General features: G+C 66.7%; 54 protein-coding genes and 2 tRNA genes (2 of these 56 cut by a window edge). 25 read left to right on the top strand and 31 right to left on the bottom strand.

Going from position 1 to position 54,319, the window contains the following annotated elements; translation table 11 throughout:
- On the bottom strand, nt 1–805 hold the beginning of the coding sequence (locus tag BMY22_RS03985) for an ABC transporter ATP-binding protein/permease (RefSeq protein ID WP_090619757.1). It extends 962 nt beyond the left edge of the window; 805 of the gene's 1,767 nt are visible here — the first part of the coding sequence; the start codon lies at nt 803–805; the stop codon falls past the left edge of the window.
- A 572-nt stretch (nt 806–1,377) separates the two neighbouring features.
- Here BMY22_RS03985 and BMY22_RS03990 point away from each other — a divergent pair.
- The 5 genes from BMY22_RS03990 to BMY22_RS04010 all read left to right on the top strand — a co-directional run bounded on the left by BMY22_RS03990 (nt 1,378) and on the right by BMY22_RS04010 (nt 4,814).
- On the top strand, nt 1,378–1,797 hold the full coding sequence (locus tag BMY22_RS03990) for a hypothetical protein (RefSeq protein ID WP_244158792.1): 420 nt from the start codon (nt 1,378–1,380) through the stop codon (nt 1,795–1,797).
- A 64-nt stretch (nt 1,798–1,861) separates the two neighbouring features.
- Entirely contained in the window at nt 1,862–2,173 is a 312-nt protein-coding gene (locus BMY22_RS03995; RefSeq protein ID WP_208599224.1) for an arylamine N-acetyltransferase, read from the top strand.
- A complete protein-coding gene (locus tag BMY22_RS04000; RefSeq protein WP_090619759.1) occupies nt 2,161–2,526 on the top strand; it encodes a YidH family protein in 366 nt (121 codons plus the stop codon). Before BMY22_RS03995 ends, BMY22_RS04000 begins: the two co-directional genes overlap by 13 nt.
- 74 nt (nt 2,527–2,600) lie before the next feature.
- Entirely contained in the window at nt 2,601–3,563 is a 963-nt protein-coding gene (locus BMY22_RS04005; RefSeq protein WP_090619760.1) for an eCIS core domain-containing protein, read from the top strand.
- A gap of 252 nt (nt 3,564–3,815) precedes the next feature.
- A complete protein-coding gene (locus tag BMY22_RS04010) occupies nt 3,816–4,814 on the top strand; it encodes a patatin-like phospholipase family protein (RefSeq protein ID WP_244158793.1) in 999 nt (332 codons plus the stop codon).
- A gap of 43 nt (nt 4,815–4,857) precedes the next feature.
- Here the strand turns inward: BMY22_RS04010 and BMY22_RS04015 are convergent, their stop codons facing one another.
- The 10 genes from BMY22_RS04015 to BMY22_RS04060 form a co-directional block, all read right to left on the bottom strand.
- Nucleotides 4,858–5,415, bottom strand: coding sequence for a DUF4136 domain-containing protein (locus BMY22_RS04015; protein ID WP_170849432.1), 558 nt, complete (start codon nt 5,413–5,415; stop codon nt 4,858–4,860).
- A gap of 109 nt (nt 5,416–5,524) precedes the next feature.
- Nucleotides 5,525–6,145 (bottom strand): DUF4136 domain-containing protein, encoded by a 621-nt coding sequence (locus BMY22_RS04020; protein ID WP_090619763.1) that lies wholly within the window; start codon nt 6,143–6,145, stop codon nt 5,525–5,527.
- A gap of 55 nt (nt 6,146–6,200) precedes the next feature.
- Nucleotides 6,201–6,959 (bottom strand): methyltransferase domain-containing protein, encoded by a 759-nt coding sequence (locus BMY22_RS04025; protein WP_090619765.1) that lies wholly within the window; start codon nt 6,957–6,959, stop codon nt 6,201–6,203.
- The gene (locus BMY22_RS04030) at nt 6,956–7,261 is read right to left on the bottom strand and encodes a MazG-like family protein (protein WP_090619766.1); all 306 of its coding nucleotides are present in this window, start codon (nt 7,259–7,261) and stop codon (nt 6,956–6,958) included. Before BMY22_RS04030 ends, BMY22_RS04025 begins: the two co-directional genes overlap by 4 nt.
- 77 nt (nt 7,262–7,338) lie before the next feature.
- The gene (locus tag BMY22_RS04035) at nt 7,339–8,436 is read right to left on the bottom strand and encodes an asparaginase (protein WP_090619768.1); all 1,098 of its coding nucleotides are present in this window, start codon (nt 8,434–8,436) and stop codon (nt 7,339–7,341) included.
- 11 nt (nt 8,437–8,447) lie between these two features.
- Complete coding sequence (locus BMY22_RS04040) at nt 8,448–9,182, bottom strand: amino acid ABC transporter ATP-binding protein (RefSeq protein WP_090619770.1); 735 nt, start codon at nt 9,180–9,182, stop codon at nt 8,448–8,450.
- Complete coding sequence (locus tag BMY22_RS04045) at nt 9,179–9,847, bottom strand: amino acid ABC transporter permease (RefSeq protein ID WP_170849431.1); 669 nt, start codon at nt 9,845–9,847, stop codon at nt 9,179–9,181. The genes BMY22_RS04040 and BMY22_RS04045 overlap by 4 nt, the downstream gene beginning before the upstream one ends.
- The gene (locus BMY22_RS04050) at nt 9,844–10,590 is read right to left on the bottom strand and encodes an amino acid ABC transporter permease (protein WP_090619773.1); all 747 of its coding nucleotides are present in this window, start codon (nt 10,588–10,590) and stop codon (nt 9,844–9,846) included. Before BMY22_RS04050 ends, BMY22_RS04045 begins: the two co-directional genes overlap by 4 nt.
- Nucleotides 10,591–10,658: 68 nt before the next feature.
- The gene (locus BMY22_RS04055; protein WP_090619775.1) at nt 10,659–11,570 is read right to left on the bottom strand and encodes a glutamate/aspartate ABC transporter substrate-binding protein; all 912 of its coding nucleotides are present in this window, start codon (nt 11,568–11,570) and stop codon (nt 10,659–10,661) included.
- A gap of 449 nt (nt 11,571–12,019) precedes the next feature.
- Entirely contained in the window at nt 12,020–13,141 is a 1,122-nt protein-coding gene (locus tag BMY22_RS04060; RefSeq protein WP_090619776.1) for a hypothetical protein, read from the bottom strand.
- A 1,010-nt stretch (nt 13,142–14,151) separates the two neighbouring features.
- Between BMY22_RS04060 and BMY22_RS04065 the strand changes: the two genes are divergently transcribed.
- Complete coding sequence (locus BMY22_RS04065; protein ID WP_090619778.1) at nt 14,152–14,343, top strand: CsbD family protein; 192 nt, start codon at nt 14,152–14,154, stop codon at nt 14,341–14,343.
- A gap of 153 nt (nt 14,344–14,496) precedes the next feature.
- Here the strand turns inward: BMY22_RS04065 and BMY22_RS04070 are convergent, their stop codons facing one another.
- Nucleotides 14,497–15,318, bottom strand: a complete 822-nt coding sequence (locus tag BMY22_RS04070; RefSeq protein WP_090619779.1) for an alpha/beta fold hydrolase — start codon at nt 15,316–15,318, stop codon at nt 14,497–14,499.
- Nucleotides 15,319–15,918: 600 nt separating this feature from the next.
- On the opposite strand from BMY22_RS04070, the gene BMY22_RS04075 reads away from it, so the two are divergent.
- Nucleotides 15,919–16,080: a hypothetical protein gene (locus BMY22_RS04075; protein ID WP_244158794.1), complete on the top strand. Its 162-nt coding sequence runs from the start codon at nt 15,919–15,921 to the stop codon at nt 16,078–16,080.
- Nucleotides 16,081–16,152: 72 nt separating this feature from the next.
- Here BMY22_RS04075 and BMY22_RS04080 read toward each other — a convergent pair whose 3' ends face one another.
- The gene (locus BMY22_RS04080) at nt 16,153–16,704 is read right to left on the bottom strand and encodes an ATP-dependent Clp protease proteolytic subunit (protein ID WP_090619782.1); all 552 of its coding nucleotides are present in this window, start codon (nt 16,702–16,704) and stop codon (nt 16,153–16,155) included.
- 834 nt (nt 16,705–17,538) lie between these two features.
- Between BMY22_RS04080 and BMY22_RS24620 the strand changes: the two genes are divergently transcribed.
- Nucleotides 17,539–17,826 carry a hypothetical protein gene (locus BMY22_RS24620; protein WP_090619784.1) on the top strand — a complete coding sequence of 96 codons (288 nt, stop codon included), beginning with the start codon at nt 17,539–17,541 and terminating at the stop codon, nt 17,824–17,826.
- Nucleotides 17,827–18,431: 605 nt separating this feature from the next.
- Here BMY22_RS24620 and BMY22_RS04095 read toward each other — a convergent pair.
- The 5 genes from BMY22_RS04095 to BMY22_RS04115 form a co-directional block, all read right to left on the bottom strand.
- Entirely contained in the window at nt 18,432–19,208 is a 777-nt protein-coding gene (locus BMY22_RS04095; RefSeq protein ID WP_090619787.1) for an acyltransferase family protein, read from the bottom strand.
- A 269-nt stretch (nt 19,209–19,477) separates the two neighbouring features.
- The gene (msrQ, locus tag BMY22_RS04100; protein ID WP_090619789.1) at nt 19,478–20,077 is read right to left on the bottom strand and encodes a protein-methionine-sulfoxide reductase heme-binding subunit MsrQ; all 600 of its coding nucleotides are present in this window, start codon (nt 20,075–20,077) and stop codon (nt 19,478–19,480) included.
- 2 nt (nt 20,078–20,079) lie between these two features.
- Nucleotides 20,080–21,093 (bottom strand): protein-methionine-sulfoxide reductase catalytic subunit MsrP, encoded by a 1,014-nt coding sequence (gene msrP, locus BMY22_RS04105; RefSeq protein WP_090619790.1) that lies wholly within the window; start codon nt 21,091–21,093, stop codon nt 20,080–20,082.
- A 102-nt stretch (nt 21,094–21,195) separates the two neighbouring features.
- Entirely contained in the window at nt 21,196–21,432 is a 237-nt protein-coding gene (locus BMY22_RS04110; protein ID WP_090619792.1) for an anti-sigma factor family protein, read from the bottom strand.
- The gene (locus BMY22_RS04115; RefSeq protein ID WP_167363695.1) at nt 21,426–22,031 is read right to left on the bottom strand and encodes an RNA polymerase sigma factor; all 606 of its coding nucleotides are present in this window, start codon (nt 22,029–22,031) and stop codon (nt 21,426–21,428) included. The genes BMY22_RS04110 and BMY22_RS04115 overlap by 7 nt, the downstream gene beginning before the upstream one ends.
- Nucleotides 22,032–22,239: 208 nt before the next feature.
- On the opposite strand from BMY22_RS04115, the gene BMY22_RS04120 reads away from it, so the two are divergent.
- Both BMY22_RS04120 and BMY22_RS04125 read left to right on the top strand, forming a co-directional pair.
- Nucleotides 22,240–23,004: an SDR family NAD(P)-dependent oxidoreductase gene (locus BMY22_RS04120; protein ID WP_090619795.1), complete on the top strand. Its 765-nt coding sequence runs from the start codon at nt 22,240–22,242 to the stop codon at nt 23,002–23,004.
- Between the two features lie 144 nt (nt 23,005–23,148).
- Complete coding sequence (locus BMY22_RS04125) at nt 23,149–24,336, top strand: acetyl-CoA C-acyltransferase (RefSeq protein ID WP_090619796.1); 1,188 nt, start codon at nt 23,149–23,151, stop codon at nt 24,334–24,336.
- Nucleotides 24,337–24,370: 34 nt separating this feature from the next.
- Here BMY22_RS04125 and BMY22_RS04130 read toward each other — a convergent pair whose 3' ends face one another.
- The 6 genes from BMY22_RS04130 to BMY22_RS04150 form a co-directional block, all read right to left on the bottom strand.
- Nucleotides 24,371–24,541 carry a con-10 family general stress protein gene (locus tag BMY22_RS04130; RefSeq protein ID WP_090619798.1) on the bottom strand — a complete coding sequence of 57 codons (171 nt, stop codon included), beginning with the start codon at nt 24,539–24,541 and terminating at the stop codon, nt 24,371–24,373.
- A gap of 293 nt (nt 24,542–24,834) precedes the next feature.
- Nucleotides 24,835–24,996 carry a hypothetical protein gene (locus BMY22_RS24255; RefSeq protein WP_167363693.1) on the bottom strand — a complete coding sequence of 54 codons (162 nt, stop codon included), beginning with the start codon at nt 24,994–24,996 and terminating at the stop codon, nt 24,835–24,837.
- Nucleotides 24,997–25,150: 154 nt separating this feature from the next.
- On the bottom strand, nt 25,151–26,275 hold the full coding sequence (gene gcvT / locus BMY22_RS04135) for a glycine cleavage system aminomethyltransferase GcvT (protein ID WP_090619799.1): 1,125 nt from the start codon (nt 26,273–26,275) through the stop codon (nt 25,151–25,153).
- A 124-nt stretch (nt 26,276–26,399) separates the two neighbouring features.
- Nucleotides 26,400–27,767 carry an L-serine ammonia-lyase gene (locus BMY22_RS04140; protein WP_090619801.1) on the bottom strand — a complete coding sequence of 456 codons (1,368 nt, stop codon included), beginning with the start codon at nt 27,765–27,767 and terminating at the stop codon, nt 26,400–26,402.
- Nucleotides 27,768–27,869: 102 nt separating this feature from the next.
- Complete coding sequence (locus BMY22_RS04145) at nt 27,870–28,283, bottom strand: DUF350 domain-containing protein (protein ID WP_090619802.1); 414 nt, start codon at nt 28,281–28,283, stop codon at nt 27,870–27,872.
- A gap of 155 nt (nt 28,284–28,438) precedes the next feature.
- The gene (locus tag BMY22_RS04150; RefSeq protein WP_090619804.1) at nt 28,439–30,070 is read right to left on the bottom strand and encodes an AhpA/YtjB family protein; all 1,632 of its coding nucleotides are present in this window, start codon (nt 30,068–30,070) and stop codon (nt 28,439–28,441) included.
- 167 nt (nt 30,071–30,237) lie between these two features.
- Between BMY22_RS04150 and serB the strand changes: the two genes are divergently transcribed.
- Nucleotides 30,238–31,455, top strand: a complete 1,218-nt coding sequence (gene serB, locus BMY22_RS04155; RefSeq protein ID WP_208599225.1) for a phosphoserine phosphatase SerB — start codon at nt 30,238–30,240, stop codon at nt 31,453–31,455.
- Between the two features lie 49 nt (nt 31,456–31,504).
- Here the strand turns inward: serB and BMY22_RS04160 are convergent, their stop codons facing one another.
- The 4 genes from BMY22_RS04160 to rsgA form a co-directional block, all read right to left on the bottom strand.
- Entirely contained in the window at nt 31,505–33,568 is a 2,064-nt protein-coding gene (locus BMY22_RS04160; protein ID WP_090619807.1) for an EAL domain-containing response regulator, read from the bottom strand.
- 170 nt (nt 33,569–33,738) lie between these two features.
- Nucleotides 33,739–34,599, bottom strand: a complete 861-nt coding sequence (gene asd / locus BMY22_RS04165) for an archaetidylserine decarboxylase (RefSeq protein WP_090619809.1) — start codon at nt 34,597–34,599, stop codon at nt 33,739–33,741.
- 9 nt (nt 34,600–34,608) lie between these two features.
- Nucleotides 34,609–35,424, bottom strand: a complete 816-nt coding sequence (gene rhdA, locus BMY22_RS04170; protein ID WP_090619810.1) for a thiosulfate sulfurtransferase — start codon at nt 35,422–35,424, stop codon at nt 34,609–34,611.
- Nucleotides 35,425–35,481: 57 nt separating this feature from the next.
- Entirely contained in the window at nt 35,482–36,513 is a 1,032-nt protein-coding gene (gene rsgA / locus BMY22_RS04175; protein ID WP_090619812.1) for a small ribosomal subunit biogenesis GTPase RsgA, read from the bottom strand.
- Between the two features lie 92 nt (nt 36,514–36,605).
- Between rsgA and orn the strand changes: the two genes are divergently transcribed.
- On the top strand, nt 36,606–37,148 hold the full coding sequence (gene orn / locus BMY22_RS04180) for an oligoribonuclease (RefSeq protein WP_090619813.1): 543 nt from the start codon (nt 36,606–36,608) through the stop codon (nt 37,146–37,148).
- Nucleotides 37,149–37,157: 9 nt separating this feature from the next.
- On the opposite strand, the gene queG is transcribed toward orn, so the two are convergent.
- On the bottom strand, nt 37,158–38,222 hold the full coding sequence (gene queG / locus BMY22_RS04185; RefSeq protein ID WP_090619815.1) for a tRNA epoxyqueuosine(34) reductase QueG: 1,065 nt from the start codon (nt 38,220–38,222) through the stop codon (nt 37,158–37,160).
- A gap of 59 nt (nt 38,223–38,281) precedes the next feature.
- Between queG and BMY22_RS04190 the strand changes: the two genes are divergently transcribed.
- The 12 genes from BMY22_RS04190 to BMY22_RS04245 all read left to right on the top strand — a co-directional run bounded on the left by BMY22_RS04190 (nt 38,282) and on the right by BMY22_RS04245 (nt 51,285).
- Nucleotides 38,282–39,781 (top strand): NAD(P)H-hydrate dehydratase, encoded by a 1,500-nt coding sequence (locus tag BMY22_RS04190; protein ID WP_090619816.1) that lies wholly within the window; start codon nt 38,282–38,284, stop codon nt 39,779–39,781.
- Nucleotides 39,769–40,236: a tRNA (adenosine(37)-N6)-threonylcarbamoyltransferase complex ATPase subunit type 1 TsaE gene (gene tsaE / locus BMY22_RS04195; RefSeq protein WP_090619910.1), complete on the top strand. Its 468-nt coding sequence runs from the start codon at nt 39,769–39,771 to the stop codon at nt 40,234–40,236. The genes BMY22_RS04190 and tsaE overlap by 13 nt, the downstream gene beginning before the upstream one ends.
- 21 nt (nt 40,237–40,257) lie before the next feature.
- Entirely contained in the window at nt 40,258–41,700 is a 1,443-nt protein-coding gene (locus tag BMY22_RS04200; protein ID WP_090619818.1) for an N-acetylmuramoyl-L-alanine amidase, read from the top strand.
- Complete coding sequence (gene mutL / locus BMY22_RS04205; protein WP_090619819.1) at nt 41,697–43,580, top strand: DNA mismatch repair endonuclease MutL; 1,884 nt, start codon at nt 41,697–41,699, stop codon at nt 43,578–43,580. Before BMY22_RS04200 ends, mutL begins: the two co-directional genes overlap by 4 nt.
- 88 nt (nt 43,581–43,668) lie before the next feature.
- The gene (miaA, locus tag BMY22_RS04210; protein WP_090619820.1) at nt 43,669–44,640 is read left to right on the top strand and encodes a tRNA (adenosine(37)-N6)-dimethylallyltransferase MiaA; all 972 of its coding nucleotides are present in this window, start codon (nt 43,669–43,671) and stop codon (nt 44,638–44,640) included.
- A gap of 89 nt (nt 44,641–44,729) precedes the next feature.
- Entirely contained in the window at nt 44,730–44,984 is a 255-nt protein-coding gene (gene hfq / locus BMY22_RS04215) for an RNA chaperone Hfq (RefSeq protein WP_090619822.1), read from the top strand.
- A 12-nt stretch (nt 44,985–44,996) separates the two neighbouring features.
- Nucleotides 44,997–46,298, top strand: a complete 1,302-nt coding sequence (gene hflX, locus BMY22_RS04220) for a ribosome rescue GTPase HflX (protein WP_090619824.1) — start codon at nt 44,997–44,999, stop codon at nt 46,296–46,298.
- Nucleotides 46,299–46,393: 95 nt separating this feature from the next.
- Nucleotides 46,394–47,554: an FtsH protease activity modulator HflK gene (gene hflK / locus BMY22_RS04225; RefSeq protein ID WP_090619825.1), complete on the top strand. Its 1,161-nt coding sequence runs from the start codon at nt 46,394–46,396 to the stop codon at nt 47,552–47,554.
- Nucleotides 47,554–48,423 (top strand): protease modulator HflC, encoded by an 870-nt coding sequence (gene hflC, locus BMY22_RS04230; RefSeq protein WP_090619827.1) that lies wholly within the window; start codon nt 47,554–47,556, stop codon nt 48,421–48,423. Before hflK ends, hflC begins: the two co-directional genes overlap by 1 nt.
- A 106-nt stretch (nt 48,424–48,529) precedes the next feature.
- Nucleotides 48,530–48,715, top strand: a complete 186-nt coding sequence (locus BMY22_RS04235; RefSeq protein ID WP_090619828.1) for a DUF2065 domain-containing protein — start codon at nt 48,530–48,532, stop codon at nt 48,713–48,715.
- 35 nt (nt 48,716–48,750) lie between these two features.
- Nucleotides 48,751–49,938: an ATP phosphoribosyltransferase regulatory subunit gene (locus BMY22_RS04240; protein ID WP_090619830.1), complete on the top strand. Its 1,188-nt coding sequence runs from the start codon at nt 48,751–48,753 to the stop codon at nt 49,936–49,938.
- 54 nt (nt 49,939–49,992) lie between these two features.
- Nucleotides 49,993–51,285: an adenylosuccinate synthase gene (locus BMY22_RS04245; RefSeq protein ID WP_090619832.1), complete on the top strand. Its 1,293-nt coding sequence runs from the start codon at nt 49,993–49,995 to the stop codon at nt 51,283–51,285.
- A gap of 150 nt (nt 51,286–51,435) precedes the next feature.
- Here the strand turns inward: BMY22_RS04245 and BMY22_RS04250 are convergent.
- Together BMY22_RS04250 and BMY22_RS04255 are read right to left on the bottom strand one after the other, a co-directional pair.
- Nucleotides 51,436–51,522, bottom strand: a tRNA-Leu gene (locus tag BMY22_RS04250).
- 109 nt (nt 51,523–51,631) lie between these two features.
- Nucleotides 51,632–51,718 (bottom strand) — tRNA-Leu (locus BMY22_RS04255).
- 216 nt (nt 51,719–51,934) lie between these two features.
- On the opposite strand from BMY22_RS04255, the gene rnr reads away from it, so the two are divergent.
- Nucleotides 51,935–54,319, top strand: the 5' portion of a protein-coding gene (rnr, locus tag BMY22_RS04260) for a ribonuclease R (RefSeq protein WP_090619833.1). 186 nt of this gene lie beyond the right edge of the window; 2,385 of the gene's 2,571 nt are visible here — the first part of the coding sequence; it begins with the start codon at nt 51,935–51,937; its stop codon lies beyond the right edge, outside the window.

A 54,319-nucleotide genomic window follows, 5' to 3' on the forward strand; every position in this document is an offset into this window, starting at 1 on the left:
GGCGGTTCCAGCCGCGGCCGACGTCGGCGAACAGCCGGCCGGCGTAGCGACGCTCGATGCCCTCGCCGTGCATCAGGGCGATCGACTCGGAGTTCTCCCGGGCCCGCGCCAGGCCGAAGCGCAGGTTCGCCTCGACGGTCTGCAGGCGGTTGGTCGACTGGGTCAGCGGCCGGCCGAGGAGCAGGCCCAGCACGCTGCCGCCGCCGGCATAGACGAAGGCCAGCAGGACCAGGAAGCCGGGGATGACGATGTCGGTGCCGGGCAGTGCGAGGCTGCCGGAAAGCTTGAACAGGATGTCGACGAAGCTGCCGAGGATCAGCAGGGAGAAGAGCAGCGAATGGGCGAGGGTGATCGCGTTCTCGGTGGCGATGCGGATGTCCTCGGCGATGCGCCCGTCGGGGTTGTCGTGCTCGCCGCTGGTGAACTGCAGCTTGTAGTGGTGGGCGCGCACCAGCCACTGGTCGAGCAGGTGCAGGGTCAGCCACTGTCGCCAGTCCAGCTGCAGCCAGCGCTTGATGTGCAGGTGCACCGCGGTGACCAGCATGGTCAGGGCGAAGATCAGCGCGAAGGTGGCGATCTGCAGCAGCAGGGTGTTGAGCGAGCGCGCCTCCAGGGCGTCGAAGAGTTCGCGGTGCCAGTAGCTGGTCCAGATCGCCAGGCCGACCTGGCCGAGGGTCAGCAGCACCAGCATGCCCACGGCGCCGCGCACCGGCCACTTGCGCTCGCTGTTCCAGTAGGGCATCACCAGGTGGGCGAACTGCCACCGCAAGGAGGGATGATCCGGGCTGCTCTGGCTCATCGGCATTCGATAACCTCCTGTCTGCGCGCCGGTCGGGGTTCTGCCCGGAGGAGGGCGAACAGACCGTAAGGGCCGTGCAGTATCACGCCTGGAGGAATGGCTTCAAGCCGTTTTTGCCGGGGCGGCGCGTGGGGGGCGTGGCGGCGACGCCCGACAGGGTGGGGGAGCGGTCTCGGCCGCACGGGGACGGGCAGGGCCGACGGCCTCGCGCCGCGCTGGCGGCCGCGCTCCGGCGCCGGCCGCCGAACGTTCCCCAGCACGGGCATCTCCGACTCGCCGAACGACATCCCTTTCACCTCAGCCGCCCGCTGGCGACGCACGACGCCCACCTCCCCGCCCGCGAGCGGGTATCCCGACATCGACCCCGGGGAGCGTCCGCCGCGGCACCGGCAGACCGTTGTTTTCACTCCCGATTGGTCGACAGGTATGGATAGCGTAGCCTGCCGCCGACGCGTTCGTCGGGGCGGGGGCTGCCGGCCGTCGCGCTGGCGGCGCCCGGGCATTCCGTTCACCTTCGCCGCCGACTGCGGTAAGTTGGCGTCCATCGCCTGCTATGCCATTTCCGAAAGAGCCCCGCCATGCCCGCCCCTCTGCATCCCTACCTCGTCGGCCTCTGCGCCTGCCTCGCCGTGCCGGCCCTGGCCGGCGACGCCTCCGTGCCGCAGACCCGGCAGGAGCACATCCATCACCAGGGCCACCGTGTGATGCCCTTCGTCCTCGGTCGCACCCTGCACGTCTTTCGCATGACCGAAACCGGCGGCAGCATGCGGGTCGTCCTCCGGGACGTGGGCGCGAAAGACCAGCTGCCGCTCATCCAGCGCCATCTCCTGCACATGACGGCGCGCTTCTCCAGCGGCGATTTCTCCGTCCCGGCCAGCCTGCACGGCGAGCAGATGCCGGGCCTCAAGGAACTGGAAGCCGGTGCCTCGCGCGTGAAGTCTACGCGCCTTTGCCCAACGGCGGCGAAATCCGCTTCGAAACCGGCGACCTCGCGATGATCACCGCGATCCACCGCTGGTTCGGCGCCCAGCTGTCCGAGCATGGGGCGGATGCGCTGGCGGAGTGAGGGAGCGTCGCAACGAATATCGGGAGGCGCTGGCGCCCCGGGAGTGGATCGACTTCATGCCGGCCAACTACTTGAACTCCACGCATCCCGAGGCCATCTTCGTGCAGAAGTTGCTCGTGGTGCGTCATGCCCCCAGCGGGCGGGCGATCCTCTTCGGGGATACCCTGAAGACGATCGGGAATGGCCAGGTGCAGGTGGCGTCCGTGGCCGCGGAGACGATCGACGCGGTGCTGGCCGAGCCCTTCGGACTGCCCGGCCTGAGCGGCGTGCGCCGATCTTCCGATGGGGAGAAACCATGTCAGACCTGAAAGACCCCCGGGTGTTGTTCGCCGCCGAGCGGACCCTGCTGGCGTGGAACAGGACCAGCCTGGCCCTGATCGCCTTCGGCTTCGTGGTCGAGCGCTCCGGCCTGCTGGTGCAGATGCTCGCCCCGGACAGCCCGTCGGCAAGGGCCTCGGCCGTCAGCTTCTGGCTCGGCCTGGCGTTCATCGCGCTGGGGGCCTTTGCCGCGCTCCATTCGTCCCGGCAATACCTGATCGTGCTGAAGACGCTGACGCCTGCCGAATGCCCGCCGGGCTATGGCGCCCGCTGGGGCGTTGCCGTGAACCTTCTCGTCGCGGCGCTCGGCAGCGCTCTGGCGCTTGCCCTGTATGCGCCCTGACAATGCGCGCGACAAGCGCATGACGGCTGCCGCGGGCGGCAGCGGCGCTCGGGCTGGCGGCGCAGGAGAGGCTCATGGGAAAGCATTCGATGTTCGCAAGGGGGTTGCGCGTGACCGGGCTGGTGCTGGGTCTCTGCACGGGCCTGCTTGCCAGCGCCGGCGGGGGCGTCCCGGCGGGGAGCAGCGAGCTCGACGAACTTCATCGGCAGATCAGGGCGCTCATCCCGTCGGCCGGCACCGGCGACGCCGTCGACGAAACCCTGCTGCAGGCCGGGGTGCCCGTGCTGCAGGAGCTGATCGTCGGCTCGCGCGACGAGGCGCTGCGTAGCGGCGTTCGGCCGATGCCGCCGGATATCCGCCGCCAGCTCGCGGGCTTCCTGCCGGAGCGGGTCCTGGAGGCTGCGCGATACCGCGTGCAGGGCGGTGAAGACCTCACGCTGCAATCGAATCTGATCCGCTATGGCGATGCACAGGCGATCACCCTCGATTACGTCATCGTGTTCGAGAAGTCCGACGACGCGCTCCACAACCCGACGCTCTGGGCGCACGAACTGACCCACGTCGATCAGTACCAGCGCTGGGGTATCCAGGAGTTTTCCGCCCGCTACCTGCGGGACTACCAGGCCGTGGAGCGCGAGGCCTACGAGGCCGAGCCGCGCTATGCGGCCTGGGCGAAGCTGCAAAAAAACTGGAAGCCGGCCCCCGGCGGCGACCCGGGCGACGCGGCGACCGAACATCGTCCGATTCCTCCCCTTCCGGATGGCGACCGCTCGAGCACCTGCGGCACCGAGGTCACGGCTTGCCAGATCGACAACCCCGGCCCCGTCGGCACGCCCTGCTGGTGCTATACGGCGTCGGGCGCGGCGGCGGGCTCGCTGATTCCGGACTCGGCAGACGACGCTGCGCCGGCGGCCCCGCCTCCCGAGCCGGTCAACGCTTGCGACAGCCCGTCCGAGGCCTGTCCGCCGGGCGCCGAAGCCGATTCCCCCTGTCCCTGCCTCATGCCGCCAGGCGACTTTCCGGACACGGCTCGGTAGAGCGCGCCGCCAGGGCGCGGTGAATTTCGTTCCGAGCCAGGCGTACTCGCCGGTCCGGGACTTCCACGTCTGCCAGGTTATGCCAATAAATCGGTAAAACATGATACAAGTCATTGCGGAGTGGCGTAGTTCCTTGTTGGCGGGGTGCCGGGTCCATGCGTGCGTTGGCCCGGACACGTTCTCTTTGTCGTTGTTTTGGGGGGATTCATGCCTTCACCAGGACCGGAAAGAACACGCAAGCATCCTCTGCGGGTGGACCTTGCGTTGCAGGGAGGTGGTGCCCACGGTGCATTCACCTGGGGCGTACTCGACCGGCTGCTCGAGGAGCCGGATCTTCAGTTGGAGGGCATTTCGGGAACTTCGGCCGGCGCGATGAATGCGGCCGTTCTGGTGGACGGTTACGCCAGGGGCGGAGCAGAGGGGGCCCGCCGCGCGTTGGAGACGTTCTGGCGCAAGGTGTCGCGGGCGGCGCACGTGAGTCCGTTCCGGCGCAGTCCGCTCGATGTGCTGCTGGGGTGCTGGACGCTGGATCATTCGCCGATGTTCGTGACGATGGACATCCTCACGCGGCTGTTCTCCCCTTACGACCTGAACCCGAGCGGGAACAATCCCCTGCGTACCATCCTGGCGGAGTCCATCGACTTTGCCCATCTGGCGGACGGGCCGATCAAGCTCTTCGTGACGGCGACCAACGTGCGTACCGGCCGCGGCCGGGTGTTCCGCAACAATGATTTGACGATCGACGCATTGCTGGCTTCGGCCTGCCTGCCGGGCCTGTTCCAGGCCATCGAGATCGACGGCGACGCCTACTGGGACGGGGGCTATGCCGGCAATCCGACGATCACTCCGCTGGTGCGCGAGTGCGCCTCGAGCGACACCATCCTGGTACAGATCAATCCCATCGAGCGCCCCGGCACGCCGCGCACGGCGCGCAATATTCACAGCCGTCTCAACGAGGTCTCCTTCAATGCCGTGCTGTTGAAGGAGCTGAAGATGATCGGGCTGCTGCGCAATACGGCCTGTCTGGGCAATGACGAAAGCGCCCGCTGGGCCTCGATGCGGATTCACCGGATTTCCAGCGACGTGCTGCTGAAGCTGGGCTATTCGTCGAAGCTGAATGCGGAGTGGGCGTTTCTGACGATGCTGCGCGACGAGGGGCGGATTGCGGCCGAAAGCTTCCTCGAATCCCATCGTCCGGACCTGGGCCGGCGTTCGACGCTGGATCTGGACGCCCTGCTGGAGGGGGTCTGACGGGGAGAGCGCCGGCCGCTTCGCCGGCGCCCGGTACCCGGCTTCAATACGGCGGATACTGCGACAGTACCTTGGCCACGGTTTCGCGGATCGTCCGGGTGCGCTCGGCCGGGTTGTCGGGGCCGTCGCGGAGGGTCTGCTGGGCGCTGCCGCGCCAGACCAGCTTGCCGTCGCGGGCGTCGAGGAAGTCGATCTGCAGGGTGCCGACCCGGTAGTCGTAGGTGCGGGTTTCGCCGTAGCCGGGGCCGCTCCAGTAGCCGTACCAGGGGTTGTTCCAGTAGCCGCCGGAGTAGGTGGTGACCTGCTCTTGCCGCTGGTCGACGATCAGCCAGACCTGCACCTTGAGGTCGCCGGGTTTGCCGCTCGGCGCCTGGCGCAGGCCTCGCTGGTCGAGCTGGTCGGCGACGGCGCTGCGCACGCGCTGTTCGGTGAGATCGCTCTTCAGCCGCGGGTCGGCGGGGCGGTACTGCAGCGCCGGCTCCTGCCAGCTCCAGCTCTGGTAGGCGGAGAAGTTGCGCTCGGGGTCGAAGTCGCGCTCGAGGTGGACGGTCTGGCAGGCCGCGAGCAGCAGCAGAAGGGGCAGCAGCAGACGGGTACGCATGGGGTGGTTCCTCCGGTGGCGTGCGCGCGGCAGACGGACTGTCGCGGGCTTTTCCCCGCGCTCCGGCTCTTTCCCGAGGAGCGCGAGGGACGGGCGGCGTTTGTCCGGGCTACGGCGGAAAGCCTTTCAGGGCGCGGCGGACCGCCTGGCGCAGGGCGTCGGCGCGCTGGCCGGGGTCGTCGTCGGTCCGAGCCTCGCCGCTGCCGCTCCACACCGGCTGGCCGTCGGCGCCGTCGCTGAGTTCGACGCGCACCACCAGCACCTGCTCCTCGTAGCTGCGGACGATCGGCACGGCACCCCAGGCGCCGTAACCGTAATGGTCATGGTCATGGTCATGGTAGTGGCCATGGCCGTAGCCGTAGTAGCCGCCGAAGCTGCCGTAATAGTCCTCGTAGGTGCGGATGCGCCATTCCAGCGCCAGCTGCGCCGCGACCCGCAGGTCCGCCATGGCGCCGGGTCGGACCGGGCGCAGGCCGCGACGGTCCAGTTCGGCGGAGAGGGTTTCCTGCAACTGGCCGGGCGCCAGACCGTCGCCGTCGCCCGGTGGGCGGTCGTTCAACCAGGCCCAGTCGCGGTAGCCGGCGTAGTCCCGCAGCGCGGCGGGGTAGACGGTGCGCGTGGCGACCCCGGCCGGCGCCGGGGGCAGCGCGGCGGACTCGGCGCGGTAGGGGTTGGGGCTCTGGCAGGCGCCGAGCGCGAGGCAGAGCGTCAGTGCGGCCAGGCGGTGCATGGGAGTTCCTCGGCCTCGCCCCGCTGTCCGGGGCGGCGACCATCCTGTTTCCAGCTTAGCAAGCCGGGCGCGGTCGGCAGAGCCAGTGCAGGTAGCGGCCGAGGCCGGCGAAGGCCGGGTGGCGGCGGTAGGCCAGTTCCATTTCCAGCAGGTCGAGCAGTTCGGCCTTGGCCTGGAATTCCGCCGGCATGTAGTCGTGGAAGACGCGCACGCCGCTTTCGCCGTCGATCTGCCAGGCGCTTTCCATCGCGGCCCTCAACTCGCGCGGGTCGAGCGGGCGCTGCGGGGTCAGGCTGCGGCCTTCGCCGGCGAACTTTTCCTTGCGCAGCTTGCGGAAGTGGCCCTTGAGCAGGTTGCGGTAGATCAGCGCGTCCTTGTTGTAGAAGGCCAGCGACAGCCAGCCGCCGGACGCGGTGAGCTGGTGCAGCACCGGGAGGATGTGCTGCGGCTCGGCCAGCCATTCCAGTACGGCGTGGCAGAGCACCAGGTCGAAGGGTTCGTCGAGTCGGCCGAGCAGTTCCTGCCAGGGTGCCTGAAGGAAGGTGGCGGACTGGCCGGCGGCGGCGAAGCGTTCGCGGGCGGCGTCGAGCATCGGCGCGGCCGGCTCGGCGAGGGTCACCCGGTGGCCGCGCTCGGCCAGCCAGAGCGCCATGTGGCCGAGCCCGGCGCCGACGTCGAGCACCCGCAGCGGGCGTTCGGGCAGGGCTTCGGCCAGGTCGGCCTGGAGCACGGCGAGGCGGATCGCGCCCTTGGCGCCGCCGTAGATCTTCTCGGCGAAACGCAGGGCCAGGTCGTCGAAGTGGCGGTCGCTCATCGGGCGAAACGCCGTTCGCTGTCGGCCAGCTTGGCGCGCACCACCTCGTCCAGGTCCAGGCCGAGTTCGGCACAGAGCAAGAGGAGGTAGAGGACCACGTCGCCGATCTCCTGGCCGGCGTGGGCCAGTTCGCCGGCGGGCAGGGCACGGGATTCGTCCTCGCGCTTCCATTGGAAAATTTCCACCAGCTCGGCCATTTCCACGCTGGCGGCCATGGCGAGGTTCTTCGGGCTGTGGAAGCGCCGCCAGTCGTTGGCGTCGCGGATGGCGTGCAGGCGGCGGGTGAGTTCGGCGGTGTTCATGGCGGGCTCCTGAAAAGGCGCCTAGCTTCGGCCGCCGGAAGCCGGGCCGCAAGTGCGGCGCCCGGCCTTGCCGCGGATCAGTATTCCCAGAAGATCCGCTGCAGCTCCCGGCTGTCCTGGGTCCGGGTCAGGGCGACCATGGCGAGGATGCGCGCCTTCTGCGGATTGAGGTCGTGGGCGACCAGCCAGTCGTATTTGTCGTCCGGCTGCTCGGCGTTGCGCAGGACGAAGCCGCCCCGGTCGGCCCGCGAGGCGCGGACGATCTGCAGGCCTTCCTGGCGCAGCGCCTGCAGGGTCGGCACCAGGGCCGCGGCGACCGAGCCGTTGCCGGTGCCGGCGTGGATGATCGCCCTGGCACCGGCCTGGGCGAAGGCCCGGTAGGCGGTGCCGTCGAGGTTGCCGTAGGCGTAGGCGATGTCGACCCGCGGCAGGCTGGCGATCTGCCGGATGTCGAACTCGGAATTCAGCGTGTGGCGCTTGGCCGGCAGGCGGAACCAGTAGCTCTTGCCCTCCACCACCATGCCCAGCGGACCCCAGGGGCTCTGGAAGGCGTCGGTCCGGATGTTCAGCGCCTTGCTGACGTCGCGCCCGGAGTGGATTTCGTCGTTCAGCGTCACCAGTACGCCCTTGCCGCGCGATTGCAGATTGCCGGCCACGGCGACCGCGTTGTAGAGGTTGAGGGGGCCGTCGGCGGACAGGGCGGTGCCGGGGCGCATCGAGCCGACCAGCACGATGGGCTTGTCGGTGCGCTCGACCAGGGTCAGGAAGTAGGCGGTCTCCTCCAGGGTGTCGGTGCCGTGGGTGATGACGATGCCGTCGACCTCGGGATCCTCGGCCAGCTCGGCGACGCGCCGGCCGAGCGCGAGCAGTTGCTCGTTGCCGAAGCTTTCCGAGGCGATCTGGAAGACCTGCTCGCCGCGCACCTCGGCCAGCGCCGGCAGTTGCGGCACGTTGGCGAGCAACTGCTCGACCGGAACCTTGGCCGCCTGGTAGGTGGCGCTGTCGGCGGCGCCAGCCCCGGCGCCGGCGATGGTGCCGCCGGTGGCGAGGATCACCACCCGCGGCAGCCGGTCTGCCGTTTCGGTCGGCGCGGGCTCTTCGGCCTGCAGGCCGAGCGGGAGCAGCAGGGTCAGGGCGAGGAGGGCCGGACTCAGGGCACTCAGGAGGTTCTTCATGGCGGCGCTCCTCAGTGCTGGAGGATCTTGGCGAGGAATTGCCGGGCGCGCTCGCTGCGCGCCGAGACGTCGCCGAAGAATTCCTCCTTGGCGCAGTCCTCGACGATGCTCCCGCGGTCCATGAAGATCACCCGGTTGGCGACCTTGCGGGCGAAGCCCATCTCGTGGGTCACGCACATCATGGTCATGCCCTCCTGGGCGAGCTGGACCATCACGTCGAGCACCTCGTTGACCATTTCCGGGTCGAGCGCCGAGGTCGGCTCGTCGAACAGCATCACCACCGGGTCCATGGCCAGCGCGCGGGCGATCGCCACGCGCTGCTGCTGGCCGCCGGAGAGCTGGCCGGGGTGCTTGTGGGCGTGGGCCTTGAGGCCGACCCGCTCGAGCAGCGCCAGGCCCTTCTCGGTGGCCTCCGCCTTGCCGCGGCCGAGCACCTTGACCTGCGCGAGGGTCAGGTTCTCGGTGACCGTCAGGTGGGGGAACAGCTCGAAGTGCTGGAAGACCATGCCGACCCGGGCGCGCAGCTTGGGCAGGTCGGTCTTCGGATCGGCCAGGGAGGTGCCGTCGACCACGATGTCGCCCTGCTGGAAGGGCTCCAGGGAGTTGACGCATTTGATCAGGGTGGACTTGCCGGAGCCCGACGGCCCGCAGACCACCACCACCTCGCCCTTCTGAACCTGCGTGGTGCAGTCGCCGAGGACCTGGAAGTCCCCGTACCACTTGCTGACGTTCTGGATCGAAATCATACGGCTAACCTTTTCTGCAGACGCTTGACCAGCTGCGAGGCGGCGAAGCTGACGACGAAGTACACCAGGCCGGCGACGATCAAAAATTCGTGGGGCTGGCCGACGATGTCGCCGCGCGAGCGGGCGGCGTTGAGGAAGTCGATCAGGCCCACGCTGTAGACCAGCGAGGTGTCCTGGAAGAGGATGATGCTCTGCTGCAGCAGCAGCGGGGTCATCTTGCGGAACGCCTGGGGCAGGACGATCAGGCGCATGCTCTGCCCGTAGGTCATCCCCAGCGCCTGGGCGGCGCTCATCTGCCCTTTGGGAATGGCCTGGATGCCGGCGCGGACGATCTCGCAGAAGTAGGCCGCCTCGAACATCACGAAGGCCACCAGGCAGGAGGCGAAAGCACCCACCGGGGTGTCCTCGCCGGTGATCTCGCGCAGCGCGAAGGGCACCGCGAAGTAGAACCAGGTGATCACCAGCAGCAGCGGGATGGAGCGGAAGTAGTTGACGTAGAGGGCGGCGAGGTTGGCCACCAGGCGGTTGTGCGCCAGGCGCATCATCGCCAGCAGGGTGCCCAGCAGCACGCCGCCGAGCACGCCCAGCACGAGCAGCTGCAGGGTGGTCTGCAGTCCGTCCCAGAGCGCCGGGAGCGCGGCGGGGATCGAGCTGAAATCCATCATTTGCCTCCCGCGGCGAGCAGGCCCGGCACCGCGACCTTCTTCTCGACCCAGCGCATGAACAGCATCAGGCTCATGTTCAGGGTGAAGTAGATCAGCGTGGCCAGGGTGAAGGCCTCGAACAGGTGGGCGGAGAACTCCGCGGTCTGCTTGGTCTGCGCGAGCAGCTCCATCAGGCCGATCAGCGAGGCCACCGAGGAGTTCTTGAAGATGTTGAGGAACTCCGAGGTCAGCGGCGGAATGATGATCCGGAAGGCCTGCGGCAGCAGCACCTGGCGGTAGACCTGCCCGGTCCGCAGGCCCAGCGCCAGGGCCGCGGCGGTCTGGCCCCTGGGCAGCGCCTGGATGCCGGTGCGCACCTGCTCGCAGACCCGCGCGGCGGTGAACAGGCCGAGGCACACCACCACGCTGAGATAGGCCGAGGTGGCCGGGCTGAGGTCCTGCTTGAACCACAGCTCCAGCGGCTCGGGCAACAGGTCGGGCACCAGGAAGTACCAGAGGAACAGCTGCACCAAGAGCGGCACGTTGCGAAAGAGGTCCACGTAGAGGGTGGCCAGGCCGGACAGCCAGCGGTTCGGCAGGGTGCGCAGCACGCCGAGCAGCGAGCCGAGCAGCAGGGCGACGATCCAGCCCGCCAGGGCGACGGCGACGGTCCAGCCGAGGCCGGCGACGAACCAGTCGAGGTAGATTTCCTCGCCGATGCCGGTGGACCTGAAGAACACGCCCCAGTCCCAGTTGTAATCCATGGGGTTTCTCTCTGCCAGGGGTTGGGAGGAGGCCTGCGTGGAGGGATTTCCCCCGCGCAGGACGGGGTTTACAGCTCTTCGGTCGACTTGTCGGTCGGGACGGCGATCAGCTTCTTCAACTCGTCGCTCATCGGGAAATGGAGGTTGAGGTCCTTGGGCGGAATCGGCTGGAGGAACCACTTGTCGTAGATGGCGTTGATTTCGCCGGAGCGGTAGGTGGCGACGAGGGCGTCGTCGACCGTCTTCTTGAACGCCGGATCGCCCTTGCGCAGCATGCAGCCGTAGATCTCGAAGGACTGCGGGGCGCCGACCACCGCCCAGTCGTCGGGTTTCTTGGCCTTGGCCATTTCGCCGTAGAGCAGGGCGTCGTCCATCATGAAGGCCACGGCGCGGCCGGATTCGAGCATCAGGAAGGATTCGCCGTGGTCTTTGGCTGCGATGATGTTCATGTCCAGCTGCTTCTCGGCGTTCATCGAGCGGAGCAGGCGTTCGGAGGTGGTGCCGGCGGTGGTCACCACGTTCTTGCCCTTGAGGTCGGGGAAGTCCTGGACACCCGAGGTCTTCTTGGTCAGCAGGCGGGTGCCGACCTCGAAGATGCCCACCGAGAAGGCTACCTGCTGCTGGCGTTCGACATTGTTGGTAGTGGAGCCGCACTCGAGGTCGACGGTGCCGTTCTGCACCAGCGGAATGCGGCTCTGCGAGGTGACCAGGGTGTAGCGCACTTTCAGCTCGGGCAGACCGAGCTGCTGCTTGAGCGCCTCGACGACCTTCAGCTGCAGGTCGTGGGAGTAGCCGATCGGCTGGCGCGAGTCGGTGCCCAGATAGGAAAAGGGGATGGAGGCGTCGCGGTGGCCGAGGGTGATGGTGCCGGATTCCTTGATCTTCTTCAGGGTGCCGGTGAGCTCTTCCGCGGCGAAGGCCGCGCCGGACGACAGGGCGAGGACGATGGCACTGCTCAGCAGGCGGGTAGCGATACGCATGTGGTGTTTCCCTCTACTCGTTGTTTTGGCCGAGGGCGATAGCCCGATCCTTCGGACAGCTCTATCGCGCTGCCTTGAAGTCTAAAGGCAGAATGCGTGCCAGTCGGGCGAAATGCCGGATTTTCTTTTATCCATTTGATTCGAAAGGGATTATTTCGGGCGTTCCGGCTACAGGTAGGGCGGGTGAAACCCGCCATTGCGGATCGGGCCCTGGCCATGTCCGGCGGGTTGCACCCGCCCTACGGGGCTCGATATGGTGCGGGTTGTGCTCACCAGGCAGGGCTTTGGTGGTGGGGGAGTTGAGACGCTTGGTCTTTTGCCCGGTTAGGCACCATCTTTGCCATCAGGGATGCTTCTTGTGAGTTCGGCCCACAAGGGAAACCCTGAAAAAGCCCCATTTTCACGAGATCACATGCCCTGTGAGCCGCATAGTTACTGGCTTATGATTTTCAGAAAAAGTCTTTTTCAGACCATCCCAAGCGCCGCTGATCCGCCTCATCTTTTACACGATTCCATGGATAGGCAGAGTGGTTGTGGCGGTTTTCCACAGGCGCGAAATGGTCGTGGAGCAATTGTTTCTCGAACATATCAATCGCTTCACAATCGTGCTCGGTCAGTTGGTAGACGTTGGACGCTTGCAGTTTGAGTTTTAGCGCAAGCGGGAACACAAAGCTTCCAAGGAGAAGGTGATTGCGGAGGCTCCACTCCGGCGGATACTTCGACTCAATCTTGCCGTGAGCAAGGTTTCCGCGGAGTCGGAAAAAATCTCTAATCCACATGTCGCGCACGGATTTTGATTTCTTGAATTTCAAGGTCTGGCTTGAAGTAAACACTGTGTTCGGATCTATGGTCTCGGTTGGTTTTACGCTTGCCGAGAAGTGCTTGGCGAGATCATCCTCCTTTCCGTGTGGGCACTCAAACAGGCGTTCGAGTGCACTAACAAGCAGAACGGCCTCAATATGTTCGGAAATGTCTGAAGAGTCTGTGTTGGCAAGATTGAATCCGAGGATTGCTTCATATATTGCTTCCCAGTCCTTGGATTCTCGGTAGTCGAGGAGTGGCTCCAATAGCTTGAAGTCAAGCGCCGTGTTCCCGTGTGGTAATGGAATATGCTCGGGTTTTTGAACATGATAGTCGTCTTCGGTCAAATAGTTCGTGGTCGAGCCATCGCGACGGCGAGTGGTTATCGCAGTTCCATGATGGTCATCGGAGAAGCCCTGAATGACCAATCGGAAGCTGTCACGATTCCGATACCCCATGCCACCTGGACCGAAAAGCTCGCGGGCCGAAAGTCCTGCGACTGACAGGAGTTCGGAGAAGATAAACAGTGCGCCGCGCTCTTCATCCGAAAGGTCACGGGTGAGGTTTCCGCCAGTGGTTTGAATGAGCGTCGCGTAAGCGATTGGCGCCCCTCCTGCATGGTATGGAGCCAACACCCCATCGAGGATGTCTTGTTCGGGTGTGCCTTGCCCAGCCGGAGCGAGTCCACGTTGAAAAGGGACGAGTTGAAACTCGGCGGCATTTTGGTGCGTGGTGATCTGAAGCCAAGGTAGAAATGCGAGCATACTCATGTATATGTTCCTGCTTTGAATTTTTAGCTGTACTCAAAACATTAGTTTGTAGGTCTTTTCGAGATTGTCTTTGCAGCCACCTTGGCCATGTGGCTCCCATCGTGATCGGTTAGTGAGATATTCGCAGGTTATTACCCTGCCTCGATCGCTTGCCATTACGGCAGAGCCCCGATATTCCGTGGGTAAGGATGCTGCGTAGCTAGTATCTGTGCCCGTGGCGCTGCCGTTTGGTGTCCACACACTACTATAGATTATGCCCCACCCGGTGCTGCCACCTCTTATGGTTTGGTATTCTCCTTGGAATTTCTCGCCAGAAGGTAAGTCAAAGGAGATACCGCCATGAGTTGTGCCGGAGAACTCAAATCTGGCTTGGATCACTTCTGCATTAGATAGATCGTAGAGCCTTGCGGGAACTACCTTGCTTGTGCAGCCTGTAATACTTAGTAGTAAACAGGTTGCAAAAATATTTTTAATCACTTGGGCTCTCCATGTGTAGCTTCAGGAAGCTAAGCAAGTGAGAAGCTTCTCAGCTCTTCGTATGATCTGAAAAGCTTGAATATAGTGATTTTAGTCGGAGTTTTCTTCTCCGATAACTGGAGCGTGGGACGTTGCGGTGGGAAGGGAAGGTGATTGGTCGAGTCGGGTGGTGATCCTTCCAGGGAGTGTGCGAGCGGGGCTTGCCGTGCGGGGCGAAGCCTGGCGCTGAACTTGGTCGTGCCCACATTCCTGCGTGGGCATGCACCGGGGAGGCTCCGACGGGAAGCCATCGTAACCCGACTCCCTCCGGTTCAGCGCTTCAACAGGTCGGCGCAGCCTTCCCGCACTACGCCCCTGCGGTATCGAGGAGGCTGGTCATGACGCCGCCGGGTCCGCCCGCCCGAGTTCGATCTCCTTTGGTCGGCCACTGGCCCGTTGTCGTCATTTTCGATACCGCTCGTCCGGTCACGGCAAACTATCGCTGCGTCTTGTCAGTCCATTCAGGTGTCACTCATTGAAAGAGGAGAGGACAAATGGGCAGCACCGGAGACAAGATCAAGGGCAAAGCGAACGAAGCCGTCGGCAAGATCAAGCAGGGCGTCGGCGAAGCCACTGATAATCCGCGCCTCAAGGGTGAAGGCCGCGTTCAGGAAACCAAGGGCAAGGCCCAGCAGCTGAAAGGCGAGGTGAAGGACGCGCTCAAGCGCGGTATCGATCAGGCCTGATCCGCGGCGGCCAAGCGGACCGGAAGACTCCCTGCGACCCGGTCGTCCGCCAGTAAAGCGCCCGCAGCCCGCACCAATGCCCGCATTCGCGGGCATTGCTTTGCCTGGGCAGAGCAATGCTTTCGCTGCGGGTTTTTCAGGCCGCTCCTTATCTCACCCCTCGATGAAGTGCAGCAGGTCGCTGTTGAAGCGCTCCACCTCCAGCTGTGCCAGGCCGTGCGCGCCGCCCGGGTAGACCTTCAGGGTGGCGTTCGGCACGAGTTGCACGGAGCGTTTGGCCGAGGTCTCGATCGGCACGATCTGGTCGTCGTCGCCGTGCACGATCAGGGTCGGCACGTCGATCTTCTTCAGGTCCTCGGTGAAGTCGGTTTCGGAGAACTGCTCGATGCAGTCGTAGGCGGGCTTGATCCCGGCGCTCATGCCCTGCAGCCAGAACGCGTCGCGTAGGCCCTCGGAGACCTTCGCCCCCGGACGGTTGAAGCCATAGAAGGTGGTCGGCAGATCCTTGAAGAACTGCGCGCGGTTTTCCAGGACGCCCTGGCGAATGCCGTCGAACACCGCCTTCGGTACGCCGCCGGGATTGCCGGTAGTCTTCAGCATCAGCGGCGGCACCGCGCCCAGCAGCACCACCTTGGCCACCCGCGCCGTGCCGTGCCGGCCGACATAGCGGGCCACCTCGCCGCCGCCGGTGGAGTGGCCGACCAGCACGGCATCCTTCACGTCGAGCGCGTCCAGCAACTGCGCCAGGTCGTCGGCGTACTGGTCCATGCTGTTGCCGTCCCAGGTCTGTTGCGAGCGACCGTGGCCGCGGCGGTCGTGGGCGATCACCCGGTAGCCGCGCTGGCCGAGAAACAGCATCTGGGCGTCCCAGGCATCCGCGCAGAGCGGCCAGCCATGAGAGAAGACGATCGGTTGACCCGAACCCCAGTCCTTGTAGAAGAGGCCGGTGCCATCTTTGAGTGTCAGGGTGGACATGTGCTGTTTTCCTCTTGGTTCTCTGACCTGGCGTCCGGGGCGAACTGGCGCCGGGAAGGGCGGCGGATCGCTCTTGGCGCCCCTGTCCGCCAAGCGCCCTGGCCTGCGTGGCTGGGCGGCTCCTGATTACGACCCTGCGGGCGAGCGATAGTGCTGAGTGCCTGGCGCCGATGCGCCGGGCGGCATGTGCGCCCGGCGGGCGCCGGCCACGCCGCTTGTCGGCCGGGAACCGTTCATCGACGCGGGAGGAGTCATTGCCGCGTTTCGTCAGTCGATAACAAAAGGCTGGCGCTGCCCGTATCGCGGGCCAGGGCAGTGGGAGAAAGGCATGGCGCGTAGCGGAAAGATGCACGCTGACGATTGGCCGCCCTATGCGCGGCCAGATGCCGGGCATGCCCGAGGCGCACTCGGGCGCAGGCGGGTTCCGGCGCGGGACGTGGGAGCCATTTCGTGGTGACGGATGGTCATGACGCCGCTCGAACGCGTCGATCCCGCCGCCTCTCTAACTCATCGGGGCCCCACGTGTGCCGGGCCTGCCGGGAGGTACTTATGAGCCATAGTCGAACCAGAAGAACGTCGTATCCGGGAGCCTGCGACCCAATGAGCACGGAGCACGTCGATCTGAACCCCGACGACGACGAGGCGAATGTCGACGAGGGCGAGATTCCGCTGGATTCCTACGACGAGGCGGTGGTGCTGGAGCAGGACCGGGAAGACACGGAGCCGGAGCACATGGAGAGGGAGAGTCGGAACCCATGCTGATTGCCGCCGGCTGGGCAGGTAGGCAGGGGTAGATGCGCGCCACGGCGCCGCGAACTGCTTCGCGTCGCCGGGTCAGGAGTGGATGCACCAGCTGGTCGTATCGGCGCTCATGCCGAGGTCTTCCACGGCATGGATCAGCCCGGCGGCGATGGCTTCGTCGGGCGTCACTATCCGCGAATCGGCGGTCAGATACTGGGAGACATCCAGGGGCTCTCCGGCCCCCTGGGTACGCTCTGCGACGATACGCGCATAAAGGACGCGGTCGAAATCCAGGCTCATGGCGTATTCGGACATCCGGGCGTGATCGACCGAACCGTGGATGGTCCAATGGAACGGATGAAAGAGAAACTTGCTGTGGTGGCACGCGGTGCGTCGCTGCCCGGCCAGAAAGATGATATTGCCCATGGACTCGACGGTGCCGAGGTTGTGGGTATTGACCGGGATGGGCAGCGACATCAGAAAGTTATAAAGAGAAAAGCCATAGCTGCATTCCCCACCCATGGTGGCGATCTTTATGGTGAGTTCGGATGCATCCTGCTTCAGCGCTTGCGAGCACTTGTTGATGAGCTGCCCGCACGTCGAAGAGTTGATCGGACCCGTGAAGTGGATGACATGATTCGTCATGGGTTACTACTCTCGTGATGTTGGGCGTCACCATGGCTCTTCATGGCATCCGCGATGCCTCCATCTTCCTGCTCCGGCATCTTTCAATACCTCTCTGTCGGTCCCGTTCTGGGTTGCTCTATTCGCCAGGAGCAGCCTTGCCAAAGCCTGGGATCGGGGCTTTCGCATCGCTTGAGTCAGCCGCTGCGGCCGCCGCCTTCCGTCTGTCCGGCCTGCCTCGCTGGCAATAATCCAGCGAAACGGCTGAGGGTGGGGCGGTGAACGGGCGACGCCACTTCTCTCGCAGAATAGCTGCCTGATATCGGCTCTTCCAATGTCCGCTCACGAGCGTGTCGCCGCTGGCTGGTCCACCGTGCGCCACAGCCAGTGCCTCCTGCCGTTGAGGGTGGCGACCACCTCATCGAGGTGCCACGTGAGGCCGGCCGCTCCTCGACCATGCGCAGGCTCAAGGGGAAGCGGTAACCGGCATAGGAAATGGCGTCGCTGGAAGGGGTGTCGTGCTGCCGGGTGGTTCGTTGCATATCCGGGATTGTCGCCACATCTCCGTCAACCTGCCAACAACGCTGGCAGTGTCATCGGGAGGAAGTTGAGTTACCTACTTTTGAACAGGCTTGATTGATTGTTCCTTCTTTATAAAAACGGATGGCATTATATTAAAAAGATATCACGTGTGTCGAAAAGCAAGTGATAATGAAGGGCGCAATACCACTGTCGCGCCCTAGAAAAGAAAGTTGCACAGGGAAATTGACCACGTAATGAGCTTATATTTCATGAGTTCATCAGACAAAGGAAAGACTCCAGGGCAAGAACAGTGGTTCATGAGGAAGTAAGCACATGAGCAAAGACACGGCGACTATTAGTGAGAAAGGCCGCAAGGGCGATGAAGCCATTTCGGCGGCTCACAACCACGGTTTCCAGCGCCAGCGGGGAATCAGCTACAAGGGCGGCGAAGCGGGAAGCTGCAAGGGTGGTCAGCGTGTCGGGGAGTTGAACCAATGCCCGAACACTCGAAACTCCAACAAGACAGTAAGGGGTTCATCATCATGGCCACTACACGTAAACCCGAAGATGAAAAGCAAGGCAGTCAAGGCAATCAAAGAGAGGGTGCAAAAGGCAGCGTAAACGAAGCCAGCCAACAGAAACAAGGTGCGGGTCGTAATGAGCAAGGAAGGCCGGAAAGCGACCCGAATCTTGCTCGTAAAGAAGGCCAGCACGAACAAGGAAGACACGCCGAGGGTAGCGGCCAGGCTCGACAAGGTCGAGAAGATCCAAGCCAGGCTAAGCAAGGGGGACAAGGCTCCAGCCAATCCAGGCCGGAAGGCCAGAACCAAAGCAAGAAACCTTAGCGACCTGCCTGCTTGACTCGTTTAGTCGATTTCGGAGTCCGAGGCTCCGATACTGAATCACCGTTCGACTCGATCTCGGTCATCTGAACCGAGCGGGGTCAACCACAAAGACCCATCTGCAAATACTGCACTCTGATGCGACGTGAAAAGGGGGGATTTATTCCCCCCTGTCTTTATTTTCAATTAAACCAGAATGCAGGATATGATCTTGCCCAGCAGCCGTGGATACGGTTTCAAGCACTCGTCCGGAGTTAGAAGGCTTTTGGCCCTGATTGTTTGGGTTGCAGCTACGTCTCAGATCCTTCCTGATTTGGATTGCCGGCTTTTCAATGAATTGATAGCTTGCCCAAGCCAAGGTGATAGAGGTCATAATTAACGCAGTCATTTGAGAGGGAGATGATATGGAGAGTCCGAGCTCTTTCCAAATCCATAGTAATAAAAAATGATTAAGAAATACGCCGTAGCTGATATTTCCAAGGGTCTGGTCAAGTTTGCCGTATTTTCTTTTTTTAATAGATAAATGATTGGCAAACCAAGCGCTACTCCGAGTAGTGTCTCTATGTTGTAGGGAGCTCGATAGGTGTTGAAAATAATGGTGGCGGCCAGGAGCGAGCAACATAGAGAGTAAGTGCTCAAGATGATCAGTTTTCCATACCTCCCTGCGTCGCAGAGGAAACTGCCTAATAGAAACATGAAAAGCGTTCCGGGCAAAAAACGGTAACCGAATAGGTTCGTGTCGATAACTGTTGAGTAGGCAAATAGAAAAATAATTAATGAGATGGCAAGCGCCAAGTGGCGCAGCCTAAAGGCTACAAGGATTGGAATTGTCAGGTAGAAGCATGCTTCTAGCCCAAGTGACCACGCTGGTGGGATTATGACTCGGGCATTAAGGGTCTCGGTCATGTAAAAGTTTGCAGGTATTATAAGTACGTTCAGTATAATGCTTTCTAAGGTTGCTGAGTTGAATAGGGGGTCATCTATTCCTATGGTGAAGAAATAGGTTAGCGTCAAGGCAAGGTAGAATAAATATTGCGGTTGTAAGCGTAGCAGACGGTCTAGATAAAATGCTGGAATGTCCTGTGCATTTCGATAGTGTCCATTGATGAGCGCTGTCATCACGAAACCTGAAATCATCAGAAATGAGATGACGGCAATCACACCTTCGTTAACTCCAAAGATACTTACCCCCCCATGTGGGAGATCGCGACCAGGAGTGCCAGAATGAGGCGGTATGTTCCCATGCTGCGTGAATCTCAAAAAGTTAGTGATGGGGGGATTCTAATCGGGTATGAGTTATTTACCTTTGAGTTTTTTCTTAGTTTCCACTTAGGAACTGAGATATCCCCACCAAGGGCGTCGGTATGGAGGAAAACGCTTCGCGTTTTTCCCTCCTACGGCTGGTGTCGCCGAGTGAGGGCTGCGCTCGTTCAGGACGCCGCCCGTCCCCGGCCGAGCCGGCGGCCCACGCCGGGCAGGCGCAGCGCCAGGAGGAGCAGCGCCCAGACGCCATAGAGCGTCCACTGGCCGAGGTCCGAACGGACGATCCACAGCATGTGCAGCAGTCCCAGGCCAAGGGCCGCATAGGCCAGGCGGTGCAGTTGCTTCCAGCGGCGGCCCAGGCGGCGCATGCTGAAGCGGTTCGAGGTGAGGGCGAGCGGCAGCAGGCTGCACCAGGCCAGCGCGCCGACCAGGATGTAGGGACGCTTGCGCAGCTCGTCGCCGAGCAGGGCGAAATCCAGCCCCAGGACGACGAGCAGGTAGACGGAGAGGTGCAGGCAGGCATAGGCGAAGCACCACAGGCCGAGCTGGCGGCGCACCAGCGCCCAGCCGCTCCAGTGCGTGGCCCGCTGCAGCGGGGTCAGGCAGAGGGTCAGCAGCAGCAGGACCAGGCTGCCCTGGCCGAGGCGTTCGAGCAGCACCTTGCCGGGGTCCGGGCCGAGGGCGAAGGTCCAGGCTTGGTACAGCCAGTACGGTGGCGGCAGCAGGGCCGCGACGAAGACGCCGCAGCGCCAGAACGGATGTTTCATGGTCAGTAGTCCCGGGTCAGGTCCATGCCGGCGTAGAGGCCGGCGACTTCTTCGGCGTAGCCGTTGAACGGCAGGGTGTCGCGCAGGTTGGGGCTGAACAGGCTGCTGGGCAGGCGCCGCTCGCGCTTCTGGGTCCAGCGCGGGTGATCCACTCCGGGGTTGACGTTGGCATAGAAGCCGTATTCGCCGGGTGCCCGCCGGTTCCAGGTGGCATAAGGTTGCTGCTCGGTGAGGCTGATGCGGACGATCGACTTGATGCTCTTGAAGCCGTACTTCCAAGGCACCACCAAACGCAGCGGCGCGCCGTTCTGGTTGGGCAGCACACGGCCGTACATGCCGACGGCGAGAAGGGTCAGCGGGTGCATCGCCTCGTCGATCCGCAGGCCTTCCCGGTACGGCCAGTCGAGCAGGGCGAAATGCGAGCGCTGCCCCGGCATGTGTTCGGGATCGACCAGCGTCTCGAAGGCCACGTAGCGGGCCTTGCCGGTCGGTTCGACGCGCGTGAGCAGGTCGGCGAGGGGAAGGCCCAGCCAGGGGATCACCATCGACCAGGCTTCCACGCAGCGCAGGCGGTAGATGCGCTCCTCCAGCGCGTGCGGGCGGATCAGGTCCTCCAGGGCGTACTGGCCCGGCTTGCCGACCTCGCCGTCGATGCGCACCGTCCAGGGTTCGGTGGGCAGCTGGCCGGCGTTCGCCGCCGGATCGCCCTTGTCCGGGCCGAACTCGTAGAAGTTGTTGTAGTGGCTGGCGTCGCGATAGGGCGTGATGGCCTCGCCCGGCGCCTCGACCGCCTGCCAGCGGGTGTCGGGCAGCTTCTGCGCGAACCAGGCGGGCGGCCGGCCCGGCTCTACGCCTGGGTAGCGCGGGGCGTCGTCGGCCAGGGCCCAGGCGGGCAGGGCGGCGGCGCCCAGCGCCGTGCCGGCGACGCCAAGGAAGCGCCGGCGCGACAGGTAGACGGACTCCGGGGTGATCTCGGAGGAGGGGCAGTGCGAACGGGGCGGGATCTGGATCAGCATGGTCGTCTCTCGGGGCGGTCGCGGACTCCGGCGCGCGGCTAGCGGCCGGCGAGAGTTGGATGGAACGGGCCGGGAAATGTTACAGCGGCCGACGTGTCGCGATCAGTCCTTGGTTTCGCCCTGGCGCCGGCGAATCGCCGCGAGGATCGCCGGGGCCTCCGGCTCGTCCTCCAGCGGCAGCCGCCGCAGGGTCTCGGCGGTCAGCCGCAACTGCCCGAGGTAGCGGCGGCAGTGGGGGCAGAGGCCGAGGTGGGCGAGGACTGCCAGACGCGTCCCGAAGCTCAGCCGCCGGTCGACGATTTCCGAGCCGAGCTCGCTGACCTGCCGGCATTTCAGCATGTTCCTTCCTCCTCGAAATGTTCCAGCATGGCCTGCAGGCGCTGGCGCGCGCGATGCAGCAGGACCCGCACGTTACCCGCGGTCAGGCCCAGGGTTTCGGCGATCTCGGCGAACTCCAGCCCGGCCAGCTCGCGCATCGTCACCACCGCCTGCTGGTCGGCGGGCAGGCGGTGCAGGTGCTTGCGGATGCATGTGTGCAGTTCGGCCTCGGTGAGCAGCGCCTCCGGGGTGTCGTGATGCCAGGGCAGCGGCGGCCGGGCCCATTCGCCCGCCGCGTCGAAGCGCCCGGCCAGCGGCGAGCCGGAATCCTCGCCCCAGCCCTCCCAGGACAGCTCGCGCCTGCGCTGGCGCAGCAGGCTCCGCGCCTCGTTGAGGGCGATGCGCGCCAGCCAGGTGCGCAGCCGCGAGCGGCCCTCGAAGGTGCCGATGGCGGCGAAGGCCCTGATCCAGGTTTCCTGGGCCACGTCGGCGGCGAGGTCCGCGCCGACCAGCGGGGCCGCCATGGCGATCAGGAAGCGGTGGTGGGTGCGGATCGCGGCCTCGCAGGCGCCGCTTTCGCCGCGCCGTAGGCCTTCGATCAGTTGTCGTTCTGCGTCCATGGTCGTCCTGCGTTCGGCGTCGTGCCCGAGGATAGCCGCAGCGCTTGGCGACCAGCCAGTCGAGGGCGCCGGCGAGCGGCCTGGGTGCCGTGGGGCAGGGGCAGCGTTCCGATGCGCCGGCGCCGGTTTTGTTACCGCGTTCCGCGCCATTCGTCGGCACCGGTGTGGAGCAGGGCTAGACTTCCTTGGACGACAGGGAGGAAGGCTCATGCAGATCAGGGACAGCGTGTGCGTGGTGACCGGCGGGGGTTCCGGGCTGGGGGCGGCAACGGCACGGATGATCGTCGAGCGGGGCGGCAAGGTGGTGCTGGCGGACGTCAACCGCGAGGCCGGCGCCGCGGTGGCCTGCGACCTGGGCGAGCGCGCCCGCTTCGTCGCGACCGACGTGACCAGCGCCGACAGCGCCCGCGCCTGCTTCGCCGCCGCGGTCGGCATGGGCACCCTGCGCGGCCTGGTGAACTGCGCCGGCGTCGCCCCGGCGGAGAAGCTGGTCGGGCGCGAGGGGCCGCATGCGCTGGAGACCTTCGCGCGCACCCTCAACATCAACCTGCTGGGCAGCTTCAACATGATCCGCCTGGCCGCCGAGATCATGAGTGCCGGCGAGCCGGACGCCTCGGGCGAGCGCGGGGTGATCGTCAGCACCGCCTCGGTGGCGGCCTTCGAGGGGCAGATCGGCCAGGCCGCCTATGCCGCTTCCAAGGGCGGCGTGGTGGCGATGACCCTGCCGATCGCCCGCGAGCTGTGCCGCTACGGTATCCGCGTCATGGCCATCGCTCCGGGGATCATGGAGACGCCGATGCTGCTCGGCATGCCCGGCGAACTCCGGGATTCGCTGGCCCGGATGGTGCCCTTTCCGAACCGCCTGGGCCGGCCGGGCGAGTATGCCGCCCTGGTGGAGCACATCTTCGCCAACCAGTACCTGAACGGCGAGGTCATCCGCCTGGACGGCGCCATCCGCATGGCCGCCCGCTAGCCCGCCGGGGAGTTCCTGTCTTGCCAACGTGGTCGGTTGGCCTGCCCGGGGTGGGCGTGCGAGCGCCTCGTCCCCACGCCTCTTCCCACCGGGAGAGGCTGCCAAGGGCTGGCTCCGACCCTTCATTTCATCAGCGAGGGTGCCATGTCCCACGATCCGGTTGTCATCGTTTCCGCCGCCCGCACGCCGCTCGGCGGCTTCCAGGGCGAACTCTCCAGCCTGAGCGCCCCGCAGCTGGGCGGCGTCGCCGTGCGGGCGGCGCTGGAGCGCGCCGGCCTTCCCGGCGAGCGGGTGCAGGAGCTGATTCTCGGCTGCGTGCTGCCCGCCGGCCTCGGCCAGGCGCCGGCCCGCCAGGCGGCGATTGAGGCCGGCCTGCCGCTGTCGGTCGGCTGCACCACGGTCAACAAGGTCTGCGGTTCGGGGATGAAGGCCGCGATGCTGGCCCACGATCTGCTGCTCGCCGGCACGGCCGAGGTCATGCTGGCCGGCGGCATGGAGTCGATGAGCAACGCGCCGTACCTGATGCCCGGCGCACGCGGCGGCTACCGCCTCGGCCACCGGCAGGTGCTCGACCACATGTTCTTCGACGGCCTGGAGGACGCCTACTTCGACCGCGGCCGGCTGATGGGCACCTTTGCCGAGGACTGTGCGGCCAGCTACGGCTTCACCCGGGAGGAGCAGGACGCCTGGGCCATGACCTCGACGAGCCGTGCCCGGGCGGCCATCGAGTCCGGCGCCTTCGCCTGGGAGATCGTCCCGGTGAAGCTCGCCGGGCGCAAGGGCAAGATTGTCCTCGAGCACGACGAGCAGCCGCCGAAGGCCCGGCTGGAGCGGATTCCCGAACTCAAGCCAGCCTTTCGCGAGGGCGGCACGGTGACCGCGGCCAACTCCAGCTCGATCGCCGACGGTGCCGCCGCGCTGCTGCTGATGCGCCGCTCCACGGCCGGGCGGCTCGGACTCGCGCCGCTGGCGACCGTCGTCGGCCATGCCAGCCATGCCCACGAGCCGCGCCTATTCCCCACCGCGCCGGTCGGCGCCATGCGGCGGATGCTGGAGCGGGCCGGCTGGACGACCGGCGACGTCGACCTGTGGGAGATCAACGAGGCTTTCGCGGTGGTGACTCTGGCGGCGATCCGCGACCTGGAACTCGATCCGGGCCGGGTGAACGTCCACGGCGGCGCCTGCGCGCTGGGGCATCCGATCGGCGCTTCCGGCGCGCGGATCCTAGTCAGCCTGCTCGGCGCCCTGCGGCGCAGCGGCGGGCGGCGCGGGATCGCCAGCCTGTGCATCGGCGGCGGCGAGGCGACGGCGATCGCCGTGGAAATGGCCTGACGGGCGGGAGCCTGGCGCTCCCGCCCTTGCGGCGTCAGTGCCGACCGCCGCCGTGGCTGTTGCGGCCCCCCTTGCGCCCGGCCTCGGAGGCCTTCTTCGGATCGTTGGCGAAGTTGCCGCCGCTGTTGTGCCCGCCCTTGCGGCCGGCAGCGGCGGCCCGTTCGGGATCGTTGGCGAAGTTGCCGGGATTGGCGTGTTTGGACATGGCCTCTCTCCTTGCGTGCTGATGGGTCGGCAGGCCGGACGTGCATCCGCCTGCTCAGTTACTGAGAGAAGCCTATCGGCAGAGTTCCGGTCTTTCCGGCGAAGGGTCGGGCAGCGGATGAACGGTAGGAGGGGCTCGACGGGCGGTCGCCCGGCCATTGGGCCGCGGGATCAGGGCCGACGGTGGAAAGCGTTTCGCGGTTTCCCAGCCGACGCAAAGTCGCTTGGGGGTGGTTGCAGGTTATTCGAAGGCTTCCACAGGCCTGCGTGGAAGCCCGGAGCGGTGGGGACGGTCTACTTGCTCAGCCGCCAGGTACGTCTTGGCTTGTCCGAGCGCGACAGGCGCCAGTCGCCCTGGAGGCGTGGCAGGACGAGGTCCGGCAGGTCTTCGCAGCTATGGATTTCCAGCCCGGGTTCGAGGTGCTTCTTCGGGTCGAGCGCGGTGTTTTTCTTCATGTTGTTCACCTGTGGTTGCCCAATGGTTAGCTGACTCTTGTTTTTCTGTTTAGCGGTCGGGGAGTCGCTTGTCAAAGGGCGCTTGATCGGCGTGCAGGGGCAGGGCCGGCGGCGGGAGCCGCCGGCCCGGTTCACAGGATCGGCCGCCGCCGCTTCAGCCGCGGTAGTAGCGCTGGGCCACGAAGGGCGTTCTGGCGACCTTCATGGCCACGCGCTTGCCGCGCACGATGGCCCAGACCGGGGTGTCCAGGGCGCTGTGGGCGCTGTCGAGATAGCCCATCGCCACCGGTGCGCCGAGGCTCGGGCCGAAGCCGCCGCTGGTCACCTGGCCGATGGGGGTGCCGTCGGCATCGACGATCTCCGCGCCCTCGCGCACCGGCACGCGCTCCAGAGGCAGCAGGCCGACGCGCTTGCGCGCCACGCCTTCCCGCTGCTGGGCGAAGATCCGCTGCGCGCCGGGGAAGCCGCCTGCGCGTGCGCCGCCTTCGCGGCGGACCTTGGAGATGGCCCACTGCAGGCTGGCCTCGACGGGGGTGGTGGCGGTGTTCATGTCGTGGCCGTAGAGGCACAGGCCGGCCTCCAGGCGCAGCGAGTCGCGGGCGCCGAGACCGATGGCCTGGACTTCCGGCTCGGCGAGCAGGGCGCGGGCGAGTTTCTCGGCGTGCTCGACCGGCACGGAGATCTCGAAGCCGTCCTCGCCGGTGTAGCCGGAGCGGCTGACAAAGCAGTCGATGCCGAGCAGTTCGACGCGGGCGAAGCGCATGAAGGTCATCTGCGCCACCGAGGGCGCCAGGCGGGCCAGCACGTCCACCGCCTTGAGGCCCTGCAGGGCGAGCAGGGCGCGGGACTCGAACAGCGACTCGATCTCGCACTGTCCGCCGAGGTGCCGGCGCAGGTGGGCCAGGTCCTGTTCCTTGCAAGCGGCGTTGACCACCAGGAACAGGCTGTCTTCGTCGAGGCGGGCGACCATCAGGTCGTCGAGGATGCCGCCGTTGTCGTCGGTGAACAGGGCGTAGCGCTGCAGACCCACCGGCAGGTCGCGGATGTCCACCGGCACCAGGCTTTCCAGGGCGGCGGCGGCCCCGGCGCCGCGCAGGACGATCTGGCCCATGTGCGAGACGTCGAACAGCCCGGCCTGGTCGCGGCAGTGCAGGTGCTCCTTGAGGATGCCCGGCGGGTACTGCACCGGCATCTCGTAGCCGGCGAAGGGCACCATGCGCGCGCCCAGTTCGAGGTGCAGGGCGTGGAGCGGCGTGCGGGCAAGGGTTTCGGGGGTCATGCGGGTCTCCTGGAAAATGACGGAGAGGGGCGCTTGCGGCCCCTCTCCCTGGTCCTCTGCCCAAGGGGCGAGGGAATTGCTGTGGCGGCGGTGCCGTCGGCCTTTGTCCCGCCGGGGTGGGAGGTCAGCATTCGACGATGTTCACCGCCAGGCCGCCGCGGGCGGTTTCCTTGTACTTGCTCTTCATGTCGGCGCCGGTCTGGCGCATGGTGCGGATCACCTTGTCCAGCGAGACGAAATGCCGGCCGTCGCCGCGCAGGGCAAGGCGTGCGGCGTTGATCGCCTTCACCGCGCCCATCGCGTTGCGCTCGATGCACGGCACCTGGACCAGCCCGCCGACCGGATCGCAGGTCAGGCCGAGGTTGTGCTCCATGCCGATCTCGGCGGCGTTCTCGACCTGCGCCGGGGTACCGCCCTGCACTTCGCAGAGCGCGCCGGCAGCCATCGAGCAGGCCACGCCGACCTCGCCCTGGCAGCCGACCTCGGCGCCGGAGATCGAGGCGTTCTCCTTGTAGAGGATGCCGATGGCGGCGGCGCAGAGCAGGAAGCGTTCGACGCCCGCGTCGTCGGCGCCGGGGACGAAGCGGCGGTAGTAGTGCAGTACGGCGGGGATTATACCGGCGGCGCCGTTGGTCGGCGCAGTGACCACGCGACCGCCGGCGGCGTTTTCCTCGTTCACCGCCAGGGCGTAGAGGTCCACCCAGTCGAGGGCGTCGAGCGGATCGTGGCGGCCCGCCGCGGGTCGCTCGGCGAGCTGGCGGTGGAGATCGGCGGCGCGCCGGCGCACGCCGAGGCCGCCGGGCAGCACGCCCTCATGGCGGCAGCCGGCGGCGACGCAGTCCTGCATGGTTCGCCAGAGGCGCTGCAGCCCGGCATGGGTTTGCGCGTCGCTGCGCCAGGCCCGTTCGTTCTCGGCCATCAGCGCGCCGATCGACAGGCCCCGTTCGGTGCAGCGGGCCAGCAGTTCGGCAGCGCTGTGGAAGGGGTGGGGCAGCGCCGGGCCGCCGTCGATCGGCGCTGCGCCCCCTTCGTCGACCACGAAGCCGCCGCCCACCGAGTAGCTGGTGCGGCTGCGGATCTGCAGGCCGGCCGCATCGAAGGCGCGAAAGACCATGCCGTTGGGATGGTAGGGCAGAGGCTTGCGGATCAGCGCCAGGTGTTCCTTCTCGACGAAGCGGATCGGCCGGTCGCCGAGCAGGCGCAGCTCGCGGCATGCGCGGATCGCCGCCAGGCGCCGGGGGATGGCGGCGGTATCGACCCGGTCCGGCTGCTCGCCCTCCAGGCCGAGCAGCACCGCGGTGTCGCTGCCGTGGCCTTTGCCGGTGGCGCCGAGGGAGCCGTACAACTCCACCCTCACCTGCTCGGTCGCGGCCAGCAGGCCGTCGTCGCGCAGCCCCTCGACGAAGCGCGCGGCGGCGCGCATCGGGCCGACGGTGTGGGAGCTGGAGGGGCCGATGCCGATCTTGAACAGGTCGAAGACGCTGAGGGCCATGGTCGAACTCGGGAACGGCGGGGTTCTGTGTTCAGTCTAGACCGGGCCGCCCGGTCGAGGAGGCAGTGCGGCAGGAGGATCGGGCTGGCGTCCTCTGTCGGGTCAGCCCTTCATGGCCGCGGCATTCAGCACGCCGACGGCGACCGACACCAGGGCGACCAAGATGGCGCTGGCCATTTCGTTGTCGCCGATGCGCCGGCCCAGATCGGGGATCAGCAGGCGCAGCAGGCCGAAGGCGAGCAGCTGGACGAGCAGCGCCACCAGGGCCCAGAACAGGAAGTCGAGCAGGCTGACCGACTCGCGCATGGCGCCGGCCAGCGGCAGGGCGAAGCCCAGTAGGCTGCCGCCGAAGGCCAGCGCGGCGGCCGGCACGTTGGCGCGGATCAGCCGCCATTCCTTGTGCGGGGTGAGGGTGGCGTAGATCAGGCCGAACAGTGCCAGCAGGAGCATGCCTGCGCCGAAGTAGCGCACGAAGGCCGGCAGCCCGGCGAGGTAGAAGGCAATGGCGTCGGGCATCGGAGCCGCTCCCTGGCGTGCGGTTTCAGGAGGCCGGCACCCCGGCCCGCCGCCGGTGCTCCGGCAATCGACCGGCGCGGCTGCTGGCGGGAACGGCGATGGGCGTCGAGTTCCGCCGACGCCGGACTGCGACCCGGCGCCGGCGGGGCCGGGGGTCAGTAGTTCTGCAGCTCTTCGCGCAGGCGGGCCAACTGACCGGCCAGCTCGGTGGGATAGGGCTCCAGCAGGCGCTCGATGGCGGCGCCGCCCTCGGGCATGGCAAGCGGGCGCAGACGCACCCGCAGGCGGACCTCGGGGTCCTCGCCGATCTGCCGCTCCAGCAGCAGGACGTTGTGGCTGTACTGCGCGAGGGTCAGTGCGGCCTGGCCGCCCGGACTGAGCAGCAGGGCCGCCTGGCCCAGGCCGGCGAGTTGCTCGCCGCGCGCCAGGCCGAGCTGCAGTTGCAGGGTGACGCCGTTGGCCGCCTCGCGTTCCAGCTCGGACTTCAGCGAACGCAGCAGCTCGGCGCAGCAGATGGCGTTGGCCAGGTAGTCGTCGCCGCATTCGCGGCGATGGAACAGCAGCAGGCCGCTGTCCTCGTCGAGGGGGTGCAGCTCCCCGCCGTAGAACGCCGCGGCCTGCTCCAGGCTGTCGCGATAGCGCCGGCGCAGCTCCACCAACTGATCGCGGGACAGGCTGCGCAGCTGATCCAGGGGGCCGAGCTGGATGGCCAGCACCGCGCTTTCGCGAGCCTGCCGGTGCGAGGTGGGTGCGGCGGCGGGCGCGAAGTCCTCGTCCAGCGCGGAGGCGAAGTCGGGCTCGTCGTCGCGCTCCGGGACCAGTCGGCGCAGCGGCGGGTCCTCGTCCTCGTCGTCCAGGTCGAGGTCGGCGCGCAGCCGTTTGGAGAGGGGCGACGGTTGCACGGCCGGCACCGGCTTGGCGGGCGGTGCCACGGGGGGCGGTGCTACCTCGGGCGGCGCGGCGTAAGGGGCCGGCTTGGCGGCTGTCGCGGGACGGGAGACCGGCTTGGCGGGTGTCGGCATGCCGAGCGGCAGCTCGTCGTCCTCGTCCTCGTCCTCGTCCTCGAGCTCGTCGAAGGCGGGGCGGGCCGGCCGCTCCGGCCCCAGGCGGGCCTGCAGCTGGCGGGCCAGGTCGCCGATCTCGTCCTGGCGCTCGGCGCCGGGAGCGTGGTCGTCCGGATCGCGCAGCCAGATACGCAGCTGCAGCAGCGGCGTGGAGAGGTTGTAGCCCAGGCGCAGGCCGAGGATCAGCGTCAGGACCAGCAGCCCCAAGCCGATCAGGCCCATGTTGCGCAGACCGACGATGAACGGCTCGCGGAACTGCGGCATGCTCAGGACGATGCGCAGGTGTCCGGTGACGCTGTCCTGGAAGGTGATGGGCCGGGCATGGAGGGTGGGGTCGCCTTCCGGCGGCATTTTCTGCGGACGGCTGCCGGCCTCGGCGAGAAGGTGGTTGTCCGCGTTGTAGACGGCCGCGTGGGCGACCAGCGGGTTCTTCGTCAGGTTGCCCAGCAGCACGTTGAGGCTGAGGATGTCGTTGGCCACCAGCAACTGGCTGGCCGAGGCCGCGGTCTGGGTGATCAGCGTCTGGCCGAGGGCGTCGGCCTGCTCGTGCATGGTCTGGCGGACCTGCAGGCCGACCAGCCAGGAATAGAGGGCCAGCGCGAGGATCACCAGCACCAGGCTGTGGCTGATGATGCGCAGGGGGACTGGGACGCGCCGCTGGGTCAGGGCACGAAACAGCAGGACGAAGAAATTGTCGGGCTTGACGGGGGCTGGCCGGTTCACTGATCGCGGCTCTTGAGGCGGTCGGGCGCGCAGTATACGGAATGCCGGGGGGGCGCCGTAAGGTTTGATCGGGGGAAACTGTCCGACGGATTCGGCGTTCGGTCGGGAAGCACCCGGCCCGGCGGGGCCTGCTAGAATGCCGCCTTCTTTGCCATGGGAGAGGCGCCTTGCGCGAAATTGTCCTGATCAACATCTCCGGGGCGGATCGTCCCGGCCTGACCGCGGCCATCACCGGCGCGCTGGCCCGCTGCGGCGTGGGCATCCTCGACATCGGTCAGGCGGTCGTCCATGACACCCTGTCGTTCGGCATCCTGGTCGAGATTCCGGCCGGCGGCGAGCTGTCGGCGCTGCAGAAGGAGGTGCTGTTCGTCGCTCACGCCCTGGAGCAGCAGGTGCGTTTCACCCAGGTTGCCGAGGCCGACTACCGGGCCTGGGTCGCCGGCCAAGGCAAGCCGCGCTACATCGTCACCCTGATGACGCGCCGGGTCACCGCCGCGCAGCTCGAGCGGGTCAGCGCGATCACCGCCCGCCACGCTCTGGAGATCGATCAGATCGACCGCCTGTCCGGGCGCCTCGCGCTGGATACGCCGGAGGCGCGCAGCAAGGGCTGCATCGAGTTCTCGGTGCGCGGCGAGCCGGCCGACCCGGCGGCGCTGCGCGACGAGTTTTTGCTCGCCGCTCAGGAGCTGAACGTCGACATCGGCTTCCAGCTCGACACGGTGTTCCGCCGCGTCCGCCGCCTGGCGGTGTTCGACATGGACTCGACGCTGATCGAGGCGGAGGTGATCGACGAGCTGGCCAAGGCCGCCGGCATCGGCGAGCAGGTGGCGGCGATCACCGAGCGGGCGATGCGCGGCGAGCTGGATTTCCGCGCCAGCTTCAAGGAGCGCCTGGCGCTGCTCAAGGGGCTGCCGGACAGCGTGCTGGCGGACGTCGGCGCCTCCCTGCGGCTGACCGAGGGCGCCGAGGTGCTGTTCGCCGAACTCAAGCGTCTGGGCTACAAGACGGCGATCCTCTCCGGCGGCTTTTCCTACTTCGCCCGCCAGGTGCAGGCCAAGCTGGGTATCGACTACGTGTTCGCCAACGAGCTGGAGATCGTCGACGGCAAGGTCACCGGGGTGGCCGTCGAGCCGATCGTCGACGCCCAGCGCAAGGCCGACCTGCTCTGCCAGCTGGCCGCGCAGGAGGGGCTTTGCCTGGAGCAGACCATCGCCGTCGGCGACGGTGCCAACGACCTGCCGATGCTCGGCCTGGCCGGCCTGGGGGTGGCCTTCCGCGCCAAGCCGCTGGTCCGCCAGTCGGCCAAGCAGGCGATCAGCAACCTCGGGCTGGACGGCATCCTCTACCTGCTCGGCTACCGGGACCGCGGCGAGCCGGGAGCCTGAAGCCCGCTTCGCCGAGCCGGCGGCGCAGGCGCTCCTGGTCGCGGGGCCGCTACTCTTCGCTGGGGAAGTCGTAGTCCAGCGCCGGGCCCGGCGCCTGTAGGTAGTAGCCCTGGATGTAGCTGACCCCGGCCTGCCAGAGCGTCGCCAGCACGCTGGAGTTCTCGATGCCCGGCACGATGCTCGGCTTGGCCTGGGCATGCAGGCCGGCGAGCAGGACCTTGAGGTTCTCCCGGCCCTCTTCCTCGGTGAGGTTGTGGGTGTAGGAGTCGTCGATCTTGACGTAGTCCACCGGCAGGTGGCGGAGCGTGTTGAACGGGTTGAGGGCGCGGCCGAAGTGGATCAGCGCGCTCTTGCCGTGCAGCGCGGCGAGCCCTTCGAGCAGGGTCTTGGCCTGCTTGAGGTAGGTGGTCGCGTCGGTTTCGTCGAGCTGCAGGATCAGCGCCGCGGCGGGCAGGCGCGCGGTCCGCAGCGTTTCGCCGAGCCAGGGCAGCAGGGTCGGGTCCTGCAGGCTGGCGGCGGAGAGATGGACGAACAGGCGGGTATCGTGGCCGTTTGCGCGGTGCGCGGCGAGCTGGCGGATCGCGTTGAGGATCACCCAGCGATCCACGGTTTCGGCTAGGCCGGCCTCGCTGGCGGCGGCGAGGAAGTCGGCGGGCGGCACTTGCGCGCCCTGGGGATCGATCAGTCGCAGCAGGACCTCGTAGTGTTCGATGTTGTCTCCACGCAGGCTGATGATCGGCTGGAACAGCAGGCGGAAGCTGTCCTTCTCCAGAGCCTGGCGGACCATGGCGGCGACGTTGCCGCGGCTGGCCTCGGCGGCCAGCTCCTCGGCCGGGTCGTAGAGCTTCAGGGCGTTGCCGTCGACCAGTTGGTCGGCGCAGCGGTGCGCACGCTCGATCACCGCCTGGGCCTTGGGCGTCGTCTCGTTGAGGCCGGCGACGCCGATCGACAGGGTGAGCTGGACGGTCCGTCCGGCGATCTCGAACAGATGGCCCTCGACCTTCTTCAGCAGGGCGGCGAGTCCGTCCCGCGCCTGTTCCGGCGGGCCGGACAGCAGCACGGCGAAGGCATCGTCGGCGAAGCGCGCCAGCTGGGCGTCGGCGGAGAACGCGCCGCGCAGCAGGGCGGCCAGATCGGCGAGCAGCTGGTCGAGGCCGGCCAGGCCGAGGTCGGCGTGCAGTTGGGCGTAGTAGTCGAGGGTCAGGTAGGCCAGGCAGGCCGGCTGGCCGGCGTTGACCGCGCGCGCGCAGGCACCGTCCAGCAGTTCGAGGAAGTGGTTGCGGTTGAACAGTCCGGTGACCAGATCCTGGCAGCTGACCTCGCGCAGTTTCTCTTCCAGCTCGCTCTGGAGGCTTTCGGCGCGCAGCACCGCCTGGATGCAGGGCTCGCCGTCGTAGCTGGCCGGCGACAGCTCGAGGCGCAGGCGGAACGGGCGGCCTTCGATGCCGATCCCGCTGCACTGCAGGTCGCCTGCGCCGTGGACGCTGTCGTAGTTCTTCAGGAAGTCGCGGAAGCGGGCTTGGTCGCAACCGGCGATCAGGTCGATCATCGGCATGCCCTCCAGCTCGTCGGCCTCCTCGTAGCCGAACAGTTGCAGGTAGGCGCGGTTGGCGTAGATGTGCATGCCGTCGTGCACGTAGGCGATGGCGTCCACCGAGCTGTCGAGCAGCAGCTGGCAGCGCTTCTCCGCCTCGCGCAGGGCGACTTCCGCACTGCGCCGGGCGCGGCGTTCGTTCAGGTTGGCCAGCTCGCGGTTGGCGACCAGGATCAGCCGCTCGTCCTCGCCCTGGGGGAGGGCGTCCTGGGCGCCGAGGGCGAGGGCCTCGGTGATTGAGTCGGAGTCGTTGTCCGCCAGCAGCTGGAGGATCGGGATGTCCTTGGCCTGGCGGCGGATCGCGGCGATCGCCTCGGCAGGGCTGAGGTTTTCGCTGTGCGGAGCGGCGATCAGCAGGTCCCAGGTCTGCTGCAGGGAGTCGGCGAGGTCTTCGCTGGAGGTCAGGCGGTGCACCCGGGTGGCGCGGCCGGCGTTGCGGAACAGGCTGACCAGGCGCTCGGCTTCGTTCTGCGAGTCTTCCAGAATCAGCAGGCGGACGGTTTTCTTATCGGTGGCCATGGCGGGAGTGGCGTCGCTACAGGGCGGTCGCGGGCCGTCGAAGGCCGCCCGAGGCTTTCGACCCGCTCACCGCGGAAACGGGAGTCGGCGGAATCTACAGGGGCGGTCGGGGCGAGTCAAAGCATGGGATGCCGCAGGCACGGCCGGCATCCCTGCCTGGCGACAAGCGGTCAGACGGTGCCTTGGCCGATCGCCCGGCCCATGCGTACCGGGCTCAGGGGAGCGAGATCGCCGTTCCAGCGCACCTGGTTCGGACCGAACAGGACGATGGCCGTCGAGCCGAGCTTGAAGCGCCCGAGCTCTGCCCCTTTTTCCAGCCGGATCGGCTCACGTGCCGCCTCGTCGTAGCGCCAGCGCCTGACCTGGCGCGGCGGTGGGGCGACCACCCCGGCCCAGACCGTCTCGATGCTGGCGACGATCATCGCGCCGACCAGCACCACGGCCATCGGGCCGCGCTCGGTGTCGAACAGGCAGACCACCCGCTCGTTGCGCGCGAACAGCTCCGGGACGTTTTCCGCGGTGAGGCGGTTCACCGAGAACAGCTTGCCCGGCACGTGGATCATCTCGCGCAGGGTGCCGGCCAGCGGCATGTGCACGCGGTGGTAGTCCTTCGGCGACAGGTAGACGGTGGCGAAGTCGCCGCCCAGGAAGGGGGCGGCGGTGGCGGGGTCGCCGCCGAGCAGTTCCTGCACGCTGAAGCTGTGGCCCTTGGCCTGGAAGAGGCGGCCCTGCTCGATGGTGCCGAGCTGGCTGACGGCGCCGTCGGCCGGGCTGAGGATGGCGTCGGGAGCCGGGTCGAGGGGCCGGGCGCCGTCTTTCAGGGCGCGGGTGAAGAAGGCGTTGAAGTGCTCGTAGGCGGTCGGCTCCTCGACCAGCGCCTCGCCCATGTCGACCCGGAAGCGTCGGGCGAAGACCTTGATGAGGGCATTTTTGACCCAGCCGGTGCGGCATTCGGCGAGGCCGCCGGCCGCGCGCGACAGCAGGTGGTGGGGCAGCAGGTACTGGCCGAGGAGGAACAGACGGTCTTTCATCGTTTTTCCTTAGATCTCCACCGGCGTGTCCGGGTGGTTGCCCCATTCGCCCCAGGAGCCGGCATAGCCCTTGACCCGCGGGTAGCCGAGGGCCTTGGCGATCAGGTAGGTCAGGCCGGAGCGGTGATGGGTCTGGCAGTGGGTGACGATTTCCTTGTCCGGGGTGATGCCCAGCGCGGTCAGGCAGTCGGCGATGTCGCGGCGGATGCGCAGGGCACGGGCCGGGTCCATGGCCGCGGTCCACTCGAAGTTGACCGCGCCGGGGACATGCCCGCCCTTCGCCGCGAGCACTTTCTCGCCGCGGTATTCCTGGGGCGAGCGGGCGTCCCAGATTGCCAGGTCGGCGGCGCCGAGGCGGCCCTGCAGGTAGTCGCGGGTGGCGGTCGGCTCGTCGTGCAGCACGAGGGGCACGGGGCTGCCGGCCGCCGCCGGGACCTCCCGGGACAGCACCCGGCCTTCGGCCAGCCAGGCGGTAAGGCCGCCGTTCAGATAGTGGTAGCGGTGGTGGCCGATGACGTCGAGCAGCCAGACGAAGCGCCCGGCCCAGCCGCCGCCCTCGTCGTCGTAGACCACGTAGACCGCCTCGGGGCGGTGGCCGAGTTCGCCGAACAGGCCTTCCAGCTGCTCCCGGGGAGGCAGCAAGCCGGGTGCCGGCGGCTGGCCAAGCTGGGTGCGCTTGGGATCGACGAAGCGCGCACCGGGGATATGTCCCTCGGCGTAGCGGGCGGCGCTGGTCAGGTCGACCAGGATCAGCTCGGGCGCCCTCAGGCGGGCATCCAGATCGGCCGGTTCGATGACCCGCGGCAGCGTGGCGAAGTCGCTCATGGGGGGCTCCAGGCAAGGTTGACGAGGGGAGGAATTGTAGCCTCCGCCCCGGTTTTTTCAGTATTCCGCCTCGGGCAGGCTGGAGAGGATGTGCCGGTAGCTGGCCATCCGCTGCGGCTGGATGCGTCCGTCCTCCAGCGCCGCGAGCAGCGCACAGCCGGGCTCGCGGTCGTGCTTGCAGTCGCGGAAGCGGCAGTGGCCGAGCAGGTCGCGGAACTCGATGAAGCCGTCCTCCACGTCGGCACGGCTGACATGGCCGAGGCCGAACTCGCGGATGCCGGGCGAGTCGATCAGCTCGCCGCCGCCGGGGAAGTGGAACAGCCGGGCGGTGGTGGTGGTGTGCGTACCCTTGCCGGTCAGTTCGGAGAGGGGACCGACGCGGGTGTCGACGCCGGGCAGCAGGCTGTTGACCAGCGACGACTTGCCCACCCCGGACTGGCCGACGAAGACGCTGACGTGGCCGTCCAGCGCCGCCTGCAGCTCCGCCATGCCGGCGCCCTGGCGGGCCGAGACCTCCAGCAGGGGATAGCCGAGCTGGCGGTAGGTGGCGAGCAGGGCGTCGAGGCCGGCGGCGTTCGCCTCGTCGACCAGGTCGGCCTTGTTGAGCAGCAGCAGCGGGCGGATGCCGGCGTGCTCGGCGGCCACCAGGTAGCGGTCGATGAGGTTGGCGTGGGGCTCGGGCAGCGGGGCGAAGACGATGACGATCCGGTCGACGTTGGCCGCCACCGGCTTGAGCTGGCCGCGCATGTCCGGCCGGCACAGTTCGCTGCGCCGCGGCAGCTGCGCGACGATCACCCCGCCGCCCTGGTTGCCGGCGCGCCAGACCACCCGGTCGCCGGTGACCAGTGCCGGCAGGTTGGCGCGCAGGTGGCAGCGGCAGACCTGTCCGGCCAGCTCGCCGTCTTCGGCCTCGACCTCCACCTGGACGCCGAAGTGGGCGATCACCAGGCCGTTCTGCTCGGGACCGAGGTCGCCACCTTCCAGTTCATCCACGGCGCGGGACTCGCGCTTGGCGGCGCGGGCGGCACGCTCTTCCTGGATCTTTTCGATGCGCCAGCTCTGGCGGCGGGTCAGTTGGCGTTTGGCCATGGGTCGGGATTCGATCGCAGGTGGCAGGGGGCGGCGAGTTTAGCACGGGCCGTGCCCTGCTAAACTGCGCAGCAAAGCCAAGGAGTCTAGCCATGCAGAACCCGCAGAACCTGATCTGGATCGACCTGGAAATGACCGGGCTGAATCCGGACCGGGACGTCATCATCGAGATGGCGACCATCGTCACCGACAGCGAGCTGAACGTGCTGGCCGAAGGGCCGGTGATCGCCGTGCACCAGAGCGACGAGGCCCTCGCCGGCATGGACGAGTGGAACACCCGCCAGCATGGCCGTTCCGGTCTGACCCAGCGGGTCCGCGACAGCCGCATCGACGCCGCGACGGCCGAGGCGCAGACCCTGGCCTTCCTCGAGCAGTGGGTGCCCACGGGCAAGTCGCCGATGTGCGGCAACAGCATCTGCCAGGACCGGCGCTTCCTCGCCCGCTACATGCCGGATCTGGAGGCCTGGTTCCACTATCGCCATATCGACGTCTCGACCCTCAAGGAGCTCGCCGGGCGCTGGGCGCCGCAGGTGCGCGACAGCTTCAAGAAGTCCGCTGCCCACCTGGCGCTGGACGACATCCGCGAGTCGATCGCCGAACTGCGCCACTACCGCGAGCATTTCATCAAGTATTGAGGAGCGGCGTCAGTCCCGGCCGTGGCGGCGCAGTGCCCAGAGCACGTGCTCGCGGACCAGCGCCGAGGGGTGCTCGCGGCGGGCTTCGAGCGCCGCGAGCACCGGGACGGTCGAGGGGGCGTTGCCCAGGCCGACCGCCAGGTTGCGCAGCCAGCGCTGGTAGCCGGCGCGGCGCAGCGGCGAGCCTTCGCTGCGGGCGAGGAATTCCGCCTCGCTCCAGAGAAAGAGCGCGGCCAGTTCGGCGTTGTCCAGCCCGTGACGCGGCTGGAAGTCGCTTTCCGCGGTGGGCCGGGCGAAGCGGTTCCAGGGGCAGACCAACTGGCAGTCGTCGCAGCCGAACACCCGATTGCCGATCAGCGGGCGCAGCTCCACGGGAATCGGCCCCTTCAGCTCGATGGTCAGGTAGGAGATGCAGCGCCGCGCATCGAGCACCTTGGGGCCGACGAAGGCGCCGGTCGGGCAGGCGTCCAGGCAGGCCGTGCAGCGCCCGCAATGCTCGCCGGCGTGGGGGGCGTCCATCGGCAGCGGCAGGTCGACGTACAGCTCGCCGAGGAAGAACCAGCTGCCGGCCTTCTTGTTGAGCAGTAGGGTGTTCTTGCCGATCCAGCCGAGCCCGGCCTGTTCGGCGAGGGCCTTCTCCAGCACCGGGGCACTGTCGACGAAGGCGCGGTAGCCGAACGGACCGATCTCTCCCTGGATGCGTTCGGCCAGTTGCTGCAGTCGTTTGCGGATCAGCTTGTGGTAGTCGCGGCCGAGGGCGTAGCGGGACAGGTAGGCCTGCTCCGGCGCGGCGAGGCGCTTGGCCATCCGGGTGTCGCCCGGCAGGTAGTCCATGCGCAGCGAGACCACCCGCAGGGTGCCGGGCACCAGCTCGGCGGGGCGTGAGCGCTTGTCGCCGTGGGCGGCCATGTAGTCCATCTCGCCCTGATAGCCGGCGGCCAGCCAGCGTTGCAGATGGGCCTCGTGCTCGTGCAGGTCGATCCCGGCGATGCCGACCTGCTGGAAGCCCAGTTCGTGGCCCCAGTCCTTGATCGACTGGGCGAGGCGGGCGGGATCGGGTGCTCTGGCGGACATGCTGAAGGAAACCTGTATTCGATGCGATAATTCTGCCAGACCTCGGAGCCGATCGACGCATGCCAGATATCCCGGAAGACCTGCCGCTTTCCCTTTACCGCGCCGCCCAGGTGCGCGAACTCGACGCGCGGCTGATCGCCGCCGGCACGCCCGGCTTCGAGCTGATGAGTCGTGCCGCCCATGCCGCCTGGCGGGCCCTGCGCCGGCGCTGGCCGCAGGCCGGTGCGCTGACCGTGCTCGCCGGGCGCGGCAACAATGCCGGCGACGGTTATCTGGTCGCCGCGCTGGCGCAGCGCGCCGGCTGGCGCGTGCGGGTGCTGGCGGTGGGCGGCCCTCAGCAGCTGCAGGGCGACGCGGCGCAGGCGCTGGGCGAGGCGCGCCAGGCCGGCGTGGCGGTCGAGCCCTGGAGCGAGTGCGCGCCGTTGGAGGGCGTGCTGGTCGACGCCCTGCTCGGCACCGGCCTCGGCGGCGCGGTGCGCGAACCCTATGCCCAGGCGATCCGCCAGATCAACGCCAGCGGCTTGCCGGTGCTGGCGGTGGACATCCCTTCCGGGCTCAGCGCCGACACCGGCTGTGCGCTGGGCGTGGCGGTACGCGCCGAGCTGACGGTGACCTTCATCGGCCTCAAGCTGGGACTGTTCACCGGCGAGGCGCCGGATCACGTCGGCACGCTGGTGTTCGCCGATCTGGCGGCCGATTCGCAGATCGTCGCCGCACAGCCGGTTGCCGCCTTGCGGCTCGCGGCCGGCAATCTGGCGCGCCTGGCGGCACGGCCGCGCACCGCGCACAAGGGGCATTACGGCCATGTGCTGGTGGTCGGCGGCGACCTCGGCCTCGGCGGCGCGGCGCTGCTCGGCGCGGAAAGCGCCCTGCGCGCCGGCGCCGGGCTGGTCAGCCTGGCGACCCGCGGCGCGCACGTGCCGGCGGCGTTGGCACGGCGTCCGGAGCTGATGAGCCGCGGCGTCGACTCGGCCAATCAGGCGCTGGCGCTGATGGCCCGCGCCGACGTGCTGGTGGTCGGCCCGGGACTCGGCCAGGCCGCCTGGGGGCGCAGCCTGCTGTCGGCCGCCGCCGGCTGCGCGCAGCCCCAGGTGTGGGACGCCGACGCGCTGAACCTGCTCGCCGCCGGTGCGGTGGGCGCGCCGGCGCAGGCCGTGCTGACGCCCCATCCCGGCGAGGCCGCGCGCCTCCTGGGCAGCGATATCGGGACGGTGCAGGCCGACCGGCCGGCGGCGGCCCTCGCCTTGGCGCGGCGCCATGGCGCGGTGGTCGTCCTCAAGGGCGCCGGCAGCCTGGTGGCCGATCCCGAGGGGCGCCTGGCGCTGTGCGACCACGGTCATCCGGCGATGGCCGGGGCGGGGCTCGGCGACGTCCTCGCCGGGCTGGTCGGCGCCCTGCTGGCCCAGGGGCTGGCACCTTTCGAGGCGGCCTGCCTGGCGGTCTGGCTGCATGCGCGGGCGGGCGAGCGGCTGGCGCCGATGGGCCGCGGGCTGCTGGCCAGCGATCTGTTTCCGGCGATCCGCCAGCTGCTGGAGGAGCATTCGCCGTGCCTGAACTGAGTCTTTTCGCCGCCGACGAGGCGGTCCAACTGGCCCTTGGCGAGCGTCTCGGCGCGCTCACCGGCGGCTGCGGAACGATCTTCCTGCACGGCGATCTCGGCGCCGGCAAGACCACCCTGTCGCGCGGCATCCTGCGCGGTTTGGGCCATGCCGGCGCGGTGAAGAGCCCGACCTTCACCCTGGTCGAGCCCTACCGGATCGGCGAGCGGCAGGCCTACCATTTCGACCTTTATCGCCTGGCCGATCCGGAAGAGCTTGAATTTCTTGGGATTCGTGACTATTTCGAGGGCGGCGCGCTGTGTCTGGTCGAGTGGCCGCAGCGTGGCTCGGGCTTTTTGCCAAGGCCGGACCTCGACATTACCATTACCCAGCAAGCGGGAGGCCGTGTCTTGCTCCTGTCGCCCCATGGCGCGCGGGGCGAGGCCTGGTGCGCCTCCCTGGTTCAGGAGAACTAGACAATTATGAGGGGGAATCCCATGCGTGCCTGGGCGGCCGGCGTCGGTCTGCTGCTCGCCGCCCTGGCCGTCGACGCCTGGGCCGCCGTGGAGGTGCGGGGCGTGCGCCTGTGGCGTGCGCCGGACAATACCCGCCTGGTCTTCGATCTGAGCGGTCAGGTGCAGCACAGCGTGTTCACCCTGACCGCGCCGGACCGGATCGTCATCGATGTCAACGGCGCCCAGTTGCGCACCCCGCTGGACCGGCTGGCCTTCGGCGATACCCCGATCAGCGGCCTGCGCGCGGCGCAGCGGACCCCGGACGGCCTGCGCCTGGTGCTTGACCTCTCCAAGTCGGTAGTGCCCAAGAGTTTCACTCTCGCCCCCAACCAGCAGTACGGCCATCGTCTGGTGCTCGACCTCTACGACCAGGTGCCGAGCGTGGCCCCCGAGCTGCCGCCGACACGGGTCGTCAGTCGGCCGGTCCCTGTCCCTGTCCCTGTCCCGGCTCCGATCCCGGTGGTGTCGTCGCCCAAGTCGGCGGCCAAGGCGACCACGCCGTTGCCCAGGGGCAAGCGCGATATCGTGGTCGCCATCGATGCCGGTCACGGCGGCGAGGACCCCGGTGCGATCGGCCCGCAGGGCGTGCAGGAGAAGAGCGTCGTCCTGGCCATCGCCCGCGAGCTGCAACAGCAGGTCAATGCCGAGAAGGGCTTCCGGGCCGAGCTGGTACGTGCCGGCGACTACTTCATCCCGCTGCGCGAGCGTACCGAGATCGCGCGCAAGAAGGGCGCCGACCTGTTCGTCTCGATCCATGCCGACGCCGCCCCGCGTTCGTCGGCCTTCGGTGCTTCGGTCTATGCGCTGTCCGATCGCGGCGCGACCTCGGAAACGGCGCGTTGGCTGGCCGACAGCGAGAACCGCTCGGACCTGATCGGCGGCGTCGGTAGCGTCAGCCTGGAGGACAAGGACCGCATGCTCGCCGGCGTGCTGCTCGACCTGTCGATGACCGCCTCGCTGTCCTCCAGTCTGAACGTCGGCCAGAAGGTGCTGAGCAACATGGGGCGGATCACCTCGCTGCACAAGGAGCGGGTCGAGCAGGCCGGCTTCATGGTGCTGAAGTCGCCGGACATCCCATCGATCCTGGTGGAAACCGGGTTCATCTCCAATCCCGACGAGTCCGACAAGCTACAGACCCGCAGCCACCAGCAGGCGCTGGCTCGTTCCATCCACGGCGGGGTGCGCCAGTTCTTCCAGCAGAACCCGCCGCCGGGCACCTACATCGCCTGGCTGCGCGACTCCGGGAAGATCGCCCGGGGGCGGCAGGAGCATGTGGTCAGCTCCGGCGAAACCCTGGCGCTGATCGCCGAGCGCTACCAGGTCGGCATGGCGGAGTTGCGCGGAGCCAATCGGTTGAGGAGCGACGAGTTGAAGATCGGCCAGGTTCTCGATATCCCGGCTGCGAGCCTGGCGGCCCAGCCATGAGCGGCCCGGCGCGCATCCAACTGCTCAGTCCGCGGCTGGCCAACCAGATCGCCGCCGGCGAGGTGGTCGAGCGGCCCGCGTCGGTGGCCAAGGAGCTGCTGGAGAACAGCCTGGACGCCGGCGCCCGGCGCATCGACATCGAGGTGGAGCAGGGTGGCGTCAAGCTGCTGCGGGTGCGCGACGACGGTAGCGGCATCGCCGCCGATGACCTGCCGCTGGCTCTGGCCCGCCATGCCACCAGCAAGATCCGCGATCTGGACGATCTCGAGCGGGTGACGAGCCTGGGCTTTCGCGGCGAGGCGCTGGCCTCGGTCGGCTCGGTGGCACGCCTGACCCTGACCTCGCGCACCGCCGATGCCGCGCAGGCCTGGCAGGTGGAAACCGAGGGGCGCGATATGGAGGCGCGGGTGCAGCCGGCGGCGCACCCGGTCGGTACGTCGGTGGAGGTGCGCGACCTGTTCTTCAATACCCCGGCGCGGCGCAAGTTCCTGCGCGCGGAGAAGACCGAGTTCGAGCACTTGCAGGAGGTCGTCAAGCGTCTGGCCCTGGCGCGTTTCGAGGTGGCTTTCCATTTGCGCCACAACGGCCGGGGGGCGCTGGTCCTGCACGAGGCCAGCGACGAGGCGGCCCGTGCGCGGCGGGTCGCAGCGGTTTGCGGAGCGGCCTTCCTGGAGCAGGCACTGCCCGTCGAGGTCGAGCGGGGCGGCCTGCGCCTGTGGGGCTGGGTCGGCCTGCCGACCTTCTCGCGCAGCCAGGCCGACCTGCAGTACTTCTACGTCAACGGCCGGATGGTGCGCGACAAGCTGGTCGCCCATGCGGTGCGCCAAGCTTATCGTGACGTGCTGTTCAACGGCCGCCACCCGACCTTCGTGCTGTTCCTCGAGGTCGATCCGGCGGTGGTGGACGTCAACGTGCATCCTACCAAGCACGAGGTGCGTTTCCGCGACGGCCGCATGGTCCACGATTTCCTCTACGGCACCCTGCACCACGCGCTGGGCGAGGTACGCCCCGAAGACCAACTGGCGGCGCCGCTTGCTGCGCCATCAGCGCCTCCGGTCACGGGGCCGGCCGCCGGCGAGTTCCGGGGGCAGGGCGAGATGTCGCTGTCCGCCAGCGTGCCCGAGCGGGTGTCGGTCGAGCCGCCTGCTTGGAGGGGGGGCGGCGCTGGCTATCAGGCGCCGCCGTCGCGTCCGGCAGTGCATTCCGCCGAATCCGGAGGGGTCTATCGCGAGTTCTTCGCGCCGCTGGCCGATTCGGGCTCCGCGCCGGAGGCCCTGCCGGACGGACAGGGCGACGTTCCGCCGCTCGGCTATGCCCTGGCCCAGCTCAAGGGGATCTACATCCTTGCCGAGAACGTCCAGGGGCTGGTGCTGGTGGACATGCATGCGGCCCACGAACGGATCACCTACGAGCGGTTGAAGAGCGCCATGGCCAGCGAGGGACTGCGCGGCCAGCCGCTGCTGGTGCCGGAAAGCCTGGCCCTCAGCCAGCGCGAGACGGATTGCGCCGAGGAGCACGCCGAGTGGTTCCAGCGGCTGGGCTTCGAGCTGCAGCGCCTCGGCCCGGAAACCCTGGCGATCCGCCAGACGCCGGCGTTGCTCCGTCAGGCCGAGGCGGGCCGGCTGGTGCGCGACGTGCTGGCCGATCTGCTGGAGTACGGCAGCAGCGACCGCATTCAGGCCCACCTCAACGAACTGCTGGCGACCATGGCTTGTCACGGCGCGGTGCGTGCCAACCGGCGCCTGACCCTGCCGGAGATGAACGCCCTGCTGCGCGACATGGAGCACACCGAGCGCAGCGGCCAGTGCAACCACGGGCGGCCGACCTGGACCCAACTGGGCATGGACGAGCTGGACAGGTTGTTCCTGCGCGGCCGTTAGCGGGCTTGTGGCCCGAGCGAGTCCGCTTGCAGCCTGCCGACCGGCGCCCGAAACTATGAGCCCTTTCGTGCCTGTGCCGAGTTTGCCGATGTCTCGCTTGCCTCCCGCCATCTTCCTCATGGGGCCGACCGCTTCCGGCAAGACCGACCTGGCGCTAGAGCTGACGCGGGTCCTGCCATGCGAGCTGATCAGCGTCGACTCGGCGCTGGTCTACCGGGGGATGGATATCGGCACGGCCAAGCCTGCGAGGGCGCTGCTGGCGGAGTTTCCCCATCGACTCATCGATATCCGCGACCCGGCGGAAAGCTATTCCGCCGCTGAGTTCCGCGACGACGCTCTGGCCGCGATGGCGGAAATCACCGCCTGCGGGCGCATCCCCCTGCTGGTGGGCGGCACCATGTTGTATTACAAGGCTTTGCTGGAGGGGCTGGCGGACATGCCGAGCGCCGATCCGGCGGTGCGCGCGGAGCTGGAGGCGCGGGGAGCGGCGGAGGGCTGGCCGGCCCTGCACCGGGAACTGGCGGCGGTCGATCCGGAGTCGGCGGCGCGCATCCACCCCAACGATCCCCAGCGTCTGGTGCGGGCGCTGGAGGTCTATCGGGTCAGCGGCCTGTCGATGACCGCGCATCGCTTACGGCAGGTCGAGCAAAATCCTCCATCCGGCGACTCAGCGGGTAGGCATTTGCCTTATACTGTCGCCCATCTGGCGATAGCGCCGATGCAGCGACAGATTCTGCACGAGCGGATCGCCCGGCGATTCCGCCTGATGCTGGAGCAGGGTTTTGTCGGCGAGGTCGAGGCGTTGCGGCGGCGCGGCGACTTGCATGAAGGCCTACCTTCCATGCGGGCGGTCGGCTACCGGCAGGTGTGGGAACATCTGGATGGCCGACTGACGCGGGAGCAGATGGTCGAGCGCAGCATCGTCGCGACGCGCCAACTGGCCAAGCGGCAGTTCACCTGGTTGCGCAGCTGGACCGACCTCCACTGGTTGGACAGCCTGGGGGGCGACAATCTTCAACGTACCTTGAAATACCTCGAGTCTGCCGCCATATTGGCCTGAACTTCTGTCCTTGCTGCCGTTTCTGGTTTTCTGTGGAGCGGCCTGTCATTTTCTTCGATTTCCAAACAATCCCTATAGGAGAGCGCCACATGTCAAAAGGGCATTCGCTACAAGACCCTTACCTTAATACTCTGCGCAAAGAGCGCGTCCCGGTTTCCATCTACCTGGTCAACGGCATCAAGCTGCAGGGGCAGATCGAGTCCTTCGACCAGTTCGTGATCCTGCTGAAGAACACTGTCAGCCAGATGGTCTACAAGCACGCGATTTCCACCGTGGTACCGAGCCGTCCCGTGCGCCTGCCCACCGCGGGCGAGGGCGAGCAGCCCGAACCCGGCAACGCCTGATAGGAGTCCGCCTTGTTCTTTGAGCGCCCTGGTGGTGGAGAGCGGGCCATTCTGGTTCACCTGGAAGGTCAGGATCCCGAGGCGCGTGAGGACCCGCAGGAGTTCCAGGAGCTCGCCCGTTCGGCGGGGGCCGATGTGGTGGCGTTCGTCGGGGTGGCTCGCCACCAGCCGACGGCCAAATACCTGATCGGCACCGGCAAGGTCGATGAGCTGCACGATCTGGTCAGGACCGAGCAGGCCGAACTGGTGATCTTCAATCACATCCTTACACCCAGCCAGGAGCGCAACCTGGAGCGCGCCTTCGAGTGCCGGGTGCTTGATCGCACCGGCCTGATCCTCGATATCTTCGCCCAGCGCGCGCGTACCCATGAGGGCAAGCTGCAGGTCGAGCTGGCTCAACTGGAGCACATGAGTACCCGGCTGGTCCGCGGCTGGACCCACCTGGAGCGGCAGAAAGGCGGTATCGGTCTGCGCGGTCCCGGGGAAACCCAGCTCGAGACCGACCGGCGCCTGCTGCGGGTGCGCATCCGGCAGATCCGCCAGCGTCTGGAGAAGGTACGCAGCCAGCGCGAGCAGGCGCGGCGCGGGCGCAAGCGCGCAGAGATTCCCCTGGTCTCCCTGGTCGGTTACACCAATGCCGGCAAGTCCACCCTGTTCAATGCGATGACGGCTTCCGAGGTCTATGCGGCCAACCAACTGTTCGCCACCCTCGATCCGACCCTGCGTCGTCTCGAGCTGGACGACTTGGGGCCGCTGGTGCTGGCCGATACGGTGGGATTTATCCGCCATCTGCCGCACAAGCTGGTCGAGGCATTCCGCGCTACGCTGGAGGAGTCGAGCAATTCCGACCTGCTCTTGCATGTGATCGATGCCCATGAGCCCGAGCGCATGGCGCAGATCGAGCAGGTCATGGTCGTTCTGGGGGAGATCGGTGCCGATAGCCTGCCGATCCTCGAAGTATACAACAAGCTGGACCTGCTCGAGGGCATGGAGCCGCAGATCCAGCGCGATGCCGACGGCAAGCCGCAGCGAGTCTGGGTATCGGCTCGCGACGGGCGCGGTCTGGATCTGTTGCGCCAGGCCATTGCCGAGCTGCTGGGGGACGATCTGTTTGTCGGTACCCTGCACTTGCCGCAGCGCTTGAGCCGACTGCGTGCGCAGTTCTTCGCGCTCGGGGCGGTGCGCAGCGAAGCGCATGACGAGGAGGGGGGAAGCCTGTTGGCGGTACGCCTGCCGCGGATCGATTTGAACCGTCTGGTCAGCCGGGAGGGCCTGCAGCCGGACGAGTTCCTTGCGCAACATACTTTGCAATGAAAGCTCAGCCAGCGGTTTTGCCGTGGGATGCAGGCATTGAGTAGCATGGGGCGGCGTGCCGTGGGCGCGTCTTTGTTTTTCGGATGGAGAGCGCTATGGCTTGGAATGAGCCGGGTGGCAATTCTAACAACCAGGATCCCTGGGGGGGGCGTCGCGGAGGCGACCGCAAGGGGCCACCGGACCTCGACGAGGCATTCCGCAAGTTGCAGGAAAGCCTAGGCGGCATGTTGGGCGGAAAGAAGCGCGGTGGTGACGGGGCGAGTGGCAAGGGCGGCGGTTTCGGCCTGTTCGGCATCTCCCTGGCGGTGCTGGCGGCCTTTTGGCTGTACAGCGCGATCTACGTGCTGGACGAGCAGGAGCAGGCGGTGGTGCTGCGCTTCGGCAAATATCACGAAACCGTCGGGCCGGGTCTGAATATCTATTTCCCGCCGATCGATAGCAAGTTCGTGGAGAACGTCACCCGCGAGCGGGCCTACACCAAGCAGGGGCAGATGCTCACCGAGGACGAGAACATCGTCGAGGTGCCGCTCACCGTGCAGTACAAAATCAGCAGCCTGAAGGACTTCGTGCTGAATGTGGATCAGCCCGAGGTCAGTCTGCAGCATGCCACCGACAGTGCCCTGCGCCATGTGGTGGGTTCCACCGAGATGGATCAGGTGCTCACCGAGGGGCGCGAGCTGTTGGCGAGCGAGGTGCAGGAGCGCTTGCAGCGTTTCCTCGACACTTACCGTACCGGTATCGTCGTGACCCAGGTGAACGTGCAGAACGCCCAGGCGCCTCGCGAGGTTCAGGAGGCGTTCGACGACGTGATCCGGGCTCGTGAGGACGAGCAGCGCGAGCGCAATCAGGCGGAAGCCTATGCCAATGGCGTGGTCCCCGAAGCGCGCGGCCAGGCGCAGCGGATTATCGAGGATGCCAATGGCTATCGCGAGGAGGTTGTGGCCCGCGCCCAAGGTGAGGCTGATCGCTTCAGCAAGCTGGTGGCGGAGTATCACAAGGCGCCAGAGGTAACCCGCCAGCGCCTGTATCTCGAAACCCTGCAGGAGGTCCTGAGCAACAGCAGCAAGGTGCTGGTTGCCACCAAGGGGGAGCAGAGCAACCTGCTCTACCTGCCGCTCGACAAGATGCTCGAGGGGCGCGCCAGCGGTGCTTCTGTCGGCTTGTCGGCGCCTGCCGCGGCTGGCGCCGCCGATCAGGGTTCGCAGGTCGTCAATGATCTGCAGCAGCGAGACCCGCGTTCAAGGGAGAGGCGTTGATGAGCAACAAGTCCGTGGTTGCCCTGGTCGTCGGAGTGGTCCTGGCAATCGTCGTCTGGAACAGCTTCTATATCGTGGCACAAACCGAAAAGGCCGTCCTGCTGCAGTTCGGTCGCATCGTCGAGGCGGATGTCCAGCCCGGGTTGCACGTGAAGATTCCCTACGTCGACAAGGTGCGCAAGTTCGATGCTCGTCTGGTGACGCTGGATTCGCCGACCCAGCGTTTTCTCACTCTCGAGAAGAAGGCGGTGATGGTCGATGCCTATGCCAAGTGGCGGGTGGCGGATGCCGAGCGCTTCTATACCGCTACCTCCGGCCTTAAGCAGGTCGCCGACGAGCGTCTGCTACGCCGTCTCGAATCGGGGCTGCGCGATCAGTTCGGCAAACGCACCCTGCACGAGGTGGTTTCCGGCGAGCGCGATGCGCTGATGGCGGACATTACCCAGACGCTTGATCGCTTGGCACGCAAGGAACTGGGGATCGAGGTGCTCGACGTGCGGGTCAAGGCCATCGACCTGCCCAAGGAGGTCAACCGCAGTGTATTCGAGCGGATGAGCACCGAGCGCGAGCGTGAGGCCCGCGAGCACCGCGCCAAGGGCAAGGAGCTGGCCGAGGGCATTCGTGCCGACGCCGACCGCCAGCGCCGGGTATTGCTGGCCGAGGCCTATCGCAAGGCGGAAGAGGTCCGTGGCGAGGGCGATGCACAGGCGGCTGCCGTTTATGCCCAAGCCTACAAGCAGGATCAGGAGTTCTACGCCTTTCATCGTAGCTTGCAGGCCTATCGCAGCAGTTTCGCGGACAAGAAGGACGTACTGGTTCTGGATCCGAGGAGCGAGTTCTTCCGCTATCTCGAACAGGCCAAGCCGTGACGGACATCCCGGCGGGACTGCAGGTCCCGCCGGGATGTCCCGAGTGGAAAACGTGCTATGATGAGCCAGCCGGGGAAATCCCGGCTTTTTTGCGTCTGTGGAAATCATGTGGCAGGAATTCGCGATTGCTTTGTGTCTGATGCTGGTGCTCGAAGGCATCCTGCCATTCCTCAATCCGCGACGCTGGCGTAGTGCGATCATGCAGGTGCTGCAATTGTCGGATCGCCAACTGCGCCTCACCGGGCTGGCCAGCATGCTGCTGGGAACAGCCCTCCTTTATTGGCTTCACTGAAGGCTTGCCGCCCGGATCGAGAGAGGAAAGGCGTAATGGCAACGGTAGACCGCTGGCTGCTGCCGGATGGTATCGAGGAAGTTCTGCCGCCAGAGGCGGCTCGTATCGAGGTGGTACGCCGCCAGATGCTGGATCTGTTCCAGCGCTGGGGCTACGAGTTCGTCGTCACCCCGCATATCGAATTCCTGGAGTCCCTGCTGACCGGCGCCGGTCAGGATCTGGATTTGCGTACTTTCAAGGTGACGGACCCGCTGTCTGGTCGCCTGATCGGCTTTCGTGCCGACATCACCCCGCAGGTGGCGCGCATTGATGCGCACACCCTGCGCCGCGAGGGGCCGAGCCGGCTCTGCTATGCCGGCAGCGTGCTGCATGCGCAGCCGCGGGCCCTGTCCACCTCGCGTAGCCCCATCCAGCTGGGGGCGGAGCTGTATGGCGACGCCAGTCCGGCGAGCGATGTGGAGGTCATCGGCCTGATGCTGGAGGTGCTCGAGCGGGTCGCGGTGCCGGATGTGCACATGGACCTTGGGCATGTCGGCATCTACCGCGGGTTGGCTCGGGCGGCGGGGCTGTCCGGCGAGGTCGAGCAGCAGTTGTTCGATGCCTTGCAGCGCAAGTCGGTCGACGAGGTAGAGGTCCTGACCACGCCGTTGCCTGAGGCTCAGGCCTCGATGCTGCGTGCCCTGGCCGAGCTTTGTGGCGGTCGCGAGGTGCTCGATCTGGCTCAGGCTTGCCTGGTCGATGCACCCGCCGAGGTGCACGCAGCGCTGGACGAACTGATCGCCATCGCCGACGCGCTGGGCGTGCGCTATCCGGAGCTGCCGCTGTATTTCGATTTGAGCGAGCTGCGCGGCTATCACTACCACACTGGCGTGGTGTTCGCGGCCTTCGTGCCGGGGGTCGGCCAATCGATCGCCCAGGGTGGTCGCTACGACGACATCGGCGCCGATTTCGGTCGTGCTCGACCGGCCACCGGTTTTTCCACCGACCTGAAGACCCTGGTAGCCCTGGGGCAGGTGGCGCCGGCCGAGCCGGTGGTCGGCATCTGGGCTCCGGACAGTCACGATGTCTATCTTTGGCAGATGGTGCAGCGCCTGCGGCGCCAGGGCGAACGAGTGATCCAGGCGTTGCCGGGGCAGCAGATCGCTGCCGCCCGGGTTTGCGGCTGTGACCGGCAGTTGCTGCTGAGCGATGGTCAGTGGCGGGTGGTGCCGCTGGCGTCCTGAGTTTTTTCGCCGGCCGGTGGCCGGCATCAGTTTTTCCCGAAGAGGACAAGCGTTATGGGTAAGAATGTCGTGGTCCTGGGCACCCAGTGGGGCGATGAGGGCAAGGGTAAGATCGTCGATCTGCTGACCGATCAGGCGGCGGCCGTCGTGCGGTATCAGGGTGGACACAACGCCGGTCACACCTTGGTCATCGATGGCGAGAAGACCGTGCTGCACCTGATTCCGTCCGGGATTCTGCGCGACAATGTGGAATGCCTGATTGGCAATGGAGTGGTCGTGGCCCCGGATGCGCTGCTGCGCGAGATCGCCAAGCTGGAGGAGAAGGGCGTGCCGGTGCGCGAGCGCCTGCGCATCAGTCCGTCCTGCACCCTGATCCTGCCCTATCATGTGGCTCTGGATCAGGCGCGCGAGGCTTCCCGTTCCGAAGGCAAGATCGGTACCACCGGTCGCGGCATCGGCCCGGCCTACGAGGACAAGGTGGCGCGTCGCGGCCTGCGCATCGCCGACCTGTTCAACCCGGAGCGCTTTGCCAAGAAGCTGCGCGAGCTGCTGGAGTACCACAACTTCGTCCTGCAGAACTTCTACAAGGTCGAGCCGGTGGATTTCCAGAAGACCCTTGACGAGGCACTGGGCTACGCCGAACTGCTCAGGCCGATGATCACCGACGTCGCGGTGCGCCTGCACGAACTGCGCAAGCAGGGTGCCGACATCATGTTCGAAGGCGCCCAGGGCTCGCTGCTGGACATCGACCACGGCACCTATCCCTATGTGACCAGTTCCAGCACCACTGCCGGCGGTACCGCCACTGGTTCCGGCTTCGGTCCGCTGTACCTCGACTACATCCTTGGCATCACCAAGGCCTATACCACTCGTGTGGGGTCCGGGCCTTTCCCTACCGAGCTGTTCGACGAGATCGGTGCGCACCTGGCCAGCAAAGGGCATGAGTTTGGCTCTACCACCGGTCGCGCTCGTCGCTGTGGCTGGTTCGATGCGGTGATTCTGCGTCGTGCCATCGAGATCAACAGCATCTCCGGCCTGTGTCTGACCAAGTTGGACGTGCTCGATGGCCTGGCGACCGTCAAGCTGTGCGTGGCCTATCGGAACGCCGAAGGTGTCGTCACCGAGGCGCCGACCGATGCCGACAGCTATGTGGGGCTGGAGCCGGTGTACGAGGAGATGCCAGGCTGGACGGAGTCGACCGTCGGCATCAAGAGCCTGGATGCTCTGCCTGCGAATGCTCGTGCCTACATCAAGCGCATTGAGGCTCTGGTCGGTGCGCCTATCGACATCATCTCCACCGGTCCGGACCGCAACGAGACCATCGTGCTGCGCCATCCGTTCGCCTGAGGCCGAAGTTGCTTCGGAAGGTCGCCTGCAGGCGACCTTCCGGGTCGGGTGTCAGTTCTACTGGATAGGCCGGGGAAGGGACTCGATGGTATTTTCGAATGTGCAGAAACAAAAAAACCGAGCCATGGGCTCGGTTTTTTATGAATAAGATGGTGCCCAGGAGAAGACTCGAACTTCCACGGTGTTGCCACCGCTAGGACCTGAACCTAGTGCGTCTACCAATTCCGCCACCTGGGCACATGCGACGATCAAGCGCCGGCTTTTGCAGTATTTATCGGGTCGACCGATGCGGAGCCTGCTGTCCGCTACAAATTGCACGTCTCTTTGGCGATTCGTGCTTTTAATATGGTGCCCAGGAGAAGACTCGAACTTCCACGGTGTTGCCACCGCTAGGACCTGAACCTAGTGCGTCTACCAATTCCGCCACCTGGGCACTGCATCTTGATCTCGATGCTATCGCGTCGATTTCATGCTACAACGTCTGACAACGTTGTGGGCGCGAACTATACGGAGCAGGTCTTGGCTTGTAAACCCTTGCGGTGAAAAAATTATTGTCACCGCAAAGCTGACCGACAGATGGATTTCGCGCTTCAATAAGCAGATGGCAAATACATCGAATGGAAACCATGAACAAGGTGACAACGCACTGATGGCCGATTGGCAAAGTCTCGATCCCGAGGCCGCCCGCGAGGCGGAAAAGTACGATAACCCCATTCCCAGTCGCGAGCTGATTCTCAAGCGTCTCGACGATCGCGGGGCCCCCGCCAGCCGTGAGGAGCTGGCGGAGGAGTTTGGCCTGCGCGAAGAGGAGCAGCTTGAGGCGCTGCGCAGGCGCCTGCGCGCCATGGAGCGCGATGGCCAACTGATCCATACCCGTCGCGGCACCTATGCGCCGGTGGACAAGCTTGATCTGGTGCTCGGTCGGGTCAGTGGACATCGCGATGGCTTCGGCTTCTTGATTCCGGACGACGGCAGCGACGACCTCTTTCTCGGTCCGATGCAGATGCGCCTGCTGTTCGACGGCGACCGCGCCCTCGCACGGGTATCCGGCTTCGATCGGCGTGGCCGCCGCGAGGGGGCTATCGTCGAGGTGGTTTCACGGGCTCACGAAACCGTCGTTGGCCGCTATTACGAAGAGAGCGGCATCGGTTTCGTCATTCCCGACAACCCGAAGATCCAGCAGGAGGTGCTGGTCACTCCCGGTCGCACGGGGAACGCCGCAGTCGGCCAGTTCGTCGAGATCCGCATCACCCACTGGCCGACCCTGCGCTTCCAGCCGCAGGGCGACATCGTCGAGGTGATCGGCAACTACATGGCGCCGGGCATGGAGATCGACGTCGCCCTGCGCAGCTACGATATTCCCCACGTCTGGCCGGAGGCCGTGCGCAAGGAAGCGAGCAAGCTCAAGCCCGAGGTGGAGGAGAAGGACAAGCTCAAGCGCATCGATCTGCGCCACTTGCCCTTCGTCACCATCGATGGCGAGGATGCCCGCGACTTCGACGACGCGGTCTACTGCGAGAAGGGCCTTCTGGCCCCGTTCGCCGGGGGCTACCGCCTGTATGTGGCGATCGCCGATGTATCCCACTACGTCAGGATCGGCTCGGCGCTGGACGAGGAAGCCAGCCAGCGCGGCAACTCGGTGTATTTCCCCGAGCGGGTGGTGCCGATGTTGCCGGAGGAACTCTCCAACGGTCTCTGCTCGCTCAACCCGCAGGTCGACCGGTTGGCCATGGTCTGCGAGATGACCTTGTCCCGTTCCGGCAAGATGACCGACTACCAGTTCTACGAGGCAGTCATCCATTCCCATGCGCGACTGACCTACAACAAGGTCAGCACTATGCTGGAGCAGCCGAAGACCCCGGAGGGCAAGCGGCTGAGCAGCATCTATGCCGGGGTGCTGCCGCACCTCAAGCAGCTTCACTCGCTCTACAAGGTGCTGGTGAAGGCGCGTCAGGTGCGCGGTGCCATTGATTTCGAGACCCAGGAAACACGCATCGTCTTCGGTTCCGGGCGCAAGATCGAGGAAATCCTGCCGACCGAACGCAACGATGCGCACAAGCTCATTGAGGAGTGCATGCTCTGCGCCAATGTGGCGACAGCCGCGTTCCTGCAGAAGCACGAATTGCCGGGGCTCTACCGGGTACACGACGGCCCGCCGGCGGAGCGTCTGGAGAAGCTCAAGGCTTTTCTTGGCGAGATCGGTTTGAGTCTGCACCGTAGCAAGGACGGTCCGACGCCGAAGGACTACCAGATGCTGCTGGAGTCGATTCAGGGGCGCCCGGATTTCCACCTGATCCAGACGGTCATGCTGCGTTCGCTCAGTCAGGCGGTGTACAGCGCCGATAACCACGGCCACTTCGGCCTTAACTACGAGGCTTATACCCATTTCACCTCGCCGATTCGCCGCTATCCGGACCTTCTGATACATCGTGCGATCCGCAGTGTGATCCGCTCCAAGCGCGAGACGCCCCATGTCCGCCGTGCGGGCGCGGCGAGCATGCCCAAGGCACGCATCTACCCTTACGACGAGGCGACTCTGGAGCAGCTCGGCGAGGCCTGCTCGATGACCGAGCGGCGTGCCGACGAAGCAACCCGCGACGTGGTCAACTGGCTGAAGTGCGAGTTTATGCAGGATCGCGTCGGCGAAAGTTTCGACGGAGTGATCACGGCAGTGACCGGCTTCGGCATCTTCGTCGAACTGAAGGACATCTATGTCGAGGGGTTGGTACATGTCACCGCCTTGCCGGGTGACTACTACCACTTCGATCCGGTTCACCACCGCCTGTCCGGAGAGCGCAGCGGGCGCGGCTTCCGGCTCGGCGACAGCGTTGCGGTGCGGGTGATGCGGGTCGACTTGGACGAGCGACGGATCGACTTCGAACTGGTCGAGGGGGAGCGCGGACAGCCGACCGGGCGCCGTCGGCGCGGGGCCGAGCTGGAGGCAGCGGTCGGGGAGACTGCCAGCAAGGGGCGTGGCAAGGGCAAGGAGCTGGCTCCGCTGGCTTCCGAGTTGCTGGCCCAGGCCGAGGCTCTG

This window comes from Azotobacter beijerinckii (assembly GCF_900110885.1).
Classification (GTDB): Bacteria; Pseudomonadota; Gammaproteobacteria; order Pseudomonadales; family Pseudomonadaceae; genus Azotobacter; species Azotobacter beijerinckii.

Excerpts from the sequence above, each read along its gene's own strand:
- BMY22_RS03990 (WP_244158792.1), top strand. The coding sequence starts at position 1,378 with ATGCCCGCCCCTCTGCATCCCTACCTCGTCGGCCTCTGCGCCTGCCTC.
- BMY22_RS04000 (WP_090619759.1), top strand. The coding sequence starts at position 2,161 with ATGTCAGACCTGAAAGACCCCCGGGTGTTGTTCGCCGCCGAGCGGACC.
- BMY22_RS04005 (WP_090619760.1), top strand. The coding sequence starts at position 2,601 with ATGGGAAAGCATTCGATGTTCGCAAGGGGGTTGCGCGTGACCGGGCTG.
- BMY22_RS04015 (WP_170849432.1), bottom strand. The coding sequence starts at position 5,415 with ATGCGTACCCGTCTGCTGCTGCCCCTTCTGCTGCTGCTCGCGGCCTGC.
- BMY22_RS04020 (WP_090619763.1), bottom strand. The coding sequence starts at position 6,145 with ATGCACCGCCTGGCCGCACTGACGCTCTGCCTCGCGCTCGGCGCCTGC.
- BMY22_RS04025 (WP_090619765.1), bottom strand. The coding sequence starts at position 6,959 with ATGAGCGACCGCCACTTCGACGACCTGGCCCTGCGTTTCGCCGAGAAG.
- BMY22_RS04030 (WP_090619766.1), bottom strand. The coding sequence starts at position 7,261 with ATGAACACCGCCGAACTCACCCGCCGCCTGCACGCCATCCGCGACGCC.
- BMY22_RS04035 (WP_090619768.1), bottom strand. The coding sequence starts at position 8,436 with ATGAAGAACCTCCTGAGTGCCCTGAGTCCGGCCCTCCTCGCCCTGACC.
- BMY22_RS04040 (WP_090619770.1), bottom strand. The coding sequence starts at position 9,182 with ATGATTTCGATCCAGAACGTCAGCAAGTGGTACGGGGACTTCCAGGTC.
- BMY22_RS04045 (WP_170849431.1), bottom strand. The coding sequence starts at position 9,847 with ATGATGGATTTCAGCTCGATCCCCGCCGCGCTCCCGGCGCTCTGGGAC.
- BMY22_RS04050 (WP_090619773.1), bottom strand. The coding sequence starts at position 10,590 with ATGGATTACAACTGGGACTGGGGCGTGTTCTTCAGGTCCACCGGCATC.
- BMY22_RS04055 (WP_090619775.1), bottom strand. The coding sequence starts at position 11,570 with ATGCGTATCGCTACCCGCCTGCTGAGCAGTGCCATCGTCCTCGCCCTG.
- BMY22_RS04060 (WP_090619776.1), bottom strand. The coding sequence starts at position 13,141 with ATGAGTATGCTCGCATTTCTACCTTGGCTTCAGATCACCACGCACCAA.
- BMY22_RS04065 (WP_090619778.1), top strand. The coding sequence starts at position 14,152 with ATGGGCAGCACCGGAGACAAGATCAAGGGCAAAGCGAACGAAGCCGTC.
- BMY22_RS04070 (WP_090619779.1), bottom strand. The coding sequence starts at position 15,318 with ATGTCCACCCTGACACTCAAAGATGGCACCGGCCTCTTCTACAAGGAC.
- BMY22_RS04075 (WP_244158794.1), top strand. The coding sequence starts at position 15,919 with ATGAGCACGGAGCACGTCGATCTGAACCCCGACGACGACGAGGCGAAT.
- BMY22_RS04080 (WP_090619782.1), bottom strand. The coding sequence starts at position 16,704 with ATGACGAATCATGTCATCCACTTCACGGGTCCGATCAACTCTTCGACG.
- BMY22_RS24620 (WP_090619784.1), top strand. The coding sequence starts at position 17,539 with ATGAGCAAAGACACGGCGACTATTAGTGAGAAAGGCCGCAAGGGCGAT.
- msrQ (WP_090619789.1), bottom strand. The coding sequence starts at position 20,077 with ATGAAACATCCGTTCTGGCGCTGCGGCGTCTTCGTCGCGGCCCTGCTG.
- msrP (WP_090619790.1), bottom strand. The coding sequence starts at position 21,093 with ATGCTGATCCAGATCCCGCCCCGTTCGCACTGCCCCTCCTCCGAGATC.
- BMY22_RS04110 (WP_090619792.1), bottom strand. The coding sequence starts at position 21,432 with ATGCTGAAATGCCGGCAGGTCAGCGAGCTCGGCTCGGAAATCGTCGAC.
- BMY22_RS04115 (WP_167363695.1), bottom strand. The coding sequence starts at position 22,031 with ATGGACGCAGAACGACAACTGATCGAAGGCCTACGGCGCGGCGAAAGC.
- BMY22_RS04120 (WP_090619795.1), top strand. The coding sequence starts at position 22,240 with ATGCAGATCAGGGACAGCGTGTGCGTGGTGACCGGCGGGGGTTCCGGG.
- BMY22_RS04125 (WP_090619796.1), top strand. The coding sequence starts at position 23,149 with ATGTCCCACGATCCGGTTGTCATCGTTTCCGCCGCCCGCACGCCGCTC.
- BMY22_RS04130 (WP_090619798.1), bottom strand. The coding sequence starts at position 24,541 with ATGTCCAAACACGCCAATCCCGGCAACTTCGCCAACGATCCCGAACGG.
- BMY22_RS24255 (WP_167363693.1), bottom strand. The coding sequence starts at position 24,996 with ATGAAGAAAAACACCGCGCTCGACCCGAAGAAGCACCTCGAACCCGGG.
- gcvT (WP_090619799.1), bottom strand. The coding sequence starts at position 26,275 with ATGACCCCCGAAACCCTTGCCCGCACGCCGCTCCACGCCCTGCACCTC.
- BMY22_RS04140 (WP_090619801.1), bottom strand. The coding sequence starts at position 27,767 with ATGGCCCTCAGCGTCTTCGACCTGTTCAAGATCGGCATCGGCCCCTCC.
- BMY22_RS04145 (WP_090619802.1), bottom strand. The coding sequence starts at position 28,283 with ATGCCCGACGCCATTGCCTTCTACCTCGCCGGGCTGCCGGCCTTCGTG.
- BMY22_RS04160 (WP_090619807.1), bottom strand. The coding sequence starts at position 33,568 with ATGGCCACCGATAAGAAAACCGTCCGCCTGCTGATTCTGGAAGACTCG.
- asd (WP_090619809.1), bottom strand. The coding sequence starts at position 34,599 with ATGAAAGACCGTCTGTTCCTCCTCGGCCAGTACCTGCTGCCCCACCAC.
- rhdA (WP_090619810.1), bottom strand. The coding sequence starts at position 35,424 with ATGAGCGACTTCGCCACGCTGCCGCGGGTCATCGAACCGGCCGATCTG.
- rsgA (WP_090619812.1), bottom strand. The coding sequence starts at position 36,513 with ATGGCCAAACGCCAACTGACCCGCCGCCAGAGCTGGCGCATCGAAAAG.
- orn (WP_090619813.1), top strand. The coding sequence starts at position 36,606 with ATGCAGAACCCGCAGAACCTGATCTGGATCGACCTGGAAATGACCGGG.
- queG (WP_090619815.1), bottom strand. The coding sequence starts at position 38,222 with ATGTCCGCCAGAGCACCCGATCCCGCCCGCCTCGCCCAGTCGATCAAG.
- BMY22_RS04190 (WP_090619816.1), top strand. The coding sequence starts at position 38,282 with ATGCCAGATATCCCGGAAGACCTGCCGCTTTCCCTTTACCGCGCCGCC.
- BMY22_RS04200 (WP_090619818.1), top strand. The coding sequence starts at position 40,258 with ATGCGTGCCTGGGCGGCCGGCGTCGGTCTGCTGCTCGCCGCCCTGGCC.
- mutL (WP_090619819.1), top strand. The coding sequence starts at position 41,697 with ATGAGCGGCCCGGCGCGCATCCAACTGCTCAGTCCGCGGCTGGCCAAC.
- miaA (WP_090619820.1), top strand. The coding sequence starts at position 43,669 with ATGTCTCGCTTGCCTCCCGCCATCTTCCTCATGGGGCCGACCGCTTCC.
- hfq (WP_090619822.1), top strand. The coding sequence starts at position 44,730 with ATGTCAAAAGGGCATTCGCTACAAGACCCTTACCTTAATACTCTGCGC.
- hflK (WP_090619825.1), top strand. The coding sequence starts at position 46,394 with ATGGCTTGGAATGAGCCGGGTGGCAATTCTAACAACCAGGATCCCTGG.
- hflC (WP_090619827.1), top strand. The coding sequence starts at position 47,554 with ATGAGCAACAAGTCCGTGGTTGCCCTGGTCGTCGGAGTGGTCCTGGCA.
- BMY22_RS04235 (WP_090619828.1), top strand. The coding sequence starts at position 48,530 with ATGTGGCAGGAATTCGCGATTGCTTTGTGTCTGATGCTGGTGCTCGAA.
- BMY22_RS04240 (WP_090619830.1), top strand. The coding sequence starts at position 48,751 with ATGGCAACGGTAGACCGCTGGCTGCTGCCGGATGGTATCGAGGAAGTT.
- BMY22_RS04245 (WP_090619832.1), top strand. The coding sequence starts at position 49,993 with ATGGGTAAGAATGTCGTGGTCCTGGGCACCCAGTGGGGCGATGAGGGC.